Origin of the sequence: Vibrio sp. McD22-P3, from assembly GCF_021568915.1 — a bacterium.
GTDB classification, from domain to species: domain Bacteria; phylum Pseudomonadota; class Gammaproteobacteria; order Enterobacterales; family Vibrionaceae; genus Vibrio; species Vibrio mediterranei.
In genome coordinates this window covers 115,343-173,013 of the sequence record NZ_JAKGTN010000002.1, presented here as the reverse complement: position 1 = coordinate 173,013, position 57,671 = coordinate 115,343, and the positions used below count along the sequence as shown (strand labels likewise).

The following is a 57,671-nucleotide window of genomic DNA, read 5'->3' as shown; positions in this document are numbered from 1 at the left end:
CCTAGAGTGAAAATTCAACTAATGTATTGTTAATACGGTAATTTTAATGTGAAGTCGCATCTTCTAACTTGTCGTCATTATGTCTGGTTCGATATAAATGAGTACCAGCCAACACTATAAGAGCACCAATGACAACAAAAATACTGCCATCACGTAACGAGTCAGTCGTCATTGAAATAAGCACCACCAGCAATCCTAGCACTTGACACATTCTTCCTAGATAAGCGCCTTGACGAAAATCTACAGGTGCCTCTTCTTCTTTACTAATCGGCGTGAGTAAATTCTTTTTCAGCGTATTCAACTCACCTAATCTCGCACCAATCGGCTTTTGATAAAAATAACGTGTCATCATGAAGAACCCGCCGGTAATAAAGAGGTGAGCTAACATGGTCGCTGCGACTTGCAGATCCACTGTTTCACGATGGCTAAAGCTTGCTGTATCGAACAGTGGTAACAACCAATCCACTTGGAATATGAACTGCATAAATGCTGACACACAGAGTCCCACAGCAATAGTCGCCCAGCCAGACCAGTCTGGTGTTTTTAACGTCACAAACGCCAACAGCGATGGAATAGAAAGTGGTGTCTGTAGTAGCGCACCAAATAACATCATGATATCGAAGAAACTGTATTCTTTAATCGACGCAAACATCAAGGCAGCAAGAACGCAAAGCACACCATTCACTAATGTGGCTACTTGCCCCACGCGAAGCTGCTCTACTTCGTTAGCTTGAGGTTTAATAATGGATTGATAGACATTACGCACGAAAATACCTGCATTACGGTTCAATGCTGTTGTCATTGGAGAAATCGTCGCAGCAATCATTGCAGCTAATACCAAACCTAACATCCCAGCAGGTAAGAAGTGGTCAATATAGTAAACATATGCAGCGTTATTGGCACTCGTGCCTAACGTTGGATAATACGCCATCAAGTCAACACCCATTGCTGCTGTTGCCCATGGCGGCACGAACCACATAACAGGTCCAACAATGAAAAGAATACCCGTAACCAGAGCCGCTTTTTTCGCTTCTTTCTCATTGGTTGTCACCAAAAAGCGATAACAGGATAATGCGTTATTGGTGTTCATGGTTTGTTTCATCATCATAACCACGACCCATAGCCAGAAGATCTGCCAATAACTGATGTCATGCCCCATATACGTTTCAGTCGGATATTGATTAATTAGTTCAGATGGACCACCAATTTCAATGAGTGCGTAAACGCCAACCGCCATCGTAATAGCCACCAGCAAAATCAGTTGAATCACATTCGTCGCTGATACCGTCCATGAGCCGCCACTCACCGCAATAAACGTCACCAAGCAACCAACACCAATAATGGTAACCATTAAATCGATATTAAATACCGCAGAAGCAAAGATCCCTAAGCCATTGAGCCATATTGCACCAGATAAAATGGTAAGAGGAAAAGAAATCCAAGTGTAGACCTGCTCTGAGCTACGACCAAAACGAACCTTAATCACTTCCATCGCCGTTTCAACGCGTAGCTTTCGATAGCGTTCGGCAAAATACCAAGCCGCTACAAAGAAACCGAGTGCGTTGCCCCAGAAGATAAATAGTACCGTTAGGCCATCCTCATAAGCTTTTGCCGCAGCACCAGTAAATGTCCACGCAGAGAACTGAGTCATAAAGGCCGTCGCACCAGCCATCCACCACATCATCGCTCCACCACCACGAATGAAGCCAGATGAGTCAGTAGTAAAACGCTTGAAAGCTAACGCAGCGAACAGCACAAAAGCAAAATAGCCAATGACAATCACACCATCAAGAGTGTCCATAGTTCCCCTTTAAAATTGCTAAAATCGTCAACGCAAAAAGCCGGGCAATGCCCGGCTAGAAATAGATATAGAGTTAGAGTTGAGCAAACGAGCCAGTAAAACTCACGCTTTCGTCGCCAATCGTCATTTCATGTAATAACTCTTGTTGCCCCGCTTCGCGGTTACTGATGGCAAATCGATATGCATTACCTGTTGTGGTTGTCACTTCAATGACAGTCGCATCGTCATTATCAGCCAGCGTTGTCACCGCTTCGACAAGACCACGGGCTCCCACTGAAGCCTCAAACTCTTCGTTAAAATAACCATGAGTTTCAAGTACAGAAGCAAATACATGATTCTGACCAGATTGACGCAAGATAAGTGCAGGCTCGCTGCGTAGATTGAAGTCTGGATCGTTAGCACCTAGGCGCGCAAAGTACACTTTTGAATCTGCTACTGCACTTGTTATCAAGCTGTAGTAGCTGTTGCCGTGTAACCAAGATACAAGAGAGCTACCTTCAACGTTACCACTAGCTAAGTTCCATAGATGCTGATAACCAAAGTTTTCACCCATTGGGCGCAATGTAGATTCTGTGCTGTATTCAAAGTCGGTACGAATGATTTGACCAGAAAAGTGAACGGGGAGATCGTAAGAGTGCTCTTTGTCCGCTTTGATACGGTAAACGTCAATAACCAATGGTTTCTCGAATTCTTCTATGTCAGCCAGTAGCACTGAACGCTGCATATCCACGCCTTCATAGTACTCGCTGATTTTACCGCTCATACCTTGCAGTTTTGCATCATCAGCTTTAAAGAACTGCTTCGAGCCAAAACGAGACTCCGCGGTTGCCGTGTCGAAGTTGTTTTGCGTTCTTTGATCAACTGTTACTGTGTTATGCGCGACCGTCTGCTTACAGTACGACTTGTTCTCAGGAATATAGCGACCACCAAACTTAGGCTCTACGTTTACCCAACGACCGAAACCATAATCGTGCAGAACTTCTTGTCCACGATTAAATACGCTTAGATGAAGCCCATCGTAATGACCGTGGTCAAGAGCAGAGTGATACTGGTGATCAGAGCCGTGTTGACCAAACCATAGAAGAGCCATCGTATCATCGTCTTGAGTATCTCGATGACGGAGAATAGTAAGTCCACCTTTCTCACCTTTAGGACCGTCAGTGACAAACAAGCTACCCCAGTTAAACGGCTTAATTTCATCCGCAGCATCAACTGCATCAGACAGAGTTTTACCTGCAGATTGAACCCAGACGTCTTGTTGGTGGTTTGCCATGCTAAGCAGCGTTTCGCTTTGCTCATAGCGGTGGTAGCACACGCTTGTCGCCATAATAACGCCTTCATCATTAATGCTGATGGTTTTCGACGAATCGTTTAGTGCTGGTAGTGTGCCGTCTGGGAAAGCTGTAGAGAATACCGCGTAAGAAGTCGTCTTGATCACTGAGTCGTTAAACTCATAGATACCGATCTCTGGTTGACGACGCTCAATCGCTTCTGCGAACAGATAGATTGGACGCAGCGAGAAGCGGTGGTAGTAAGGACCTTCCATATAGTAGCCGTCTGGCGAGAACAGTTGGTCTAGCTGAGCTAGGAAACCGCCGCTTACTTTGTCAAGCTTCAGACCGTAAAGCGCTTTATCAACAGACTGTTGATCGTTGATCGCATAGCCACAAATACCCACAGCGGCTACTGCCCACAGACCGTGGTTGTGGACGATGTCGAAGTCGTGACCATAAGTCACAACGAAAAGGTCGATCATCTGTTTGAATAGGTCTGTTTCGATGTGTTGCTTTTGCTCATCCGAAAGCGTGTGGTACACGCAGCTGTATGCGCAAGATGCGTAAAGCATCCACATGTTTTCGTTTAGCGTTTGGTGGAAGATTTTACCCGGTGGGTTAGTATCACGGCTAACGTTGCTTTCCAGTGTTGGATAAACATTCGCGTACGCGGTTAGCATCTCTACGATGTAGTCACGGTATTTAGTTTCCTCAGTGATAAGGAACAAACGACCAGCTAAGTCGATATGAATATAGTTTTGCTTATGACGGTTATGCTCGTAACCGCCGCCTTCACCGTGGCCAGGGACTTCAATGCCCACTTCAGCCATGTAGTCATTCACTTGAGCAATATCACGCGCTAGTTTCTTACCTAGCAAGGTTTCCTTACCTAGATCTTTGCGCAGCTCCGCTGCTTCCTCAAAGTTCAATAGTAGTGGTTGATAGCTCATTTATAGTGTCTCCTGCTCAATCGCGAAACAGCCAACCCAAGAGTAGGTTTTGCCTGCGATCTCAGCATTGTTAGTTGTATCTTTAGTAACTTGTGGGTTGTTGCTCACCATTAGCGTAAAGCGAGAGGTTTCCGTCTCAATCTCTACCACTGACGCTTGCGCGTTGTGACCAACAACTTGAATATTTTTAACGCTGCCACGGGCACTGACCGATTGCTCAAACTCTTCGTTGAAGTAACCGTGTGTCTCAATTACCGATGCGAATAGAGTGTCTTCACCCTTAGTGCGAAGAATAAAGCTTTGCTCACTACGTAGGTTAAAGCTTGGGTCATTGGCGCCCGTGCGAGTGAAGATAACCTCGCCATTGTCATTCGAGCTGGTACCTAGCCAAGTATAGTAGCTGTCTTCTTGTAGCCAGCTGACTAGCGCCGTCTCGTTTGCTTCGCCTTGTGCTACATTCCAAAGGTGGCGATAGCCAAGCTCTTCGCTCAATACGTTGAGCTCTTTATGTGCCTGGTATTCAAAGTTGGTGCGGATCACCTGACCATCAAACTGATGCGAATAATCGTACTGGTGCTCACCTTCGCCTGTTAGGCGAAATAGATCGATGAGTAATGGCGCTTCAAGATCGTCATGTTTCAACATGAACACGCTGCGCTGCTGCTGCACACCATCGTAGTGCTCATTAGCAAAAGCGCTCATACCAACGATTTGCTCGTTGTCCGCTGCAAAGAAGTGCGGCAGACCGTGTACGCTGTCAGCTCGTTCTACGTCAAAGTAGTTCTGGCACGTTTCGTCAACCGTCACTGCGTTGTGAGCAATCGTCTGACGAGCATAGGTTTTGTTCTCGTCTAGGTAGCGTCCACCAAACTTAGGTTCAACGTTAACCCAACGGCCAAAGCCGTATTCACGAAGCACTTCTTTACCTCGGTTGAAGTAAGAAATACCCAGCGTATCAAAGTTGCCATGTCCCATGCCGTGCTGACCATAGTTCATCACTAGCTGAAATACGTCTTTGTTCTTGTCTTGGACACGCATAAAGCCTTGCGCACCACGGTCACCATTTGGTCCTTCGTTTAACTCAACGCTTGGCCAGAATGGAAGACCAACATCAGTTGCTTTTTCAAACGCTTGTGATAGCTCTAGACCACAACCGTGAACCCACACAGAGTCTTGGATCTTCGCCATACCGAGTAGGTTATCGTTGATACCATAGTGCTTGGCGTACTGACTTACTGCGACCTGCACACCCGCATCATTGATGCTCATGGTGCGAGATGCATCGTTAAGTGCTGGGAACTGACCATTTGGGTAGGCCGTTGCTAGCATCGCCTCAACCGTGTTACCAATCACACCATCTTTGTAATTGAAGATGTCGAGTTCTGGCATATGACGATGAAGAACCTCAGCAAACACACACAGTGGACGAATCGCATAGCGGTGGTAATAAGGACCTTCAATGTAGTAACCCGACGGAGCAAACAGCTGAGTGATCTGCGCTAGGAAACCACCCGTGCCGTTGTTCTCAAGACCAAATACGGATTTCTCTAGGAACTCACGACGGTTAACCGCTAGGCCACAAATACCAACAGCCGCTACTGCCCAAACACCGTGGTTATGAATACGGTCGAAATCATGGCCGTATTTCACAGTGAACATGTCCAGCATTGGGTTAAACAGACGGTCAACCACGTTTTGGCGCTCTTCTTCACTCATGGTTGCGGCAACACATGAGTATGCAAGGCTAGTAAACATTAGCCATACGTGTTCGTTTAGAATTTGGTGGAACAGACGCCCTGTTGGGTTCGTGTTCTTTTGAACATGAAAATCGAAGGTGAGATATAGGTCTGCGTACATTGCCAGTAAATCACGCGCAAACTTAGCGTAACGATCATCCCCCGTAATGAGGAACATACGACCCGCTAGGTTCATGTAAGTATAATTTTGCTTGTGGCGGTTGTGCTCGTAGCCAGCCGCTTCACCGTGACCTGGTACTTCAAGAGGAAGCTTCATGAATGCTTCAACATCTTTGATGCTTTTTGCAATCCCTTTACCCATTAAGGTATCGCGACCGAGCTCTCTTCGTAATTGCTCTATTTCGTATTCGTTTAACAGTATGGGTTGAACCAATGTGGACATTTTCACCCTCAAAATCTATTGAATCTATAAATTCGACCCATATAAAGTAATACAATATGCATTATTGTCATACAAGAAATCAGACAAAAGTGGACATTAGTCACATTTAACCAAGGATGTGCGATATGAACACTACTATTCATGGGCACAAACTGGTAGATTACACATTATCAAAACGACGTTTTAATAATAAAACAGATCAAGTTCACATAATGGTAAGCTTATTGTATTACAAATATGTGAATCTACTTATTATGACGTCAACGAATTTAAGAGTAGACATTAACTTGGTCTAGGAGGCAGTTAGTGCACCGTTTTTTCTCTGCTGATGAACACCCGTGGGAACAGGTGAGTCAAGGCATCAAACGTAAGATTGTCGGCTTTACCGATGATCTGATGGCGATCCATCTTTGTTACGACAAAGGGGCAAGCGGCACGATACATAGGCATGAAATACACGATCAGATTGTTTATGTCGTCAGTGGCCGTTTTGAAGCTATCGTCGATGGGCAAAAGCGTGAGTTAAAGGCGGGTGATGCATTTATGGTGAAAAAGCTGCTTGACCATGGCGCCACCGCACTAGAACAAGATAGTGTTCTACTCGATATTTTTTCTCCTTCACGTGAAGACTGTTTAAGTTAATCACTCCAAAGTGGGATCGCACACAATGAACCAATATAAAATCGCTATCATCGGCGAATGCATGGTAGAACTACAGCGCAAAGGTGACCTTTTAAAACAAGCCTTTGGCGGTGATACGCTCAATACTGCACTATATCTATCTCGGCTAACTCATGCCCATGACATTAAAGTAAGTTACATTACAGCACTAGGTAACGATCCGTTCTCGGCTGAGATGATGGAGGGCTGGAATCAAGAAGGTATCGATACAAGCTTGATTCTGCGCCTTAATGACAAAATGCCGGGCCTATACCACATTGAAACCGATGAAACTGGTGAGCGTACCTTCTTTTATTGGCGAAATGATGCAGCGGCCAAATTCGTTTTCGACCAACAAGAGTCAGAACAACTCATCGACACCTTGTTAGGTTACGATGCGGTTTACTTAAGTGGTATTACCCTTGCGATCCTGACTGATTCAGGACGCGATAAGTTATTCGGCTTCCTAAAAGCATTTAAAGAGAAAGGCGGGCATGTCTTCTTTGACAACAACTTCCGCCCGAAACTGTGGGCAGATCAGCTCACAGCAATCAATACTTACAAAGCGATGCTTAGCTATACCGATACTGCCTTGTTAACATTTGAAGATGAACAGGCCTTGTTTGGTGACATGTTTGTTGAGCAATGTATTGAACGCACAAGCGAAGCTGGCGTCTCAGAGATTGCCATTAAGCGAGGTGCAAAAGATTGCTTGGTTATTGTGAACGATCAGGCTAATTACGTCGCACCTAAACCAGTTGATAATATTATCGACACCACTGCAGCTGGCGACTCATTTAGCGCAGGTTACCTAGCGAAACGCCTAACTGGCGGCGATGCTCTAAAGTCAGCCGCAATGGGTCACAAAGTCGCAGGTACGGTTATTCAGCATCGCGGTGCCATTATTCCCAAGAACGCAACACCAACTCTTGATTAGTAGGACAAATAAAATGACGACATTAAACGAACAGCTAGCAAGCTTGAAAGTAATTCCAGTAATTGCCATCAACAAAGTTGAAGACGCTATTCCACTAGGTAAAGCGTTAGTTGACAACGGTATGCCATGCGCTGAAATTACGTTCCGCACTGAGTGTGCAGCTGAAGCTATCTCTGTAATGCGTAAAGAGTTCCCTGAAATGCTTATCGGCGCAGGTACTGTGCTGACTAACGCGCAGGTTGACCAAGCAATTGAAGCGGGTGTTGATTTCATCGTAAGTCCTGGCTTTAACCCACGAACAGTCCAATATTGTTTGGATAAAAACGTACCAATTGTACCGGGCGTAAATAACCCAAGCCTTGTTGAGCAAGCAATGGAGATGGGTTTACGTACACTTAAGTTTTTCCCTGCAGAACCTTCAGGTGGCGTAAACATGCTAAAAGCACTTACGGCGGTTTACCCAGTAAAATTCATGCCTACAGGCGGTGTAAGCCTCAAGAACGTCGACGACTATCTGTCTATCAAGTCAGTATTGGCTTGTGGCGGTACATGGATGGTTCCTACCAACCTAATAGACGAAGGTCGCTGGGAAGAACTCGGTCAACTGGTTAAAGATGCAGTTGCACACGTAAACTAATCCGTATTGACCTTGCAGTTTAATTCGGGAATTAGCGAGCCATTGGCTCGCTTTTTTTGTCCCACAATAAGTGCATATCTGCCCACTTTCGCTTGAAGTCTTCACCGTTTGAAAAAGCATAGGCGTAACAACCGCACAATAGGCAAAGCAAATTCAAATATAACTCGTTCATAACTCGTTGATTTGTATTAGAGTTAATTTGTGAGGATTTATGTATCGTTTTCCACACAAAATAAAGATGCGTCTCCCATCACACTTTAAGCTTATTGTAATACAAAACTACAAGACGATTATTTACTATAATCGTCAGTATGAATGATATAAGGCTGAAACATGACTATTGATACTCTTGTAGTACTCGCCTACTTCTTTTTCCTGATCGCTATCGGTTGGATGTTCCGTAAATTCACCACGTCGACCAGTGATTACTTTAGAGGTGGCGGTAAGATGTTATGGTGGATGGTAGGTGCTACCGCTTTCATGACACAGTTTTCAGCATGGACGTTTACAGGTGCCGCAGGACGCGCGTTCAACGACGGTTTCGTTGTTGTAATCCTATTCTTAGCCAATGCATTTGGCTACTTCATGAACTACCTCTACTTCGCACCAAAATTCCGTCAGTTACGAGTAGTAACGGCAATTGAAGCGATTCGTCAACGCTTCGGTAAAACTTCAGAGCAGTTCTTCACTTGGGCTGGTATGCCAGACAGCTTGATCTCAGCCGGTATTTGGTTGAACGGTCTAGCAATCTTCGTGGCAGCTGTATTCAACATCCCGATGGAAGCAACAATCGTTGTTACTGGTCTAGTACTGATGCTAATGGCAGTAACAGGTGGTTCATGGGCGGTCGTAGCATCTGACTTCATGCAGATGTTGGTCATCATGGCTGTGACAATCACCTGTGCAGTTGCAGCGTACTTCCACGGTGGTGGTCTAGGAAATATCGTAGATAATTTCCAAGGCGACTTCATGATGGGTAATAACCTGAACTACGTGAGCATCTTTATCCTTTGGGTAGTGTTCATCTTCGTTAAACAGTTCGGTGTTATGAACAACAGCATCAACGCTTACCGTTACCTATGTGCTAAAGACAGTGAGAACGCGCGTAAAGCGGCTGGTCTAGCCTGTATCCTAATGGTCGTTGGCCCACTAATTTGGTTCCTACCACCATGGTACGTAGCAGCATTTATGCCTGACTTTGCTGAGCAATATGGTTCAGTAGGCGGTGACGCAGCATACCTAGCATTTGTGCAGAATGTAATGCCAGCAGGCATGGTGGGTCTACTTATGTCAGCTATGTTCGCGGCGACTATGTCTTCGATGGACTCTGGTCTAAACCGTAATGCTGGTATCTTTGTGATGAACTTCTACAGCCCTATTGTTCGCCCTCACGCGTCTCAAAAAGAGCTAGTTATAGTAAGTAAACTTACCACTATCATGATGGGCTTTATCATCATCGGTATTGGTTTGTTTATTAACTCGTTGCGTCACCTGAGCCTATTCGACATCGTATTGAACGTTGGAGCGCTTATCGGCTTCCCAATGCTGATACCTGTGCTACTTGGTATGTGGATTCGCAAAACGCCAGATTGGGCTGGTTGGGCAACACTTATCGTCGGTGGTTTCGTTTCTTACATCTTCGGTATCTCACTACAAGCAGAAGACATCGAGCACCTGTTTGGTTTGGAGCAAGCTCTAACAGGTCGTGAGTGGGGAGATCTTAAAGTTGGATTGAGCTTAGCAGCACACGTTGTGTTCACTGGTGGCTTCTTCATCCTAACGACTAAATTCTACCGAGGACTATCGCCCGAGCGTGAGAAAGAAGTAGAACAATTATTTACCAACTGGAATACCCCGATTGTTGCAGAAGGTGAAGAGCAGCAAAATCTAGATACTAAACAGCGTTCAATGCTAGGTAAACTTATCAGTGTGGCTGGTTTCGGTATCCTTGCTATGGCTCTAATTCCAAATGAACCAACAGGACGCCTATTGTTCCTACTATGCGGTTCAATGGTACTGACTGTGGGAATCCTATTGGTTAACGCATCTAAATCTGGTTCAACGAAAAAAGCGCAAATTGCCAGCTAATCATTAAACTCAACAGAAAGCCGCGCAGAGTCTTCTCTGGGCGGCTTTTTTTTGCTAAACGTAAGTGAAACTTAGTCCATCATTTCCTTCATACACATCTCACACAACTTTGGTTTCGGTCTTGTTCGCTGATACTTTAACCAAAACTCAGGTTCGGCTTTGGTGACAAAAATCCCGCCAAGCAAAGGTAAAAGTAGACCCACAGATACTAACGAGATCGAGTTCCCAGCAATCCATGTAGAAATACTCAATGCGATAAGCGGAAAGAACAGAAAACAGATCGAAGCAGTAAACGGCGTAGACACCTGGCCTAATTTGAAATACGCCACAATGCCGCCGACACTGGCAAATACCCCTAGGTACAACACCGCTGTCATCGAGTCCAATGTGAACAGGCTTATGTCTGGTTGCTCAATCACCCAAGAAGTGAACAACAAAAACAATGACGCAAGAAAGCTTGGCACCGCATTATAGGTCAGCACTGGCGTGCCTTTGCAAAACCGTTCCACAAACACATACATAACTGCATGAATCGCTACCGCCCCCCCTAGGGCAGCAAAGCCAACCAAGTAGTTTTTGCCTCCCAATTTCATCTCTGTCGCCAGAATCAGAATGAGACTTAACACCGCGACTAACAGTCCTGCGATTTGAACTTTTCGCAGGCGTAAACCAAGAAACAGGCTCGACATAACCATCACCGCAATTGGCATGTTGGCGAAGATAATCGAAGCCAACCCAGAGGAAATATATTGCTCGCCAAATATCATCAACGTAAACGGAATCGCGAAGTAGAAAATTGCGACCACATACATCCACGCTCGCTTTCCTTTAGGAAAGAATAACGGTTGTTTTAGGTATTTCGCCAGCATCACCAATAGAGGCGCAGCGATGAGAAAACGCATGCCCGTTGCGAAAATTGGTGGAATAGTCTCAACGGCCACTTCCATTGCAAACCACGTCGTTCCCCAAATAAGGCACACTGAGACAAACAGTAAAATAGGTAGCTGTTTATGCGACATCACAACCTCCTAATTTACTACAACGAATGAGATAGCACAGAGGCGTGGCATTGAGCTTGCCACAAGCTTTGGATTTAGTTTTCATTTTTTATTCCCATCACAGGATGTTGCAAATAGCTCTATTTGCACGCACAACAAGTCCGCGTGAGTAATCACGCAATAAAATTGTTAACAGCGAAGCGCTGTAAGACAGGAACTAGGCGATGGGAGGTCGGTAGAGCGAGTGCATATCTGCGCTCGTATAAAGACTAGCCAGTCTTTGTGTGAGTTCATAACGATACGGAGCAAGGCGAGAATCTTGTGGCGTCTCAACTAAAGCAGAGCCTGATGCGTGACCATGGGAACAACACTGCTTTTCGAAGCAGGTTCCTCCAGGCTCACAACAGCCTGATTCCTCAGTTTGCAATGTATCGGAGGTGATACCGCAGAGCTTCACATGCATGACTTGCGCCATGCTCAGTGTTGATTGCGGTGACGAGACATCTGCACGCACAGCACCACTGGATAATACGAGTATTACCAGGATCGCGAGCAAGCTACAGATTGCAGATACGCTTTTAGCGAGCATCACAACGTCTCATTCAAGTAAGTAGAAAAAACACTTAAAAATTCTGAGTCTGAAGATACCTATCCAAGTTGCAACACACAATAGCCTTTGAGACGACTTTACATTTTTTTACGCGAATTTGGTGACCTGTATTAGCGCAACGATACCTTTGTGTGAATAACGCTACTTTGTAGAAATAACGTTAGGTTGAACCATCGCTCTCGTGGACCGTTACTAACAATAATCCAACTTGCGTACCCAATCATCAAAACGTCGTAGCCAATCGTCGGCATCACTTCCTTCTCGGACATAGACGCCAAACCCATGTCCACCTCGCTCAAATAATGTGAGTTCACTAGACACAGATGCTGCTACTAGTGCATTGTGCAGCTTAAGGCTATGTTCGACTACAACAACATCATCGTCTTTAGCGTGCATAATGAGCATCGGGGCAACATCTGGGGAAATACGTTCATCAATAGACAACAAACTTATTTGCTGCTCATCGTTTAAGGCATTAACGACATTCTCATAAGAGCCCAGATGCGTGACACCAGAGGTCATTGACACCACAGGATACATTAAACAAGTGAAGTCTGGTCGGTTAGACCGCGTATCGGTACTTAACCATCCTGCTAAATGACCACCTGCGGAAAAGCCCATGATACCTACCCTTGCCATGGGGACTAGCTGGCGAATCAAAGTCAATGCTGCTCTTGCATCGACGATGGGCGCAAGCTTTTCTATGTCAGAGCCATTGTTTTTTATAGGCAGTCGATAATTTAAACAGAACGCATGATAACCCATTTCGCTAAGGCACTTTGCCACCTCTACGCCTTCATTATCAATCGATACAATTTGATAGCCTCCACCAGGAATAATGAGAATGGCGTGACCGTTGCTTCGCTCCGGATGAAATTCAAGTAGTTCAGGGTGGGATATCTCGGAAATGAGCCGATGAGGATAGCGGAGCGGAGTTTGCGAATCGTTTACTTCCATTGGAGAGCGTTCCGAAAAACCATCACCTTGCTCTAGGGAATGGACTGTGACCGCTGGGAATAACTCCGAAAGGGAATAAATAGATTGCATCAAATTACTCGTTATTGTTCTTTAAGTTAAATACCAAAGTAAAACGCTTCTTACATGTCCACAAGCGTTTATTGTATAAACAATGAGCCGCTTCTCAGTACAAAAAAGCCGACCAAACGTCGGCTTTTAAAACTTCAATGCACAATATATTAGTCGATAAGTGTGCGCACATATTCTGCCAGTTCCGGTTCTTGGCAGTTGGAGAAAAAGCATTCCTGAAACTGAGCACTACCGACCGCCGTTTTCACCAACTCTTGGTCAATTGCCTTCAGTGACTCCACAACATCTTTGCAAACTGCAGCTTTTACTTCTGACAAAATCGCAGCATTTTTTTGTTGAGGTTCGGCACGTTCAATAGGGTAACCTTCGCCGCGATTACCAGTGAAGGCCTTTTCAAAGATATAACGTACATTCAGTTCACCGGCCCAGCCAAAGCCTTTCGCAAACGCCAGTGAAATCGCATTACCGTTGTTAATTTGATTGAAAAGAAATGCATCAGATGGCTCTAGGCAGTAACCACATATCACTCCTGGGTGAAGGTTGCTTGCCATCATCGCGCCCTGGCCTGTGCCACAGCCAGTCACGATGAAGTCTACTGCTTTTGAGTTCAGTAGGATGCTCGCCATAATGCCAAGGTGAATGTAAGTTAAGTGGTGATCGTTTTCATCAGTCATGCCGACATTGAATACATCGTGGCCTAGATTGCCAGCGACAAGGTTTAGCTCAGAAGCAACCATCGCATTTTTTGGTGCTTGGCTGTTTTCCATCATTAGTGCAATTTTCATAGTAGTTCCCCGACGAAAAGGCTCGTCAATAGTTTAATCTTAAACAAAATCTTTGCGCATTGGTGTGAACGTATCGATAAGCGTACCGGCTTCGACACAGACACAACCGTGTTCAATATCTGGCTGCTTATACATGGTGTCACCGGCCTTAACGATGTGCTTTTCATCGCCAATCGTGAACTCAAAAGCGCCAGACAATACGTAAGTAAGCTGCTCATGTGGGTGCGAGTGCATCGCACCAATCGCACCTTTCTCAAAATGGACTTCAACCGACATCATGTTGTCGTTGTGTGCAAGAACCTTACGGCGCACACCGTCACCTAAGTCTTCTAATTGAACATCTTTGTTGAATACGAACATGTGTAAAAACCTATTATGTTTGTGATTCGTTAGATACCAAATCTGTTGATTTGCGTAATCGATAAATGGTGACTAAGTTCGTCACTATCAGCGTTGCTTCCAGTAAGGTGCCCCCAATTGAGCCAACCAAAACATTGTTGATTAACCAACATGTCGCCCCAACCAAAAAGCCAACGCGCATTGCCACACCGCTAAGAACAAACATTGAGAATGTCCCGATCACTGTGCCAATGATGGACCATAACTGCCCGACACCATCAGCAATCCAATAACCAAATCCACCTGCAACAACAATGAAAACGGCTGCTACAAGTTTGGAACGTGTATGTATTGATGCCAAGGTTCTGGCTGCCGATAATCCGGCAGCCACGGCAGAGACGGTTGAACCTAGTAGTAAGTAGTGGAGAAGATGATTGATATTAAAGACGAACATTAAGATTTTGAGCTGCCTGTCACTTTTTTGGTAAAAGGTGGAGATGCCTAAACCAAAACTCAAAAAACCCAATGCTTGTCCGACAGAAAATAGGTCAATCATCCTCTCTTGAGCCTATTAGCGAGACAACCAACCACCATCAACAGCGATAGTGTAGCCATTGATATAGTCAGACGCTTTCGATGCCAAGAATACACATGGGCCGGCTAAGTCTTCCGGCGTGCCCCAACGGTCTGCTGGAATACGCTCTAAAATTTCAGCATTGCGTTTTTCATCAGCGCGAAGCGCTGCTGTGTTGTTCGTCGCCATGTAACCCGGAGCAATCGCATTAACATTAATGCCTTCTTTTGCCCACTCGTTGGCCATCAAACGAGTCACACCCATCACACCACTTTTTGAAGCCGTGTAAGACGGCACTCGAATACCACCTTGGAATGACAGCATGGAAGCCACGTTGATAATTTTGCCGCCTTCACCTTGGGCGATGAACTGCTTAGCCACCGCTTGTGACATAAAGAACACCGACTTGATGTTGATATTCATCACGTCATCCCAATCTTGCTCCGAGAAGTCGATGGCGTCATTGCGACGAATGATGCCGGCATTGTTTACCAATATGTCAATGCGACCTAACTCCGTAACAGCTCGATCAACGATACCTGGAATGTCGTCTAGCTTCATTAAGTTAGCGCGAATATCAATAAACTTACGACCCGTCTCCGCCATCATCGCAATCGTCTCTGACGGTTCAACAATGTTGACACCAACGATGTCACAACCTGCTTTAGCAAGTCCAAGAGCCATTCCTTGACCAAGGCCAGTATCACAACCAGTTACTACTGCTACTTTGCCTTCAAGGCTAAACGAATCAAGAATCATAGTCTGTTCCTTTGTAGTGAATGTGCGGTGAACGATTAAAGGGGGTGTTCACTCTGTTGAAATCTACATTACACAAAAAATGACACACCTGAAAGTTATTTTTGAAATTGCGTTTTATTTTTTTAGTTTCGTTCTCTTGAATGTGATAAATGTCTCACAACTTGGTTTTAAATAAATGAAATGGCTTTTCGAAACTACTGACTCATTCAAACATGTCAGGTATAATCTGCAGCTATTGAAAATGACACAGAGCGTGAAATGGAAAAATCAACTCAACCAGAAGCCGTATCGTCAGTACTAAAAGTATTTAACATTCTCTCAGCGCTGGCTGATCAAAAAGAGATCGGTGTATCAGAGCTCTCTCAACGTTTGATGATGTCAAAAGCGACAACCTATCGCTTTTTGCAAACAATGAAGACACTCGGGTTTGTTGAGCAGGAAGGGGAAGCCGATAAATACGCACTGACACTAAAGTTGTTTGAGCTTGGTTCAAAGGCTCTAGAGCATGTCGACCTTATTGACCTTGCCAACACTGAGATGGCGAAAATCTCTAAGATAATCAATGAGACGGTTCACCTAGGCTCCATTGACGAAGATTCCATCATCTACCTGCACAAAATTGACTCTAGTTACCACCTACGTATGCACTCTCGCATCGGTCGCCGTAATCCGCTTTACAGCACCGCGATTGGCAAAGTACTCATGTCTCATATGGATGAACAGGAAGTGCGAAATCTATTGACTGACGTTGAGTTTAAGAAACACACGCAACATACGCATGAAAACGTCGACCAGCTGCTTGAAGAATTAAATCTTGTTCGTGAGCAACACTTTGGTGAAGACAATGAAGAGCAAGAGCCAGGACTACGCTGTATAGCGGTTCCAGTTTACGACCGATTTGGCGCTCCTATTGCGGCTATCTCAGTTTCATTCCCTACGATTCGATTCGAGGAAAGCCGTAAACAAGAGTATATCGCTCTCCTCCATACAGCAGGACGTAACGTTTCTGAGCATTTGGGCTACCATAAGTACCCTATTTGACATTGATAAAATAAAAAAGCAGCACACGTGCTGCTTTTTTTGCCACCAAATTACTTATTGAAACGCTATTTCATTTAAGGGATTAATATGGGAACCTCAGCTTCAAACAATATTCTTGATTTCTTGATTCATCTCGATCCTTTCGATCTTCTTCCAAAACCCGTCGTTGAGTCACTGGCCAGCGCGGTGACCGTCAAATACCTCGCCAAGGGGGAAACTATTGAATTTCATTCCATGTGCGAGAAGCGTTACCTCTATGTGATTCGAAAAGGTGCAATTGAGCAAAGAACCCAAATCAATAAGCTACGAGCTAGGCTTGGAGAGGAAGATCAATTTGGATTTACTTTCCTAGAGCCGCTTAAAGAAGCTGAAGATGGCTATCGAGCAGAAGCGATTGAAGATTCATTACTTTACCTCATACCGCACGCCAATATCCAAGAAACGTGCGAACAGCATCCCGAGATAAAAGACTACTTTGCGGCTACGGCCAAAACACGTTTACACTCTGCGATACGCTCGATCGTCAACAAAGAAGACAAAAGCCTGTTTTTTCGGAGTGTTGGTGAAGTAGCTAGTGAAAATATCACAGTCTCTGACTATAACGACTCAATTATTGATGTCGCCAAAGCCATGTGTGGCAAACGCCGCAGTTCATGTGCTGTCGTACTAAAAGAACGCGAAATTGTCGGCTTAGTCACGGACCGAGATATGACACAACATGTTGTTGCCCAAGGGGTGGATACCCATCAACCGATACATGAAGTCATGACTCGTAATCCAATCTTGATAAACAGCGAAGATAAAGTAATTCAAGCGATTTCACTTATGCTGCAATACAATATTCGCTGCCTGCCTGTCATTGCCAATCACGAAGTAAAGGGCTTATTGACCACCACTCACTTAGTTCACAACCATCGAACTCAGTCGCTATTTCTGATTGAAAAGATCAAATACGCGAACTCGATAAGTGCCCTTGCGAATCTTCGAGATGAAAAGGAAACCATTTTCCAAGCCTTAGTCGAAAGTGGCGTGAGTGCCGAGATTCATGGCCAGGTCATGTCGATGATCATGGATGCGTTCAATAGGCGAATAATCCAACTAACCGAAGAAGTGCTCGGGCCACCCCCTTGTGACTATGCATGGATGGTTGCGGGATCTCATGCTAGAAACGAAGTGCACATGCTGTCAGATCAAGACAATGCTTTGGTTCTTGCAGAAGATGCAACCGAGAATGACCGATACTACTTCGCCTACTTTGCCATGCGCGTGTGTAACGGACTCGCGGCCGTTGGCTACCCTTTATGCAGCGGTAAATACATGGCTGCTACAGCAAAGTGGAACCAAAATGTAAGTCGCTGGAAAGACTACTACACGAAATGGGTGGCCAGTCCTGAGTACAACAAACTGCTCAGTATCAGTGTCTTCATGGAGATACGCTGTGTCTACGGGAATGCAGAACTTGTCGATACGCTTCAAAACCACCTACACCAAACTATTCATGCAAACCCTCGCTTTATCCCAGCGCTGACACGCGATGCCATCGAAACCTCACCACCACTTGGTATTTTTAACAGCTTGGTTTTAGAGAAGAGTGGCGACAATACCAAATCACTCAACATCAAAAAGTTTGCCCTGAACCTAATTATCGACCTCGCTCGCATATACAGCCTAGCCGCTGGAGGCTCTTTAACAGGAACAGAAGAGCGTTTTCGGTATGCCGTGGAGCAAGGTACATTGTCTCAAGACAGTTGCGACAACATCATTGGTGCTTACCGTTTTCTGATGCAGGTTCGCTTTAGACACCAACTCAACGCCCAAGTGCGTGGCGATACCCCAGATAACAACATCCGCCCTGATGAGTTCAGCAGTTTTGAACGTAAGCACTTGAAAGACGCGTTCAAGATCATTAGTGAACTGCAGGACGTCGCAAAACTCAAATTTGTAAACGGGTTCTGATATGTTGGCCAAAACCTTACAAAAGCTCTTCTCGAAAGGCGATAACATCGAAGCTCTGCACCAATCTATGCAAGCCAAACACTGGCCTTCTCATGCACTTGAGCATTACTTTGCCCACCCTCTCCCCAATGCAGAGCGCCCTGTGTCCGAGCAACAATTTGTTGCCCTCGATTTTGAAACGACGGGGTTAGATCCAGACTCTGATAGGATCCTGTCTATTGGAACGGTGGAGTTAAACTACGAAGAGATTAATTTAACCAGTGTCAGTGAAGTGATTTTGCGACAAGATGTAACTATTCGCCCGGAAAGCGCCGTCGTTCATGAAATTATGCCAACGCAAGTTCGAGAACAAGGCATAGAAGCTGAGCTTGCGCTCGACCGATTGATCGAACATCTTCGTGGTAAAACCATCATTGCCCACAGCGCAGGTATTGAGTATGGCTTTTTGTCGTCATACCTCAAAAGGCGCTACCAGATTGAAAAGCTACCTTGTTACATGATAGACACCTTGTCGCTTGAGAAACGATTTAGCTACTTAGGGAAAAATCGAGGACATTCCAGCTTTCAGCTCGATGACCTGCGGCAACACTATAATTTACCTGATTATTACGCTCACTCAGCGGCCAGTGATGCACTAGGATGTGCCGAGCTATTTTTAGCACAAGTCAAAAGGTTAAAACTCTGTCATCGTCCGTTAAGTGAGGTAATTTATCGGCCTTAAAATGCAACGCAGCTGTATTTTAACGTGCTGCTATACGCTCTTTTTCAAATCCATGACTGTTGGATTGTAGGTTGTCAGATAACCGCTTGAGTTCAATGGAGCTCGATGAAAACTGCTCAATTCTATTTAAGTTTGCTTCTTGAACCTTAAGCAGTTGCTCAATGGATAGGTAAACCTGCTCAGAAATGGCCAACTCATTTTTTGTCGACTGTTTTAAATCAGCGACAATACTCTGAACATCACTCGCTCCTTGCTTAACTTGACTGAAAATCACACCAACCTGTTCAGATTTGGCCTCGCTTTGTGAGATTTTTTCAATTAGCCCTCTCAAGTCATTGGAAACATGTTCAGACTCCGACAAGATATGCTCACTCATTTTAGAGATTTCCACCGTTGCATCAGACGTCCTTGCCGCTAGACTTCGAACCTCATCAGCGACCACAGCAAAGCCTCGCCCTTGATCGCCCGCTCTCGCTGCTTCAATGGCTGCGTTGAGAGCTAACAGGTTCGTCTGTTCAGCGATACCTTGAATCACCTCTACAACCCCTGTTATCTGCTCGTATTTTGCTGCTAAAAGACCAAAGCTGTGCAGTGAACCGTCTAGGCTAACACGAATGTCCTCAACCGAGCCCTCCATGGATTGAATTGCCGCTACTCCCTCCTCAGACAATGATTGCGACTGCAAAATATTCGATTGTGCCTTATCAATACCTATATTGATTTCCTCGATACTGAGTTCAAGAGCGTTCATAGAGTTGAGAGTGTCATCTGAAATCGAACGAATTTTACCTAGACTCTCCGTTGTTGCCGCGACATTACGATCTAAACTATCGGTAGACTGATTGATCATCACCGAAACCGAACTGATTTTATCGACAAACTGCTTCAATGAAGCCTGCATCTGGCGAACCGACTCTAGAATGCTGCCTCGTGGAACTGACTGAGCAACAAATTGAGCTAAGTGCCCATCTGCTATACGCTTCGTCAACGAAACAACGACACTCGGCTCACCGCCTACAGAGCGATAAATGCTGTGCGCAATGAGACCGATTATCAGCAATATCACCACTAAGATACCACCGCTGTAGATCAAAAGACGTGTCACAAGCTGCTGATAACTTTCTTCAACATCGTCCATATAAATCCCAAGACCCATCACCCACTTCAGCTCTGGAATCATCGTAATCGCACTTACCTTGGTCACCTTTTCCGACGAGTTTGGTTTGCTCACCTCGCCGACAACATAGTTGAACTCCTTATCCTTCAGCAGGTTTACATGCCGCGCATAAGAACTTTGGAAGGTCCCCAGTTTTTCGCTACGCACATGCACCCGAGCCATAGCATTGTGGTCATTAGCCCAAATGTAAGCATTACCCAAGCGGTAGGTAGACAGCGCAGCAATAACGCGTTGCTCAGCCTCTTTCGGAGAGCGGCTTTGCAATATCGCATCCGATGCTTGCTTCTTTGCAAACGAGAGTAGCGATGCCACCTCATGCTTTTTGGTTTCGACTAAAGATGTTTTTATTGATTCCAAGCTGACAAACACAATCAACGCGATACCCAACATCGCTGTAATCAGCAGCAAAGCGCCCTTTTTTATCAATGTCATAATCCCTCACTATAAAAAATGGCCACACTAACAATCTAGTGTGGCCATGCGGACAATCAGTTACAGTTAACCTCTAGAAGCTATAAGTGATGCCGATACGGCTTCGTAGTTGACGATCGCTTGAAGAGCTCGATACCGAAACATTGGCGAACTCAACATATGGGCGCCAACTCCAGTCTTCGCCTTTATAGCCAAGTTTGAACAGTGCATCCCAGTTGGTGTCACCGTTGTCGAATAACACTTGATCATCCAAACCTTTCTCATAGTTCGCTTCTAGGCCAAACTGAAAACCGTTGTATTTGTAATCAAGGTTCGCCGTGACTTTGCTCTTCTGTTCAGAAGAACGATCATCAGAGAAATTACGGAACTCGTGGCGATAGCGAAGCTTAGTCACAAACCCTGAATCAAAAGAGTACTGAGCGCGAAGCTGAGGTTTATAGGTCACGTGACCAGGGAAGAACGTAATTGGCATTCCTGGAATAAGCATCCAATTGTCATCAATTTTGTATTTGTAGCCGAAGTCGAATTCGTTGCCCTTCGATTGCCATTCTGAAAATGGTTTCCCCTTCTGCATCGCTTCAACGCCAAAATACATATTCCCAACACCAGCCCCAAGTTTTACACGACTAGCGTATGTTTCACTTTCATGTTTATATTCTTGACGAAAATCGAGAGATGCCGCAGAAATAGAGGCACTAGCAACCAATGCCACAACCGCAGTTGTAGCTATTTTATAGACCTTAGACACAGTTTAATTCCTTTTATTTGAATAGTAGGTTTGCAACTTTTTTGCTATTTACTTTTTCTTTACTCAGCTCAGAAATAGCGTCGGTAAATACCGGATCACCATATGCTTTCTGCGCATAAAGTAAATTCACATAGGCTTTCGAACCATCAAAGCCTTTTAATTCTTTGTATTGCCACTTATCAGGTTGATTAGCATGTTTAGCGATATATTGATAACCTTTTGCTAAAGAGTGCTTATCAACTTCATAATTCCAAACGTCGATGCCAAGCTTGTCTCCGAAGTGACCAAGATGACTGTAGGCTTCTAGGTTGAAGTTTGAATAATGCCAAGGGCGAGTCCGTTCTAGCTCTCCATGCTGACGCCCATTCATATCAAATTGACTGCCGATTCGGCGCATTTGCGTGATTCTCAAGCGCTGCTTTGCAATATCTTCTTGCCCGACAAAAATGGCAAAAGCAGCCACTTGTGCGTCATACCACGTACCATGATTGTTGTGCCAATTATCCTCTTCGAAACCATGATTACTGGTTAGAAGCCATTGGTTAAATTCACTAAACCAAGCAACCATGGCCTGATAGTCTTTCGGATCAAGTTGCTCTTGCAAGATGTTGATACTATCCAGCACTGGGATAAGTAAGCGACTATCAATAATGCCAATACCACGCCCATCAACAATTCCGGGGATTGCTTGAGCATGGTTGAGGTTAGGGTTCATTCGTGTTTTTGGATCAACAAACCATGCGCTAAGCTGAGCTTTCGCTTTGTCTGCATATGCTTGATTATCCGTGAAGTAATAAGCGAGACTCAGGTCTGTCACATCTTTGGCAAAGCGGATAAAACGCTGTTTGTCCGTAGCTGCGCTTTTAGTGGCCATATTATATTCACCATCACGGCGCACATAAGGCAAGCCATCTTCAGTATCTGGGTTCGGCCACCAGTATGGCCCAAAGCTAAAATAATCGTGTTTGTCACCACTGGCTGGTAATAGAGTTTTGTTCGTCACTGGATCTATTTCAGCATTGAGCGCCTTATCTGCTTTTGCAACTAATGTATCTATAGAATCTTGCTTCATTGTTAGATGTTGCTTGTTATATTCAAGCGCTGATGAATCATATGAAATAAAGTCAACATCACCCGCTACCGCCCCCCAAGACAAGGCGATGGAAATAGCAATCATACTTTTACTAACCATCATAAATCTCCTTATTAAAACTGAAATCATGATAATTGAAACATCGGTTTAAAAAGTCGATCACGATCATTTTATTTAGTTAGTCCTATATTAATAATGATAATTGTGATTTCAGTCAAATTTATAAACTCAAAGCCAACTCCAGAAAATTTAAATATGAAAAGGGCTCAAAAAGAGCCCTGTGATTTATATTATTTTAGATAAATAAATTCTAATAAGATCTAATTTTCACGTACTGGCAATTGTTGCTTGAACTAAATTTCACTACCTTGCCAGTGAGAGTGTCACCGCTGACATAGTTTGATGTCACGCTAATTGAACCGCTGCCATCAACACTGGATAACGTCCCCCTAAAATCACAGTGACTATTTGCATCACTATCCCATACTTGTACGGTTTTCCCTGCGAGATCTCTATCAATCGCTAAACAGGCTGCTTGGGATAGATCCAACTCCATTTTCTGCCCCCAACTGTATTGGGTTACGGCATCACATCCTTCGGATACGGGTGGATCAACGGGATCAACAGGCTCTTCTGGCTCAACCCCCTCTGGAGGCCAAGAACCTCCATCAACAGTGACACCAGAGGTTGGTATATGTTGATGTACGCCCTCTGCCAATGTTTGATTCCAAGTCGCTATTGGCTCTCCGTTAATATTGAGATGCTGGTAATTGCTTCCATCCCAATTGAGCGCATACTCTACATCCGGCTCATCAAACAGTCCCCAGCGAGTAATACTGTCACCCGCGCTCTTTGCCTTCTTCAGCGTATTGTTAACTAGAACATTGTTGGGTCCAGTTGGTCCTGACCACTTACTTGCATGGTCGCCCGACCCAACCCAAATGGGTTGCCACGTTGCCCCTGACTCTGGCGCCCCGTTCGACCAACTGCGATGCTCAAACGGTACGGCAATGTTATTAGAGCGAACTAAGTTGTTGCGCTCCCAGCCACCATGGAAGTTCATATCAACATTGAGTGTATTGTTCTCGACGACATTTCCGGTCGCAGACCACTGGAGGGCCAAGTGCCGAATGTTGCGAATATCGTTATTGTGAATCCAGCTGTTGTACAGCTTAGAGCCACGAACATACCCATTGCCACCAGCACCTTTATTCCACGAACCGTCAATCATGTTATTGGAGATAGTTACCGCTTTCGCAAACTCACTAACAATAGGGTGCGAGCCAATCATGTCGATACGGACATTATCAACCCAGCCGTTGTATACCCACTTGAGAATGATGCCGTGAATTGCATCTTGTGCACATACATTCTCATATCGATACAAAACGCCATTGGGGTTACTAGCCGAGAACTGGTTGCGATTGTAACCTTCACAGTGACTACCTTTTGTATCCATGGTCAGGAAGAAGTCTTGCAGGCCAAAGTTTTCCACCGCACTGATTGGCATAACTCGGCTGTTATATCCACTCTCATTGTGTAGCGGGATATCGAACTCTAAAACGCCATCAAGAGTGACTGTATTGTTGCCAGTATTCACCGCCGCCACTTTAAAAATCTGTGTACGCATGTGACCGGTTTTTATATGACTCCCGCTTCTTCTCGATTCTGGTACTTGCCCTTTATCTAAAAATGCTTTGTCACTGGCGGCACCGACATAAATAAGATCTCCTTGGCTAAACTCGCCAGCTTTTCCGGATTCTAAGAAAATAGTGGTATCGCCCATTTTTGCAGGTTGTGCAAACTCAATACTGTGTTTCCAGTGAAAGTTGACGCTCCCTTCGTAAGCAGGTTCTTTAACATGCTTCTCTCGAGTTTCGACACGAAATACGCCAAAACCAGGCCAGTATTTCTTATCAAAGTCAGGCGCATTGCTCGCATCCACCCCATAAGGTGACCAAGACTTGACGATAATTTCAGTCCCTGTGGCAGGATCGCTTCCCGCCCCCTTGATAACCAACCCTGACTTGTCGATATGGATTTCATCACTAAGGTTGATAGTACCCTTTGGCAGTATTATCACCGTATTGTTACTCGTAGAAGCGTTGACCTCATGGTCGATGATGGCTTGTAGCGCAGCAGAATCATCAATGCCATCATCTGCGATGACACCGCGATCAACTGCGTAGATAGTATTTTGAAATGTCGTAGGTAAGACTGCGCCTTGTTTATATCCTGGAGCAGAAAGACCAGAGGCGCTATAGAAGGATAGAGGAATCAGTATGGCAAGTGTGTTCACGTTCATTTTCACGTTTGGATCTCCCTTCCGTGTTTATAGATTTGTTTCTTGATTGGTGGATTTAAAAAGAGGAGCTACTGTGAACTGCGTAGCTCCTCAATGGGGGTATTAAGAGATTAAGTGGCGGTGCTGGCTGTTAGTTTATCTGCTTGCTTTGCACTCTTGAGAAGTAAACTACCTACCGTAACAATAACCGCACCACAGAAGACAAAGGCCATGCGTCCCCAGAATGGGTTCGGGATCAGCACCATCAGAGTCACTAGAACACCGAAGACAAGAATCAGCTTACCTAGCATGTTGCGCTGTTGACGATCGAGCTCATCTTGACCTGCTTCTTCTAATACTGGCGTCGCGACATCATTCCAGAATTCTGTCAGTTCAGCTTCTCGCTCACCAACAGGTTCTTTATAGAATCGAGTTGTTAAACAGAAGAAACCACCCGTGATGAATAGGTGACCCATGATGCCCAGTAGAACCTTAAGGTCTTTCGCTTCACGACCGGTAAATGGCGTATCTAGGTTCAGCCAGTTAGCTACCACATCAGCAGTAATCACAAAGCTAACAAGGTAAGAAACGATAATACCGACAGCCAGTGTTGCCCATGCTGCCCAATCTGGCGTCTTCTTGATGAAGATACCGAAGAACAGCGGTACTAGGATAGGCATCTGCAGCAATGTACTAACGTACATCATGGCATCAAATAGGCTCAATCCACGGAGTGAGTTGATGAACAGTGCGACGAGAATAATCAGACCACCAAAACACATAGTGACGATTTGGCTCACACGCATCAGTTTCTTGTCGTCAGCCTTTTTATCCAGGATTGGCGCATAGAAGTTGCGAACAAAGATACCGGAGTTACGGTTAAGTCCAGAGTCCATTGAAGACATGGTTGCCGCAAATACCGCTGACATAAGCAGACCAACCATACCAACTGGCATTGCCTTCTCAACGAATACTAGGTAAACCGCATCCGCTGCTTTTTTACCTAACTCTGCCGCATGAACAGTGGCTGCATCTGGGTACATCACCGCCGTTACCCAAGGTGGCAAGAACCAAATAGCTGGACCAATCAACATAAGAACAAATGCAAGTAATGCTGCTTTGCGCGCATTAGTCGAATCTTTAGCCGTAAGGAAGCGATAAGAGTCTTGCATGTTGTTGATATTTTGAAGCTGCTTAACAAACATGAAGATGAACCATGCCACGAACAGCAGTGGATAGTTCATGTCTGAGCCCATGATTGAATCCGCCGGGAACTGCTCGATAAGGTTGGTTGGACCACCAATCTTAACTAGGGCTGCAACGGCACATACAACGGTCACCGCCATGATGACCACCATCTGAACAAAGTCAGATGCTACTACGCCCCAGGCCCCACCAATAACGGAGATGAATAGAACAATTAGGCCAGTAACAACAATGGTCGTCTCGATATCTACTTTAAATACTGCACTTACAAACAGTGCTAGACCATTTAACCAAATACCAGTGTAAACAATGCTGGTTGGCATCGTTGCCCATGTAAATACCTGTTCGTTGGTGCCACCAAAACGACGACGAACGCCTTCAATCGGTGTTACAACACGCATTTGGCGGAAACGATATGAGAAGAACAACCAAGAAAGTAGGAAGCCAAATGCGTTGGCCATAAATACGACCATGATAGGGAAGCCATCGGTAAACGCTTTACCTGCAGCTCCAGTAAAGGTCCACGCACTAAACTGGGTCATAAAGGCTGTTGAGCCGACCATCCACCAGAGCATTTTACCGCCGCCTCTAAAGTAGTCACTGGTAGAACTACCCGCGAAGCGTTTAAAGATGACGCCTATCGCTATCATAAAGATAAAGTAAACGCCCACGACGAGCATATCGACATTCATTCTGAACTCCTTTTACACATTATTTTTCTAAGACTAATTTTTAAAACTCCGTTTCATTATTTGGCAAATGCTGTTTTTATAAAGATCATTTCGGTCATTATGTGACCTATGTAACTAATTATGTCTGGAGAGGTAGTTTTGTGTTAACGCGATCAAAAAATGTGCAGAAGGGGTGACAGGTAGTTACTGATACAGTTATAGGTGGGTAAAAATAGTGACCATTAAGACGCTTGTACTCGTTATTGTTAGATACACGTTGCCCCAGAGTCAACGCTATAGAAAGCTTCAAAACCTTGGATAGACACAGTCCCGCAAAGGCTTTCAAACGATACGTATTACAAAGCTACGAATTAATGAGCTTTTACTGTTGAACGCCTCAAGCACACACTGTCACTTCAGCGGCTTATGAAAGGAGAAGGCCCTACGATGAGTAAATTCCAACGGTCAAAACCACCACCCACAAACTAAAAAAATGAAAAACCGTTTCATTCATCACAAAAACGCACAGTTTTTTGGCAATAGCGGCGCACTTAAAGCAATAATGAACCGGTGTTTTAATTTTTGATTTAAGCAATTTCATTTTAGAGGTAAGTGTAATGAATATTGACATTGTTGTTGTCGGTGTCTACTTCGTCTTCATGATCGCTGTAGGTGTCATATTCAAACGTCTAGCGGGTAGCTCGACCAGTGATTACTTTCGCGGGGGCGGCAAAATGCTTTGGTGGATGGTGGGTTCTACAGCCTTCATGACACAGTTCAGTGCTTGGACATTCACAGGGGCAGCAGGTAAAGCCTTTACTGATGGTTTCCCTATCATGGTTATTTTTATGGCCAATGCATTCGGCTTTTTGCTGTCTTGGCTGTTTTTCTCCTACCGTTTCCGTCAAATGCGCGTTGTGACACCAGTAGAAGGGGTTCGTCGCCGCTTTGGTACGACAAACGAGCAGGTATTTACATGGGCAACCATGCCAACCAGCATTGTTTACACGGGTATTTGGCTAAACGGTCTGGCGCTATTTGTAAGTGCCGTATTCAACATTGATATCGAAACGACCATCGTCATTACCGGCCTAATTGTTCTATTTATTTCCGTGATCGGTGGTTCTTGGGGTGTAGTGGCGTCCGACTTTGTGCAAATGGTCGTCATCATGGCGGTAACCGTTGTATGTGCCGTTGCTGCTCTCATCAAGATCGGCGGTCCAAGCAACTTAATCGAGCAGTTCCCAGCAGACTCTGTTATGGGTCCGAACATGAACTACCCGTTACTGTTCGTAGCCTGGTTCATCTTCATGTTTGTTAAGCAGCTTCAAAACATTAACAACATGCAAGACTCATACAGATTCTTGACGGCAAAAGACTCAACCAATGCGCGTAAAGCAGCGCTTCTTGCGTTTGCTCTTATGCTAATTGGTCCTGCTATTTGGTTTATGCCGCCATGGGTAACCGCAGTCCTTTACCCTGATGCAGCACTTGCACACGCTGACGCTCTTGGCGGTAAAGCCGCTGATGCAGTTTATCTCGTATTCGTTGAGCGCGTTATGCCAGTGGGTATGGTTGGCTTACTGATGTCTGCTGTATTTGCCGCAACCATGTCTTCAATGGACTCAGGTTTAAACCGCAACGCCGGGGTATTTGTTCGCAACTTCTACAGCCCTATTATTAATAAGAATGCATCTGAGAAAAAACTGATGCGTGTCAGCCAAGGTGTCACTATGGTGTTTGGCGCGCTGATTATCGCAGTTGCTCTGTTCATCAACTCGCTTCGTGGATTAAGCCTATTTGATGCCATGATGTACGTAAGTACATTGCTACAAATGCCTATCCTAGTTCCGCTGTTCTTTGGCATGTTTATTAAGAAGACGCCAGATTGGGCAGCTTGGGCTACGCTAGCAGTCGGTATGGTGGTCTCTTACATGGTGAGTTTTGTCATCACACCAGATGTCATCGCAAATCTTCTAGGTATCGAGGGCGGCTTCACCAGTCGTGAGGCGTCAGACTTGACGGTAATGAATGGCATCATCGGTCACCTTGTGTTTACCGGCGGTTTCTTCTGCCTAACCACTAAGTTCTACAAGGAGCCACAAGGCGCGCGTAAAACCGAGCTTAACGAGTTTTGGACTGATGTGGCAACACCTGTTATTGAGGAAGAAGGACAAGATGCGGTCGACCGCCAGCAGCGCAGCATGCTTGGTAAGCTAATCTTAATCTTCGGCGTGCTGGTAACAGCTATGATACTGATACCAAATCCATTCTGGGGTCGCATGGCATTCTTGTTCTGTGGCGGCGTGGTACTTACCGTAGGTGCTCTGCTGCTAAAAAGCGCCAAGGAAACCAAAGTACTTAACCTGCAAACTCAGAGTTAACGTAGTGACAAGGGGCTGGCCACCAGCCCCCTATTTTGCGTTTAGCAATCCACTAGTCACCACTACGTTATAAAAAGTATTTCGAGATGAAACCCATGAACCAATACATCCATGACGATTTTCTTTTAACCTCGGATTTGGCTCGCCGCTTGTTCCATGACTATGCCAAAGCAATGCCGATCATTGACTATCACAATCACCTAGATGCGAAACAGATTTGGGAAAACCATCGCGCGAGTAACATCGCCGAATGCTGGCTGCATAGTGATCACTATTTGTGGAGAGCGATGCGCAGCAATGGAATTGAAGAACACTACATAACCGGCAACGCTCCCGACAAAGAAAAGTTTGAAAAATGGTGTCAAACCGCTCCTTATCTACTCGGCAACCCACTCTACCAGTGGTCTCACTTAGAGCTAGAGCGATTCTTCAACTGCTCATTGCTATTAAACCCAGACAATTGTGATGCCATTTGGTCACACTGTGAGGCTGAACTTGAGACTTCTAGACTCACCACTCAGAGTGTATTGAATCAGTGCAATGTCACGACACTTTGCACTACAGACTCACCGCTCTCTGACCTTCGCTATCACAAACTGATTGCAGAGTCCGACTTTGACGTCGAAGTGCTCCCAACATTCAGAGCCGACGATTTATTTGCGTTTGGATCGCCAAGCGCTTTTCGCAATATGATTGATACATTAAGCACAATGACCTCGCTACATATTGTATCCATCAATGACTTCCTCCACGCGATTTCAAAGCGAATCGAAGCATTCCACGAAGTAGGCTGCCGACTATCCGATCTTGGGCTCACTCAGGTGAATTTTGCACCTTGTTCCCATAAAGTTGCTAATCAACTATTTGAGAAACTATTAACCGGACAAGCCCTTAAAGATAGCGAAAGCACACAGCTTAGCTCTTATCTGTTCAACCAATTGGGTCAACACTACCATAGCCGCGGTTGGGCAATGCAACTCCACATTGGTGTACTGGTTAACGTTAACGAACGCAGAAAACAGGAGCTTGGCGGCGGTACTGGATTTAGCGTGATGAATGATCGCCTCATTGCCGAAAATCTTACCCAGCTTCTCAGTCAATTAGATTTAACCAACCAACTACCAAAGACAGTGCTTTACAGCATCAACCCGAACCACAATGCACTACTCAGCTGTATCGCTGGCGCCTTTCAAAACAGTGACTCGGCCGCTGGGAAAATCCAATTTGGTGCAGCATGGTGGTTTAACGACCACAAAGACGGTATGGAAGCACAGCTCACCGCATTAAAAAACTTGGGAGCGCTAGGCCGATTTATAGGTATGTTGACCGACTCTAGAAATGTGTTCTCTATGAGTCGCCATGAGTACTTTCGCCGTGTACTCTGTAATCAGCTGGCCGTTTGGGTTGAAAATGGGGAGCTTCCAAATAACAATGCCCTGCTTAAAGAGACGATCGAAAACATCTGCTATTACAACGCACTGCACTACTTTAACTTTCCTCAATCTACACTCACAGGGAATGCTCAATGATCCAGTTCAGCGAACAACAAATTCAATCCATTAAACAACGCGCTTCTGAGCAAACCATCGCCCAACTCATCGCGGACAATCATGTTGTCCTCAATAGCGATACATTAGTACCACCTGATGGTCGCGCCACCTGGAATCTGTATTACTTTTGTCCAGAGCATGGTGTTCGCCTAACGTGGGATCGTGATAAACCACTTTCACACTGCTGCCCTGTTGATGGTAAAGAATTCACAGGTGAACCATACGACGGCGCATGGTGGCGATGGTTAAACGGGCTGAACGCAAAAGCGTGCTACGATCTTGGGTTGCTTTGGAAATTAACCGGTGAGCAACGTTTCTTTGATAAGGTCAAAGACATCCTGCTTCAATCCGCCAAATACTATCCGGACTACGAAGTTCATGGTGATATCCCCTACAACGGTCCTGGCAAAGCCAATGCACAAACATTATGCGAGGCAAACTGCCACTTAGATCTTGCTCGCGGTTATGACTTCATTCGTGAGCAGTTAACGCTAGAAGAACAGTCTTACATTGAACAACGCCTACTTCGTGAAGGGGCTGAGTTTTTGACGGAGTACAGAACCAACCAGCTGCACAACCATGAAATGAAAATTAACGCCACGATTGGTGTGATTGGATTGATCTTGGAAGAGAGCCGTTACATCGACTTTGCTCTGAATACTGACTATGGTATCCACTATCAGCTTAACCATGGCTGCTCAGAAGAGGGCATGTGGTTTGAAGGCTCGATTCATTATCACTATTACGCCTTACAGGCGCTGTTAAACTTTGAAAAGATCGCCTACTCAACGCCTCATTCAGTAAGCTCCAACCCAAACTTTATTAAGATGCTCAAGTTCCCGCTTAACTTAGTGCTCAATACCGGTGATTTCCCGCGGCTCAATGACTGCATTGCCGGCCAAGAGCGCATCACCCATTCACACCTGTTTGAGTTTGCCTACGCGCAATACCCTTGTGACGAATTTGCGAGTGTTCTTACTAGCATTTATCAAAATATCTCAAGAGATAACATCGATGCGCTACTTTATGGTGTCGATGAACTTCCAAAGGCGGCGCCACTGCAATGTAAGTCTATCCACACTGCTCATGCAGGTGTGACGATTCATTACGACCAAATCAATGAACATGCCATGCTTCTTAAGCACAGTCCTTACGGTGGAGAGCACGATCACTACGATCGACTTGGCCTGATCATTGTGCGCAATGGTAAAGAGATTCTGCCCGATCTCGGCACCACAGGATATGGCGCAGAGCTGCACTACGGCTATTACAAAAATACGGCAACACACAACACCCTCGTTGTGAATCAGCAGAACCAATCGCCAATAGACCCTAGATTGCTTCACTTCTCTGACTCACCTATTTGCAAAGTCATTGATACGCTTGCAGATTGGAACCAGCCACCAGCGGAAGTCGATAGTCATACTATCGAACAATGGGATAGTCAAACATATCAAAATGTGGTGTTCAGACGTATCTTGTTCTGTGTTGGCGAAGCGTATGTAGAAGCCAATCTAGTTGCCAATCCGCATCAGCAACAATTGGATTTGACCTACCACATTCGCGGTGAGCATACCGAAACGGATGGCTTCGAGATCTGCCCTAACCCGTTGTCAGGCGCACTGAACCGAATGACAAATACACGTCAGTTGAGTTCGGTTTCAGTACACTCCCATCGCTATGCCATCGAAGAACAAACGCCATTTAGCCAGAGGATGGTGTTCAGTTCACCGTGTGATGTCTTGATTGGTGAAGCACCAGATAATCCAGCAACATCAAATCTTGCGTACACCTTGATTCGCTCCAATGCGACCACGTTAAACACCTTGGTGCTGCACGACCTGTCACACAATGCCAATCTTCTGCTTGAAGATGTAGCTTGGAGCGATACAGAAATCACATACAGTATCAACCAAAATGGCAACAAAACCACCATCATCTACAACTTGCATTCGCATTCTTTGCGAACTCGCAGTTGGCAGTCTGAAAGCGACAATTTGACGTTCAGCAAGTAATACAAAAACCAGCTCTTTGCGAAGAGCTGGCTTAATCGCACTTCAAACCCGCTAACTATTTGTCACTCATATACAAAATCGCAGCTCTGATCATTAACACTTCTAAGCCGGAGTCATTCATGAAATACCTCCCCCCTAACCAAAGGCAGCACTATAGGCATTACAGCATCCTCATACCGTATTTCACCCAAACACAATGCTCGTTTTGAATGCGTCACTAACCACCTCACGACTCTGGGCTATAACATAGTAGTTGGAGGTTGCTCATACGACCACGGAAAACATGTTCGCGGCTCGACAAATCAAAGAGCCTTACAAAGAGACTCTAAACACGTTTACGCGCTGTACTCGGGATAATCGATATACCCCTTCTCATCACCACCATATAGACTCAGCCTTGCATCGGCATCAAACTCAGCAAGTGGCCAGTTGTTTTTAAAACGCGCCACAAGATCTGGGTTGGTCACATACGGTGTGCCAAACGCCACAAGGTCGGCGTAATTGTTTTCAAGCAGTGCCATGGCACTCTCTTTAGTCAACTTGCCTGCAATCATGACTGGGTTTGGGTAAATGTCACGTACCTCTTTACGGAATAACTCTGGTGCTTCAACATAACGCGAGATGTTTTCAGAGAAATGTACATAAGCAAGATTCATTGGAGCCAGCGCGACAAGTGCCTTTTTCACCACTTCCACAATCTCTGGATCTTCTTCAGCAAAACCTTCCATGACGTGCGGCGAAACACGAACCGCGACTTTGTCACCACCGATTTCATTCACTACCGCTTGCATCACCTCAACAAGAAAACGGATACGGTTTTCTTGAGAGCCACCATATTGGTCAGTACGTTGGTTGCTAGAAAGTCGCATGAACTGGTCTAGCAGGTAGCCGTGCGCCGCATGAATTTCAATGCCATCAAAACCTGCTTCGATAGCGTTTTTCGCGGCTTGCACATAATCAGCAATAGTTTGCTGAATATCTTGCTCAGTCATCGCGCGCGGTTCGCCGGTTTCAATCATACCAAAGCCACCTTCTGGTAGCGGACCAAATACTTGGTCAGCCTCTTTAATGGCCGATGCCGACAAAACCTGCTCACCTGTGATGGATTCATGGCTGCGACGACCCACGTGCCAAAGCTGAATGAATACTTTACTGCCTTGGTCATGAATCGCTTTAGTGACTTTTTTCCAGCCATCGATGTGCGCTTGGGTATAGATACCCGGAGTCAGAGAGTAACCACGACCAATAGCCGAGATGGGCGCACCTTCTGTGATGATAAGACCCGCATTTGCACGCTGTGCATAGTAAGTCGCCATCATGTCATTTGGCACATCGCCTGGCTGAGTGGTGCGAGAACGAGTCATTGGTGCCATCGCAATGCGATTGCTTAGTTCAAGTTTGCCGTAGTTGAAGTGAGAAAAGATCATGTCGTATGCCCTCAATATCGTAATGGGGACATTCTAGCGACGAGTCACCTCTAGATTGAGAGCAATAATCACAAATGGCTTTTGTCAAAAATGCAAAAGCCACGGCGACAAAAAACAAAAAGGGAGATAAGACTACAGCGATAGTCTAGGCTGAATAAATTCAATAAACGCCGTAATGCGGCGCGCTACCGACGACGAACGGTAATAGACGGCGTTGACTTGCTCGCGACCTGTCGTAGTGAGTTTTTCTGACTCTAGAAGTGGTACCAAGAGCCCTTCTTCAATATCTTGTTTGACCATAAAGCCCGACATGCACGCAATCCCATTACCCGCCAGAGTTAACTGGCGCACCGTCTCACCGTTACTCGACACCATACTTGGCCGAATCGTAGGGTTGCCGGGTAGTGGCCATTGGTTGAGTACTTTCGCTCCGACAAAACCAATCAAACTATGAGTGCTTAAGTCAGTAGCTGATTTGGGATAACCACGCCGTGCAAGGTAATCGGGTGACGCGACGAGATACAATAGACTCTTTCCCAACGGCTTGGCATGCAATGTTGAGTCGGTTAATTTACCTATACGAATCGCAACATCAGTGCGCTTCTCAAGTAAATCAACAAAACCCTCGTTGGAGGTCAGCTCAAGCTCAATATCTGGGTACTCTCTATTAAACTCAGCGATAAGTGGCACCAGTTGATGCAGTACAAATGGGCTTGCAGCATCGACTCTCAATCGCCCTTTTGGCAGCTCACCTCTAGCCATAATCTCCTCTTCGGTCTGCTGCAGAACACGCAGCCCTTCACGGACTCCGTCGACAAACTGACGACCTTCGTCGGTGAGCTCAATGCGGCGAGTCGTACGGTTTAAAAGCGTGACACCAAGTTGACTCTCAAGCTTACTAACACTGCGAGACACCTTCGCCACTTGAATGTCGAGCACCTCTGCGGCAGCGGAAAAACCGCCACTATCTACGACAGAGAGTAATATTTCCAGATCATCGGAACGAGTGAGCATATTTATTTCATAAATTGCAAAAGTTATACCTTAGAGTATATCAATTCGGCAATGATCGGCGAGAAAGATCACGAGCTAAAATCAATGCCAGCCCGAGAATTTGCAGAAATACCGCGATGTTTTTGTAGTACACCATGTCTTCTTCGACACTTGCTAACGTTTCGGACAGCCCTAAATTGTCGAGATAAAGCTCATCAATCAAATCACGCTGCGTGTCCTGCGCGCTATTGATGATAGTCATTAATTCAGGGAGGTGTTTACGATGAATAGGAGGAACATGAACTGTGACCCATTGAGATAGCTGCCCTCTCAACATATCTGCTATATCTGTATAGATATCATCGCCATCAAGATGCAGTAGTAGCGCTTCGCGCTTTCGTTCAAGCGTTTCCACTTGGTTCCACGCGAGCTGTATCGAATACAGATTTGTCTCTTTACGCTCTTGAATCAGAGCAATATCGCTCGACATTTTGTCTAGCACTTGGCTTGAAAGCACAATAGCCATTACATTAAGGATAAGACCAATGGAGACCATCATCCAAGCTGGCGGCAGTAATGCTCTTGTCATCTTTATCTCCCTCTGTTTTTATTCAGTGTAGGCAACAATCGTGATTCGTCACACAACAGGTATCGAAACCAACAGGTTATGGGATTTGGCGATACGGTCGAAGATAACTTTACTACTTACAGTATTCGCTGTGATGAATGATTGAAATTGCTAATCACCTTAGATCTTGCTCAAGACTTAGATGAAGAAAACGCTATAGTGGATTCGGTATTTAAAGTCGACAACAACATACTGCAGGCTTTTGAGGGACAACTACTCTCAAACAGCAACTTCAAGATATGAAAAAGAAAATTGCCGAGATTGAGGCTAAGTACTCTACTGGTTTTAGCCTTTTATCACCGGGAAATAGAAAGTAAAATCGCTGCACTACCAAAGCTTATCAAAAGGAAGATACACAAGGTTTGAGACAATAAGACCTGCCATAGCAAAAATAGTGATTTGCATTCCCCTAACTCTACCTTTGAAGCGTTTGTTAAGTATCCCGTAGGCGTGAAGGCAGCGTCCCACAACAAAGCTCACCCCAATAACATGAATCCAAATCGCGGGCGCTCCGTTATACTCCACAAAAGCCATGAGCATTAGAGTAATAGGAATATAGTCGACAGCATTCCCTTGTGCGCTTCTCGCAATTTGCAAGGCTTCCACACCACCATCGGCATAAGTGATCTGATTCGATCTTCGCTGTTTGATTACCTGAAATGACAGCCAGATCATTAAAGAAGCAAGAAGAGAGCCGTACAACGCAGTTATCATCAATAAACCTTATTTTTTATTAAGTTAAGTCTATTGAGTGTAGACAAGAATCTCTGTATCTCCACTGGTAATGCCAACAGCTTTAAATAAGACTCAAAAGATAAAAACGCCGCGAAGCTCAAGAGCAGCGGCGTTAAAGACAGGGGGATTTACTCATTAAAATTGGATGCTTACATCGTTCGCTAGGCCGAAGTCTGTAAATCTAATGGCGCCAATAAAGCATCCGATTCCGCAAGCCATTGCTCGACTATGCGATTAAACGTCTCAGGTTGCTCGGCCATAACCCAATGATGCGTGGACAATCCCACCACTTTATTTCCTTCGATATTCGCCATTTTTCTCTGCCAGGACTTAGAATGAAACATTCCTACTTTCTCTCTCCCGTAGATAAACAAAAATGGCACCTGAATATCCAAAGGAATCGTACCAAGTTCGCGCCTCATAAACGCAGAACTCCAACGCCAATGGTAAGGATAATTCATTCCTGAATGAATCCGTGATGCTTCACCCGGTGCCCCAAATACATGCGCCATTTTACGTGTCATCCAATCTCCAAGCTTTCCTCCCAAGTTCCATGCAAGCATCAACCAAAGTTGATACCCCAGCAGGACAACTTTAGCTTTTGCCGATAATTGCAAATCCTTAGAGCTTGCATCACCAATATCTACGCCAATAATACGTTCGACCTTCTCAGGGTTTCTCATCGCGTACTGATAGCCAAATACGCAGCCCCAGTCATGAAGAAGTAGCGTCACCGGTTTACCTTCGGAGATTCTGTCAATGATGCTGTCGAAGAGCATCAACATAGTATTCAAGTCATAATACTGACGTGGTTGTCTATGCTCATATCCTGGTAGTGAAAATCTCACACAACGGTAGCGCGACTTGAATCGCTCTAATTGGTGATCCCATAAACGATAGGTATCAGGCCAACCATGTATCATTACAATGGTATGCGCTCCCTCACCTTCAATATGAACATCTATACCCTCAATAACTTGTCGTTGTTCCATTTTTACCTCCTGCCCAGCAGATAGGGTCAGTTATTGTTATTTATTGATTTAGCATGCAACAACCTATTGAGATAGCATGGCTTTTTTCAATGATTTATCAGTCGGTTTGTCACCCAACCAGACCGATAATAGTGCGCGGCGAAACGCGTCACCTTCCACTAAAACAAGCATTTCGCCATTTTTGTAGCTATAAATACCTATTTCAGGTGCACTTACTAAGGTGAATTGGTCACCCTCTGATATATCATTTGCAAAGGTCATTTCGACAAACTGATTAATACTGGAATCTATTGGTGTGGTATTCCCATCAGTCGCATTGTTAAAACCTTCATTAAGTGCATCAGCTAACTTTTCCTTGGTGATCATGCTAGAAGTAATATTTAACCGTATTGCTGAAGGTTGATCGCCTCTGATAAGAGAAGCGGCCTCGGTAGAAGGCAAAGAGGTGAAAAGCGATCCAACGTACAAATCCATAAAGAACTTACTGCGTACCCCTGCCCCATTGAGCTGTAGTTCTGTCTGTTGAATCGCCAGAGTGTCTGGTACTTCTACGCCACTAACGATTTTTGCCTCGGCGGTAACAGATACCACAGCAGCAAGTAAGGTTATTAATCTCGGAAATTTCATGGTTGCTCCTTGTGACCCCTAGTCCTAGGGGTCATGTGATGGAATTAAGTCTGCGAAAGTTAAAACGCGTAGTTATACTCCAGCCAGAATTTGTCAGATGAACCACTTTCCGAATAACTATGGAAGTTGAGACGCAAATTTTGGCGATTGGTAATCTGATAACCTAGGGTCAGTTCAATTTGCTGCGGGCTGAGTTCTAAACCACCCTCAGAAACAGGAGCATCCCAGCTCTTACCACCAAACGCATCGGTATAAGTCCATGCACCTAATATCCACCAAGTGTCGTTAAACTTATAGCGCCCATATACTTTGACGGAGTAGATGGTAGAAGCCCAATCAATACCGCTACTGCTCAGGTTATTGGCAGCAACCAATCCCGGGTCATAGCTAGCAAGTTTACTGGTGTTATCTTCCATAATTACTCCTCCAGCCATCAACACTGGCCAGATAAAGGCGTTATCACCAATCGGTAATGTTGCCACCGCACCCGCTTGTACTACTGCTGTTTGACCATAGAATGGGTGATCTTTGACGACCGCATCGACCATATGTCCTAAGCCATTAGTTGTGTTTACCGAACCATAACGAAAACGGTAATTTCGATTAGTCGTTTTGTCGTTCATTTGAGGAACCACCATTCCCCCCATGACCGTTGTACCAGAGAACTTAGGCGCCCCTCCTTCTTGGTCGAATACATCGTTAAACTCTAGAATGAACCCCGACTTACGATCGGCATTCGGGTCAGACAACATGTACATGGCTTTAAGGTTCATTCCTTCGTTGCCATACCCCACGCCGAGTGCGGTATATGCTTCGGTTGGACTCGACATGTCAATTTGCTGTTCACTCTTTTCATCAGCAAGCACAGCACCAGAACAAACAAGAGCGATTGAGGTCATTGGAATTAGGTAAGATTTCATAATTAGGCTCCACTACAATATTTAGTCATATAGTTGATTTATTTAATATTTTTATAGTTAGGAAAGAACTGACGTTATGCGCTGTTCGCGCGTTTTTCTAAAGAACAACCAGGCATAGATACCGTTTGCCACAAAGCTCGCCAATCCCGCGAATAACATGAGCTCATCGTTGCGCGGCAGCACCACCACGTTGCTTTCGTACATAAATGGACAACTGAAGTAATACATAAAGGAACCCGCAAGCGTGAAGGCGCGCGCCTGCAACCAAGTACCTTTCTTGATAAGCAGTGATGGCAAGGTCGCCGCCACCAGAACCATAGCCTGTGCTGTGGCGCTGCCGGGAAAGTTGAGGTAAACAAACACGATGTTCCAGATGTCGTAAGCGATGATCCAAAACGTGGTCATAGCAGGCCACACCATGTCTCTTTGTTTCGATTTGTCAGCGTGGATCTGTGCCCAACCCGCCAGAGTGATGATGGAGAGCAAACCACCAATCGCATTGAGAATGTTGGCCATGTTGCCCATGGTGAAATCTTGCAGCACCGCTTCTGAAATATTCAACGCCAAGAACGCAGCGGCGCCAAAACGTGCCCACTTTTTATCGCCAATAGGGGTAAATCGGATAAGGGTAAACAGCGCGGCGGCACCGACTACCGAGTAAAGCTTGACCCACTTGAACCAGTAGGTAACGCCATAACTACTAAATAGTGGAATTAGTGCAATCGGCAGTACGAACCAAAGTAGGTAGTTCGCCCACTTCACATGACGGCAAAGCTCATTGAGTGCAATCAAGCCAACCAGGACAAACAGCACATGCAGATAAGCACGGGTTTGATACAGTTTATGGAAGTTGCAATGATTGCCATCCTTGGTAAAGCGCATCTGATCGCGATCGGTATACGCAAAAGTAGCGTTATCAAAGTCCGTGATCTCATCACCAGCATTGCTGCGGATCATGACTTGACCCTCTTCAATATGCCAATTATGAACTTCGGTTTTGTTAAAACCACCAGACTGTCTAAGTACTTTGACTTTGCCGTCCGCCAAAAACTCAAGGCGATAAAACAGACTGCCCTCTCCAGGGGCGCCATCAAAAGTCCCTTGCCAAGTTTCGCCAATAAGTTGTTGTTCGTTATAGCCTTGGTCGGCGGCTGCAAGCGGAGACATAAACGCCGCGCACAGTAGTACCAACAACGCCAAAATCTGTGTTGTTAATCTTTTCATACCATCACCTGTGTCAGGTTTTGAAGTGGTGGCCTAATAACGTCGTCATCAACTAGGCCACCGGGGGGAAGCTCTTTAGCTACTTGCCTATAAGCTATGTGCCTCTAAGCAATCTGCTTTTAACTATTTGGCGAGCGCCACTTTGTCGGGAGCTTCGTCGTACTCATTGACGCAGTCCGTTTTCAATGGAGGCTGATTGTCGCCATACGGTGGCTCCTTCTGCTCGCGCTGCTTTTTGAAGTACCAAATGACAAATGGAATGTGCATTGCGAGGTTGATAGCACCCCACCAATAAAGCACGCTTTCGTTACGCCACGCGCTGGAGTCCATGACTGGGGTAAACACATCGTGAATAGCCCGCACGAAGATGTGAAACGCCAGCGTATAAACACGAGCAATGATGTATAGCTCTGGACGTTTTTTGATGACGGGATACAGCTCAGCAGCAATCAAAATACAGAATGAGCTAGCGAAGTAGCCAGTATTCTCACCATACACAAACGCAAGATTCCACGTGGTGTATAGGAAGTTCCAAGCGGCAGTGGAATAGAACAGCAGATCATTTGGCTTATCTTTCGAGATAAGCCAGTATTGTCGCACTCCGTTCTTGTAGCGTGGGAAAGGGATGGTGATGCATAAAATCACGCCACAGATAAAGTTGAAGTAGTTGCCGGTTACCAGATCTTTCAGTGTCGCTTCAGCAATATTGAGAAATAGCACTCCGTACAGTACTTTCAATACCCAGTCACCACGAAAGAAACGTAATATCGCGTTAGGGTTCTCTCGGTAGTACCAAGCGAGCCGAGCAAGGCCGACCACCAAAGCCGTAGGAATAAGCACACTCACTGTTTTTGCCCAGCGGAACCAGCCATCCAACTGTTCAACCCACAATGGCGCGGTAAATAAAGTTGCAATCCAAATAAAGGCGGTTAGCCGGGGTGTCCGGCGCATGCCTTCGATGAGTAGTAGCAAAAAGACTATATACGAAGACATAGATACCACGTAATGCCAGGTTGGTATGTCCATAATACCTCCACGTTATTTTTTATATAAAACCAATATTTAACTAAAAATCCATTACCATTATTCTTATTTATCAATATCTTATAATAGAGCATTTACTCTATGTTTGAGTAATTACTCTAATTTCATTTCATGTTACATGTTGAGATCTTTTTCACGTTTTCAAAAATGGAAGCTAAGGTTGATGGTGATTTTTTAAGCTAATCACACAAACTCTATGAGGTTTATATAAAGCTGTGATCGGATTCACAGAAAGTTCTCAGACGAATGATTGGAGGAGTAAAAAAGTGGCATTGAGCCACCTAAAAATTCTTGGGAATGACTGAAAAGGGACAACTATGTGTTTACACTGAAGTTGCGATAGCAAGGAAAGGAGCAACTTCGAGTTCTAACGTTAAGTTGGAGACTGATATTTGAGTTTCAGCTTAGTGAGTACTACTTTGCCTTTGTCGGTACTATAAGGCCATAGTAAGACGATAAACTTACCAACACCTCGATTAACATCTGCTTTAGTGATCGATTTGCTTACTGAATTTGCCATTAAGTAACTTACCCAAAAGCCACCAACTACACGCATCAATTCAATCAACTCATCAATCTGGCTATCGTCGATAATAATAAACCCATCACGACGTAAATTGAGCACTGACTCACGGGCTCTTGCAACCAAAATATCGTGTGCTTGCAAGTAATCCCTATGCAGAGATTTGTCTCGCATTACTATTTCAGGCATGCTGGCATGAAAGAATCGAAATCGCCAAATGCTACCAAACACTTCTTCACAATATCGCTGTAAGTATACTTCGGCGGGTGTCTCACTCGATACTGGCACAAAGGATTCACGCACATAAGTAATGTATTCACCAAAAATCGATTTGATGATGTCTTCTTTATTGCGAAAGTAGTAGTAGAGATTACCAGGACTCATACCTAAGTGGGCAGCAATATGGTTGGTAGTAATGACGCGCTCGCCTTTTTCATTAAATAGCTTCAAGCTGGCTTGGATAATTTTGTCTCGGGTTTTCATACTCAATTACGAATCGGCCTCGCTCGCGAGGCTTTACTTGCGTTGTACTGGAAAACAAAAGCCCCAACAATTTGCTGGGGCTTTTGTACTCTTAACCTTGATACTTATAGAATACCGTTGAAAGCGGTGGTAAGCGTAACGACAACGATTGTGGTTGTGCTTCACTTTCCATTTGCTCAGTCAATGCAGTTTGCACCGCACCAAACCCACTACCAGCATAGATAGAATCATCGGTATTTAACATCAGCTCATACTTACCTGCTAACGGCACACCTAAGCGGAAAGCTTCATGGGGTACAGGGGTAAAGTTACTGATCACTAACATACGTTCGCCTTCTTCACTGATACGTTCATGAGCGAGAATACTCGCTTCTGCCGCATCTTGAAGACGCCACTCAAAGCCTTTAGGTTCTGAGTCGAGTTCGAACAGTGATTTCTCATTACGATACAGTTTGTTTAAGTCACGCGTTAGCGCTTGCACGCCCTGATGACGGTCAAAATCTAACAAGAACCACTGTAACTGGTCATCGTGGTTCCACTCACCGGTTTGCCCAAACTCAGCTCCCATGAAGTTAAGCTTCTTGCCAGGTTGCGCATACATATAGCCTAAATACGCTCGTAAGTTGGCAGTTTGCTGCCACTCATCACCCGGCATTTTATTGTGAATAGAGTGCTTACCGTATACCACTTCATCGTGTGATAGTGAAAGAACATAGTTCTCACTATGGGCATAAACAAGCGGGAACGTGATGGTATCGTGATGGTATTTGCGGTTAATAGGATCTTCTTGAATATAAGAAAGGCTGTCGTGCATCCACCCCATATTCCATTTAAACCCAAAACCTAAACCACCCATAAAGGTCGGAGCCGATACGCCAGGGAATGCGGTCGATTCTTCAGCAATGGTCATCGCATTCGGGAAGTGCTTGTAGACTTCTTCGTTCATCCACTTAAGGGTTGCGATAGCATCGTAATTTTCGCGACCGCCATCGACGTTTGGAATCCACTGATCGTGACTACGCGAATAGTCTAGATACAACATCGACGCAACGGCATCAACGCGAATACCATCAATATGGAACTGCTCAAACCAATAAAGCGCATTGGACACTAAAAAGCGACGAACATGTTCACGACCTAAATCGTAAATATAAGAATTCCAATCTTGGTGCCAGCCGCGACGCGGATCAGGATCGTGGAATAGAGGCGTACCATCGAAATTCGCCAAACCATGATCATCTGATGGGAAGTGTGCAGGTACCCAATCCAGTACAACACCTAAGCCTGCTTGGTGGCACTGATCTACGAAATACTTAAAGTCATCTGGGGAACCAAAGCGGCTCGTCGGTGCGAACAACCCGACTGGTTGATAGCCCCAAGAACCGTAGAATGGGTGTTCAGACACTGGCATTAACTCAACATGGGTATAACCCATATCGGTCAAATAAGGGATAAGTTCGGTGGCCAATTCACGATAAGTCAGGAAATCACCATTGTCATTGCGCTTCCACGAACCTGCATGCAACTCATAAAACGACAGCGCCTCTTTACGCTTTTCGGTGACAGGTCGAGATTGCCACTTTTCATCTTGCCAATCGTAGCGGTTATGATTGTAAGTCACTGATGAAAAAGAAGGGTATTGCTCGGAGTAGAAGCCCCAAGGATCCGCTTTATGCGGTAAGCCTTCACCATTTGGTCCTTTCAATTCAAATTTGTATTGTGCTCCTTCTGGCAGATTTGGAATAAAAATACCCCAAATTCCATAATCCAATCGCTGCATTGGATTACGACGCCCATCCCAAGCATTGAAGCTACCGACTAAACTAACCGCTGTAGCATGAGGGGCATAAACCAAAAAGCGTGTCCCCTCAATGTTCTCACCGTCTCGCTCAAGCGAGATAAATTGTGAGCCCATATGGTGATACATCTCTTTTGGTGTATGTAACTCATCGTATTCAGCGTACAAAGCGTGATATTGGTATGGGTCATCCAGCATTTGCTCAGTACCATTCCAATCTACCGCTAACTGATAGTGAGTAAATCGCAGGTCCAAATCAGATTTGAGAACAAAACCTGACGCCTCTTCTCTCACCATCGGTAGTCTTTCACCTGATGCTAGTTCAACGGCTACCCCATCGGCACCTAGCATCCATACTCTTAAGGCAATACCTTCTTCCTGTAGATAAGGTCCTAAGAATGAAAATGGATCAGCAAACGATGCACTCGAGAGTCGATCGTACGCCTGTTTTAGTTTTTTAAGCCCTTTATTATTCAACGTTCATCTCCCTCGACCTTAAATAGCCCCATGATTATTTTTTCGAAACCAATAGTTGGTTTCACTGACGTTTGAGGCACTATAAAAAAGCCCGCAAAGCGCGGGCTACCAGCAAGGTTTCATTGTACTTGATTGCACCTATACGGGAAGTGATTTAACCCTAATTTTCGGGTGCAATACGGTATTTTTACGCACTTCTTTACAATATAAATCCCAATAGTGACAAGCTATAAAAAGAAAAGCACGACTCCCAGAGATGACAGAACAAATCTCTGAAGAAGCCGTGCTTGATTAGCGATTTTGAGGCGGATTATTTGCTTGCGTTAGCGCGCACTTCCGTTAGACGTTTCGCGATACGATTAACCCCTTCTTGAGTAAAGATTTCCTCAAGGTTCATCGACAGTTTTCGACGCCAGTTCGGATACTCATTCACCGTTCCAGGAATGTTAACTGGCTTATCCATTTCTAACCAATCTTCAAGCTGGACACTCAGTAGCGTTGATGCGCCCGCGGCAACATGCAGCTGAAGTGCTTCACTTAAATAAGCGTCCATCGGCACTAGGCTAGCATCACGACCAACACCTTCTGGCAGATAACCGTGCCATGCTACGCTATCAAGAATGCCTTGTTTACATTCCAGACGGTCATCAAACAATCCTTCAAGTTGCTCTTTATCGGGGTAAAGACCAATCTCGCTACCCATTTTTAGGTCGTCACAATGCCAGAAGCCACGTAATGTCGGCATGTCGTGCGTACATAGTGCTGACATTGACTGATCGGCGTAGTGCGCTGGTGAGATGAAACCACCATCTTCTGCTGTTTCGAAGAAGAACACCTTGTACGAGTGGACGCCTGCTTCACGAAGGATTTCAACGATTTCATCTGGCACCGTACCCAAGTCTTCACCAATCACACTACATTGATGACGATGTGATTCAAGCGCTAAGATGGCTAGCATGTCTTCCACTGGATAGTAGATATAAGCACCTTTAGTGGCATTTTCACCTTTTGGAATCCACCATAGACGCAACAGGCCTAGTACGTGGTCAATACGCAGTGAACCGCAATGTTTCATATTAGCGCGCAGTAACTTGATGTAGGCATCATAGGACGTCGCTTGCAGTACTTGTGGGTTCAGTGGAGGTAGACCCCAGTTTTGACCTAACGGACCTAGAATATCAGGTGGAGCACCAATGCTTGCATCCATCACAAGGTTGCCATTGTCTGCCCAAGTTTCAGAGCCAGAATCTGCAACGCCAACCGCCAAGTCACGATATAGACCTACAGCCATGCCTTTTTCTTCGGCAAGTGCTTGTGCTTCGTTGATTTGAACATCAGCGATCCACTGTAAGTACATGTAAAGCTGAACTTTATCGCGGTTATCAGCGATAAATTTCTGAGTAGCGCTATTTTCAAAACGGCGATATTTCTCAGGGAAAACAGGCCACCCCCAAACACTTGAATCTTCTGCGTGCAATTCGGCATGAATTGCGTCAAATGCCGCCTGATGCAGAAGGCTTTCGCCACCCTCTTCCACAAAATCTAAGAACAATCTTGCGCGCTCAGACTGCTTATCCAAATGACGAGATTTAAACTCTTCAAAAAGAAGAGGTAACACGCTCATTTTCAGATCCGCGACTTCAGTGTAATTAACCCAGTGGGAATCACGCGCCTTCTGAAGGCGAGCTTGGAAGTCAGAGCTGCCGACCATTTGCTGAGCATCAGCGCTCAAAGCGAATTCAGCGACAGAGCTCACATCGATATAGAGTATGTTCAACCAACGACGAGAAGAAGGACTGTAAGGGCTTGCTCCTTCTGGGTTGGCTGGGAATAGTGAATGAATTGGGTTTAAACCAACAAAGTCACCACCACGCGCAGCAATGTCTGCCACCAACTGTTTTAGATCACCGAAGTCACCAATACCCCAGTTGTGCTGAGTGCGTAGCGTATAAAGCTGGACACTCGGACCCCATAGTTTCTTGCCATGGTCAATGGCACTCTGTTTGAAACAGGCACGTGGCGTACGAATCAGTGTCATTTCATAAGGGGCTTTGCGACGCTTACGCTCTAGGTAAAGCTTATGGTAACCCCATGGTAGGTCGCTAGGTAACGAAAATACTAAAGGGCCACCCTCAGCACGCTCATCACGAACGATTTGAGATTGAAGATAGCCTTCAAGTACTTCTCCCTGCTCGGTCTCTAAACGCCAGCTGAAATCGCTTTCGCGAGCGCTAACACCTAAATGAAGTTCGACTTCAACCGCATCCTCGTCTTTAACAACAAGAACTGGTTCAATCACTTCTTTTTTATGCTTTTTCTCAGCAGATTTAAGCAAAGTTTCATCATTTGTGGTGTCATAGCCTAAAGACGCTAGCAGACGAAGAATTGTTTCGTCTTCTACTTTCGCTGGACTGCCCCACGCACTTACGTAGCTGTCGGCTATTTTTGCCATTTCAGCAACTTGTTTTAATGCTGTTTGTTCTGTCATCGCTCTCTCCGAAGGACTTCTTTAACCTTCAAAACGGTAGGGTTAGTGTAATTTTTGATTCGAGCTTATTATGCCGCTCGACAGTCTATTTACGTCATTCCTGCTCATCGCGCATTTACGCAGGCAGAAATCTACTCAAAGTATTCATTATCGCTGTTAGAAGATCCCTGCCCGCGCAGGGATGACGCTAAAACAGAGATGAAGCAATTAAAGCGACCAAGGCACTCTCTGAGCACCTTGGTCATCGTGATTAACGAGAAACTGCTTCTAGTTTCCAAATGTTATTCACGTAGTCTCTGATGCTTCGGTCAGAGCTGAACTTACCAACTAGAGCAGTGTTCAGAATCGCTTTCTTAGCCCAACCTGCTTGGTCACGGTATTGCGCGTCCATCGCTTCGTGTGCTTCAACATAAGAAGCAAAATCAGCAAGACATAGGTAAGGGTCACCGCCATCTAGTAGGCTATCGTAGGTAGCACGCAGTAGACCTGGTTGACCTGGAGTAAACTCATCACCTAGAAGTAGGTCTAGAGATGCTTTTAGTAGAGGATCCGCGTTGTAGTAGTCGTAAGGGTTATAGCCCGCCGCCTTCACTTCTTTAACACCGTCAACATCTAGGCCGAAGATGTAGATATTTTCGTCGCCTACTTCTTCACGAATCTCAACGTTCGCACCATCCATCGTACCGATAGTTAGAGCACCGTTTAGAGCCATCTTCATGTTACCTGTACCCGATGCCTCTTTGCCTGCCATAGAGATTTGTTGAGACACATCTGCTGCTGGGATGATGATCTCAGCCATGCTTACTCGGTAATCAGGGATGAATACCACTTTCAGCTTACCGCCAATACGTGGGTCATTATTCACTTTCTCAGCAATCTTGTTGATTGCAAAGATGATTTCTTTCGCTAGGTGGTAACCTGGCGCTGCTTTCGCTGCGAAGAACACAACGCGTGGAACCATGTCGAAAGAAGGATCTTTCAGTAGGCGGTGGTAAAGCGCTAGTACGTGTAGAAGGTCAAGGTGCTGACGCTTGTACTCGTGTAAACGTTTAATTTGAACATCAAAGATAGCGTTAGTATCTAGCTCGATACCCATGTTCTCAGAAACCCAATCCGCAAGGCGCTGTTTGTTTTGCTTCTTAACAGCCATATATTCCTTCTGGAATTTAGCGTCATCAGCAAACTTAGCGATGCCTTCAAGCTGTTCCAGTTTCGCAGGCCACTCGTCGCCGATCTTGTCAGTAATCAGAGCAGATAGACCAGGGTTACAGAACTTCAACCAACGACGAGGCGTAATACCATTAGTCACGTTATGCAGACGCGTTGGGTACATTGCATCGAACTCTGGGAATAGGTCTTTCTTAACCAATTGAGAGTGAAGTGCAGCTACACCGTTAACCGCGTATGAACCAATAACACATAGGTTCGCCATACGAACCATACGATGGAAGCCTTCTTGGATGATAGACAGTTTCGCTTGCTTCTCACCATCACCAGGCCACATTGCACGTACCTCTTGCAAGAAGCGGTGGTTGATTTCAAAGATGATTTCCATGTGACGCGGAAGTAGACGCTGGATTAAGGACTCAGGCCATGTCTCTAGAGCTTCTGGAAGTAGTGTGTGGTTTGTGTATGCGAATGTCTTAGAAGAAATCGCCCACGCGTCATCCCAACTCATGCCTTTTTCATCAAGGAGGATGCGCATTAGTTCAGGAATTGCGATCGTTGGGTGCGTATCGTTAAGCTGAATAGTTTCTTGCTTAGGTAGAGACGCTAGCGTGTAACCCGCTGCTTCATGACGACGCAGGATATCGCGCACTGACGCTGCTGAGTGGAAGTACTGCTGCATTAGACGCAGAGTCTTACCTTTTTCATGGTTGTCGTTCGGGTATAGAACCTTAGTGATGTTACCCGCGTCAATTAGCGCGTGCTGTGCTTCGAAGTAATCACCATTGTTGAAGCTTGCCAATGAGAATGGTGCAATGGCTTGGCATTCCCAAAGGCGTAATGGGTACACAGTGTCTGACTCGTAACCTACGATAGGTAGATCCCAAGGCATCGCTTTTACTGTCATGCCAGGAACCCATTTACGAACTTCTTTACCGTTCTCGTTGACAACTTCAACGTGACCGTAAAAGCCAATTTCTTGCGCAAGTTCTGGACGCGCCACTTCCCATGGATAACCTTCTACACCGCGCCATGCGTCTGGTGCTTCTTGTTGACGGCCATCTTTGAATGACTGCTTAAATAGGCCGTATTCATAGTGCAGACCGTAGCCTACCGTTGGGTATTCTTGAGCAGCACATGAATCCATGAAACACGCCGCTAGACGACCAAGACCACCGTTACCAAGTGATGGGTCGCGCTCTTCTTCAAGAAGGTCGGTAAGATTATGACCTAGCTCAGCCATTGCTTCAGTGATTTGCTCATACAAGCCCATGCTGATCAGGTTGTTACCTGTCAAACGACCAATCAAGAACTCAAGAGATAGGTAGTTAACACTTTTTGCTTTTTTGATGCGCTCGTCCGCTTCAGTGGCAAGAAGGTCAAACGTAGTTAATTCCGCTAACGCTCGACCCATTGCTAGATACCATTGGCGCTCAGAAGCAGCCTCGACAGTCGTTGCGTAAGTAGCAGACAGGTGCTTTTTAACACTTTCTTGGAAAGAAGCTTTATCAAATTGTTTTTGCTGAGTAGGTTTCATTAAGAAATCTCACTTTAAGTTTTTATCCATCTGTCCCATATCGTGCATGGTGACGTTTCCATAAACATCCTCCTAGTTCCGACTCCATGGAGGATGAGTGAGGAGGGCGTAGAGGGCGTACTCCCCTCCACTTAGTGATCGATCTCCCATTCCGGTTAACCATTCTGTTTTTTCTGGTGATAACGATCACGCCAAGCTCACATTTCACTCTAAGCGTTAATTAAGAAACATTTGCTATCCCTTATCGGACTAAATACAAATTCTGCTGTTCAGATCACAATTAGCCTCGAAAAAAGCCGCAAATCACAAGGTTTTTTTGTATACATGACAGGCCATTCACACTCCACACCAAGCAGTAAAAGTGACATCAATCACATTTATAAGGCGTAGTAGCTGTGAAAAAAGCTTAAAAATCAAAATATAGCCCTCGATCAATAAATGTAGAGCTCACTCTCTCATACCATCGAACGTGCAATAAAAAGCTTTGGTGACTCGCTCCCTACTCCCCGACGGAGTAGAACATAATAAATTGGTAGGAAATATCTATGTGGATTCCTTCAAAACTAACTCGACCTGGACGCTTACATAACGCGATTGTGCGCCCACGAGTATTGGACCTGCTAGCACAGGCTCCATTTTATAAGCTTGTACTTTTTCGCTCGCCCGCCGGTTACGGCAAAACAACGATGGCAGCTCAATGGCTATCAGATAAACCAAACGTTGGCTGGTACAGCATCGATGAAAGTGACAACGACCCGTTCCGCTTCGTCAACTACCTATTGCAGGCCATCAACAAAGCCACGAATAACACCTGTCCAAATGCACAAACCTTGGCAGAGCGTCGTCAATTCTCTTCACTCCACTCCCTGTTTAGTGAAGTGTTTGCAGAACTGACGAGCTATCATAACGAGTGCTATATCGTCCTTGATGACTACCATTTAATCACTGACGAAGAGATTCACGAAGCGATGCGCTTTTTCCTTAAGCACATGCCAGATAATGTTACTCTCGTGGTTACCAGTCGAGGCAACCCTCCTTTAGGCACAGCAAACCTCCGTGTGCGTGACTTAATGATCGAGATTGGCAACGAGCTACTCGCTTTTGATACCGAAGAGACCACGCGTTTCTTTAGCCAACGACTCGCTAGCGATATCGATAATGAGACCGCCGATTCATTGCGTACTTACGTTGAAGGCTGGCCATCTGCATTGCAGTTATTTGCACTACAAGCACAGCACCAAAAACGTACTCTTGCCCAATCGGTCGAGACTATTTCTCAATTCAACCATGCACACCTTTGGGACTATTTGGTTGAGGAAGTGTTTGACCTGTTAGACAAAGATACCCGCAAGTTCTTGATGCAGTGTTCAGTACTCGATCACTTCAATGACAGTCTGGTTATCGCCCTAACCAAGCGCGACGATGCGCTAAGCATGATTGAATCTCTTAACCGATTTGGCCTATTTATCTATCCGCTTGAGGGAGAAAATAACTGGTTTAGATTCCACAATCTGTTTGCCGAGTTCTTATCCCATGAGCGCAAAGCGCGTATTCCTCAGCAGGAACACGAACTTCATTTGGCAGCAGCCGAAGCTTGGCTAGAGCAAAAAGTGCCGCACCAAGCACTGCGTCATGCTCAACTGGCCAATAACAGTGGGTTGGTTGCAAAAATCTTAAGCGAGTTTGGCTGGAAAATGTTCAACCAAGGTGAGCTTGCGACTCTGGAAGGAGCCATTGCGGTCCTGACCCAAGACCAATTATATAGCCAGCCAAAGCTGTGTATGTTGCAGGCGTGGTTGGCGCAAAGTCAGCACCGCTACAACGATGTTGGCGAGCTGATTGCTAAAGCCGACAAAGAAATGGAAACGCGCAACGTTGAGCGCTCGAAGAAGCAAGAAGGTGAATTCCACGCGCTGCTAGCTCAAGTTGCCATTAACCAAAACTCACCAGAAAAAGCGCTTGAACTTGCCGAGCAAGCATTGAGTGAACTCGACCATTCTGTTTATCGCAGCCGTATCGTGGCAACTTCGGTGGTGGGTGAAGTGAATCACGTCATCGGTCAGCTTAGCCGTGCTTTGTCGATGATGCAGCAGACTGAAAAGCTCGCGCGTCAGTATCATGTCTATCACCAAGCACTTTGGGCCCAGCTTCAGCAGAGTGAAATTCTGATTGCACAAGGCTACGTACAAGCCGCGTTCGAAATTCAGGATAGCGCACTGAAACTCATCGAAGAACAGCAGCTACATCAAGTCCCATTGCATGAGTTCTTGCTGCGTGTTCGTGCGCAAGTATTATGGTGCTGGAACCGATTGGATGAAGCTGAAGAGTGTGCTTATAAAGGACTTGATGTACTTGGCAACCATTCACCGAGCAAGCACCTTCATAGCTACTCGATGATTGCACGCATCGCAATTGGTCGCGGGGAGCTCGATAAAGCCGCTAAGTTCATTGAGCAGATCCAACATCTGATGAAACAGTCAACTTACCATGTTGATTGGACCGCAAACGCCTCATTATCGCTGCTCCTCTACTGGCAAGCACGCGGTGACGTGGACTCCATCGAACAATGGCTAGAAACTGCGATTCGACCAGACAACGCTTGTAACCACTTCGAGCAGCTTCAGTGGCGAAACATCGCTCGTGCCCAAATCAACTTAGGCCAGTTCGAGCATGCTCAGCAAACTCTAAACTATCTAAATGACAAGGCAGAAGCCCACCAGTTAGTGACCGATCGCAACCGCAACCTGATTGTGGAAGCGGTACTCAATGTGCAAAACCAGGATGAAGAGACCGCCAAAGCTCTGCTAAAAGAAGCGTTAGTCTTAACGAACCAAACTGGCATGATTGGTAATTTCTTAGTCGACGGTGCAACCATCGGCCATCTGCTTGAGAAACTGGTCTCTAAGTCTGAATTAGGTGATTTGGAGCGTCATCGCGCACAACTATTGATGAAAGACATTAATACCACGCAGCGTAGCCGTTCCGTCCACTTTAACGAAGAGTTTGTGGAAAAGTTAATCAACCACCCGAATATCCCTGAGTTAGTACGCACTAGCCCTCTAACACAAAGAGAATGGCAGGTTCTTGGTTTGATATATTCCGGGTTCAGTAACGAGCAGATTGCTCAAGAGCTGGACGTCGCAGGTACAACAATTAAAACACATATCCGTAATTTGTATCAGAAGCTCAATATCGCAAATCGTAAGGAAGCAATCAGCACCGCTGAGAATCTCTTGCAGTTGATGGGATATTAGTAAGCCAGCCAACAAACAAAGCCCGAGCGTATAGTTCATACACTCGGGCTTTTTCATGAAGTCCTTACTGATACAGTTTAATCTACACCGTATCAACACACTCAAACTAAGCCAATATTTAATTTAATGGAATATTTTGTTTCATTTTTTTATGATTTAATAGTATGTTAATTGTACAGTTTCTCATGCGAGATCCAATGCTTGTAACGTCAGATCTCACACCCAGAACCACAAACGTAGAGGAGAGCATGTATGGATTTACAATCAAACCATTACCAGCAAGAACATTGCTTAATTAACACTTCTACTTCTGAGGTGATTCGGGGCAGTGTCTTTGAATTAGCACAACAGCTAGGCTGTCGCGTGGAAACCATTCAGGCTTTAGTCCTTAACGCAAAATCGAATAACAAGTATTGGGGACAGAATGGGTTTTCAGGGTACGAGCTGGTAGATATATGATGAATAGTAAAAAGCCAGTGAGAACCACTGGCTTTTGATTGCTCTAGTAAATCATATGGTTAAGAGCTTTCTGACTTCACATAATAGCCCACAGCGACAAGTTTATTGTCGATCACACCGTAGTATGTATGTTTGGTTTCAACTTTGTTCGACTGAGGGTTCAACCATTTATAGGTATAAACGCCGCGTCCATTTTCCTTAGCTAGAGTCAGTAATTCGGTGAGAATAGGTTTGTTATCTGGGCTTAGGATCTCATCATGTGAGCGGCCCACTAATTCAGGAGACGCACCATGAGCAAGAAACTTACCCGAATTCATATCCATCACAAATACGTATAAATCCCCCTCCACGAAACTACCGTCGGTGTCGTTAAACTCATCGATACTTTTCTGCTCAGATTCCACCATGGCTTTCATTGCCCTAGCCAGTAATCGTTTCGCCTCAGCTGCACTGGAACGCTCGGGGTAATAGCCCACAGCAACTATTACATCACCTACACGTTCAAAGAACGTAGTTTTAGGTTCCCCCATACGGTCGGTAGGATTAGCCCAGTTGTACTTCACTTCACCGTAACCATCATGTACCGCTTTCGTGATCATCTCTCGGAAAAACGGCTTACCGTAAACATCTTGAGTATCGAGCACACTGTCACCAACCAACACCATGGACGAACCTCCACTGGCGAGAAATTCGCCATCAATACCTAAGGCAAAGACATAGAGCTCTCCATCAATGTATTCGGGGTCACTCATGAAATCTTTAACACTCTCATCCCCTTCGGTTTGTACATGTATCACCGCTTTCGCCAACAAGGTTTTGGCACGCTTTTCTGCGTCACTGGCGACATGAGGCTCAGTAATATCCAAGACATTGACGGCAGTGCTGCTTTCAGCTCTTACAACAAAACTCGTTAACATGCCGGACAAGGCACAGCCTATCACCATCAGTTTCAATACGTTCATGGATATCTCTCCTAATAGCCGACTAATGACGGAAGCCATAGCGTAATTTGTGGGAAGAAGGCAATAACAAACACGCCAATTACCGAAGCCAGCACAAATGGGTGGATCTTCGCGGTAATCTGTTCCACCGTGGCTCCCCCTATCCCTGAGGCGACAAAAATATTCTCCCCGAGAGGTGGCGTCGCAAACCCTATCGATAACGTACATACCACAACAATACCTACGTGAGTTGGATCAGCGCCAAGCATGTACATAATAGGTAGCAGAACAGGCACGATAATCATGATTGCCGCTAACGTTTCCATAAACATGCCGATAAACAGCAATAAAATGATAGTTAATGCCCAAACGAGATACATATTGTCGGTAAAGCCAAGCAATGACTCGGCGACCACTACTGGAATCTTTTGCTCAATCAGTAAGCGACCAAACACGGTTGCCGCGAATAAGATCAATAGGACGCGCCCAGTAATCCATGTTGTCGTCGACAGGGACTTAAGGATATTTTTGAATGACAGTTCGCGGTGAATAAATAAACCAACAAATAGCGAGTAGAAAATAGCAACCACCGCAGACTCTGTTGGAGTAAACATACCGCTATAGATACCACCGAGAATCAAAAATGGCGCTAATATTGACCAAAGTCCCCGACGCAATGAGTGTCGAATCTCACCAAAAGACCAGTTTTCAGTCAGCCCTTGATAGCCTTGTTTTTTGGCAATCATGTAATTGGTGAACACCAAAGTTGATGCCATGATCAAACCAGGAATAACGCCCGCGACAAACAGTTTAGGAATCGACAGCGAGGCAAACTGGCCGTGCTGAGCAATAGCCTCAGGCGGCGCCATCAAACCCATTGCAGAGATACCGAAGATGACCAACGGAATCGACGGTGGAATAATGATCCCAAGTCCGCCGGAGGCCGCGGTAACCGCGGAAGCATAACTTTTTTCATAATCACGCTTCACCATAGCCGGTACCATTAACATACCTACTGCTGCAGTGGTTGCGGGTCCAGAGCCAGAGATGGCACCAAAGAATAGACACGCCATAACGGTTGCCGCTCCGAGGCCGCCGGTTACAGGCCCCGCTAAGCTTTCGGCAATGTCTACCAAGCGTTTGGAGATACCGGCAGCTTCCATCAAAGCACCAGCCAGTACAAACGATGGCAATGCCATCAACGGGAAGTTACCCACTGAGGTAAACGCAATTTGCACAAGTGCAATCGGGTTTTTATCCAATATCAAATACGCGGCCATGGAGGCACCTGCGAGCGATACGGTAATTGGCGCGCCAAGGATTAACAGCGTTAAAAAGCCACCAAATAAGATTAGAGTTAAATAGGATTCCATAATTACATCTCTCTGTTACGACTATGGCAGTGACTTTTGAGCGGTCATTTTGCGAAGCTCTTTTACTTCGGGGTCTTCATTTTGAGCCCCTTTGAATAAACGCTCATAATTGTTCCAAATGATTCGAACCATCATTAGGGAAAAGGCTATCGGCAAAATCATGTAGAAGTACTTCATTGGAATGCCAGTCGTTTGCGATTTCCAAAATAGATTCATTTTGTTGAAAACAAAGTCGTAACTGAGGTAAACAAAGTAACCGTTGAACAGCAGCCATAAGAAATCTGCGATGGTTTCACTGATGGTCTGAACAATGGGTGGAAAGAACTTGAAGTGGAAACTTACTCGGTTATGAGCGGACATTTTCGCGGCAACCACCGCACCTAAATAAGCGAACCAAACAAACATGTAGGTGGCGACTTCATCACCCCAAGGAATGGAATAGTCAAACAACTGACGAGATAAAATTTGCGTGAACAGCAGTAAGACAAAGCTCGCTAGTAGTAAACAACAGGTGTACTCCTCAATGTTGTTTAGGTGTTTTCTAATTATTTTAGCGACTGACATATAACCTCCAATGTTGATTTTTACATGACAACCAGTCGCTCAATATGTATGAACAGATAAACGAGTAAAGCCATGCAAAAACCCTATCTATCAGGTCACCAATAGATAGGGCGTAACTAATCGTTATTGTCTACCCAGTAGCTCAAGAACGTTGTCTAGCTTCTCTTTACCTCCGATGCTTGAGTAGAATTTTGGCCAAACAGACGTCGTGACTTTCTCGATCCACTCTTTTTCGCCGTTCGCTGGATCGGTAAACACCATGCCTTTGTCTTCAAGGTCTTTACGGATCTTGCTTTCAGTTTGCTCTAGGTAAGCAAAGCTGTGCTCTGTCGCCTCTTGGCCTGCTTCCAGAATGGTTTTTTGCATCTCTGGAGTCTGTTGCTGGAATACAGTTTCACTGACAATCAACGGCTCAAGAGAGAAGATGTAGCGAATATTAGTGACATACTTTTGTACCTCATTAAATTTCATCGCATACACTGTGATGTATGGGTTATCTTGACCATCTACCACGCCCTGTTGCAGACCTGTAAAGGTCTCAGACCACGCCATTGGTGTTGGGTTTACGCCCCATGCTTGATAAGACGCGATCATGATTTCGTTACGAGGAACACGAATAACCAACCCTTTTAAATCTTCCGGTGAAGCCACTGGTTTCTTCGAGTTGGTCAAGACTCTAAAGCCTGAGTACGCCCAACCTACAATGCGAACGCCTGCATCACGAATGGTGTTTTCAACCAGTTCCTGACCAACCTGACCTTGTGTCAATAGCACAGCTTCTTCAGGACTTTGAATTACATATGGCATGGTTAGTAGGCCAACCGTTGGTGAGAAGGGCGTTACGTTGTTTATAGCTAGAACAGAGAAGTCCAATAGACCGATAGCCGCATCATTGACGGTGTCTTGTTCATTACCCAATTGTCCATTTGGGAATAGGTCAATCTTAACTTTGCCATCCGTCTTTTTCTCCATTAGCTCGGAGAACGTAGTAGCTAGTTCCCATTGCGTTCCACCAGCGGCATCGCCAATAGCCATTTTGAAATTTGCAGCCGCAGCCGTATATGAGAACACTGCCGTCGCCGCAATTGTCATGCCCGCAATGATTTTGTTTTTAATAAGTTTCATAGTCTTAACCTTTAAT

Annotated in this window: 44 protein-coding genes; 12 read left to right on the top strand and 32 right to left on the bottom strand. The window is 45.3% G+C overall.

Annotated features, from left to right (window positions below):
* Window positions 1–43: 43 nt before the first annotated feature.
* From L2W36_RS02875 to L2W36_RS02865, 3 genes are all read right to left on the bottom strand, one after another.
* Window positions 44–1,801, bottom strand: a complete 1,758-nt coding sequence (locus L2W36_RS02875) for a sodium:solute symporter family transporter (RefSeq protein WP_006070261.1) — start codon at window positions 1,799–1,801, stop codon at window positions 44–46.
* A 73-nt stretch (window positions 1,802–1,874) separates the two neighbouring features.
* Complete coding sequence (locus L2W36_RS02870; protein ID WP_236109277.1) at window positions 1,875–4,025, bottom strand: heparinase II/III domain-containing protein; 2,151 nt, start codon at window positions 4,023–4,025, stop codon at window positions 1,875–1,877.
* Window positions 4,026–6,164: a heparinase II/III domain-containing protein gene (locus L2W36_RS02865; RefSeq protein WP_236109276.1), complete on the bottom strand. Its 2,139-nt coding sequence runs from the start codon at window positions 6,162–6,164 to the stop codon at window positions 4,026–4,028. It lies immediately after the preceding gene.
* Between the two features lie 306 nt (window positions 6,165–6,470).
* On the opposite strand from L2W36_RS02865, the gene L2W36_RS02860 reads away from it, so the two are divergent.
* From L2W36_RS02860 to L2W36_RS02845, 4 genes are all read left to right on the top strand, one after another.
* Window positions 6,471–6,806 (top strand): cupin domain-containing protein, encoded by a 336-nt coding sequence (locus L2W36_RS02860; RefSeq protein ID WP_124941515.1) that lies wholly within the window; start codon window positions 6,471–6,473, stop codon window positions 6,804–6,806.
* 25 nt (window positions 6,807–6,831) lie between these two features.
* Complete coding sequence (locus tag L2W36_RS02855) at window positions 6,832–7,761, top strand: sugar kinase (protein ID WP_124941516.1); 930 nt, start codon at window positions 6,832–6,834, stop codon at window positions 7,759–7,761.
* A 13-nt stretch (window positions 7,762–7,774) separates the two neighbouring features.
* On the top strand, window positions 7,775–8,398 hold the full coding sequence (locus L2W36_RS02850) for a bifunctional 4-hydroxy-2-oxoglutarate aldolase/2-dehydro-3-deoxy-phosphogluconate aldolase (protein WP_124941517.1): 624 nt from the start codon (window positions 7,775–7,777) through the stop codon (window positions 8,396–8,398).
* Between the two features lie 333 nt (window positions 8,399–8,731).
* Entirely contained in the window at window positions 8,732–10,486 is a 1,755-nt protein-coding gene (locus tag L2W36_RS02845) for a sodium:solute symporter family transporter (protein ID WP_006069860.1), read from the top strand.
* Window positions 10,487–10,557: 71 nt separating this feature from the next.
* Here the strand turns inward: L2W36_RS02845 and L2W36_RS02840 are convergent, their stop codons facing one another.
* From L2W36_RS02840 to kduD, 7 genes are all read right to left on the bottom strand, one after another.
* Window positions 10,558–11,505 (bottom strand): DMT family transporter, encoded by a 948-nt coding sequence (locus tag L2W36_RS02840; RefSeq protein WP_198559246.1) that lies wholly within the window; start codon window positions 11,503–11,505, stop codon window positions 10,558–10,560.
* Between the two features lie 196 nt (window positions 11,506–11,701).
* Window positions 11,702–12,073 (bottom strand): hypothetical protein, encoded by a 372-nt coding sequence (locus L2W36_RS02835; protein WP_236109392.1) that lies wholly within the window; start codon window positions 12,071–12,073, stop codon window positions 11,702–11,704.
* A 213-nt stretch (window positions 12,074–12,286) separates the two neighbouring features.
* Window positions 12,287–13,141, bottom strand: coding sequence for an alpha/beta hydrolase (locus L2W36_RS02830; RefSeq protein ID WP_236109274.1), 855 nt, complete (start codon window positions 13,139–13,141; stop codon window positions 12,287–12,289).
* Between the two features lie 149 nt (window positions 13,142–13,290).
* Entirely contained in the window at window positions 13,291–13,926 is a 636-nt protein-coding gene (locus tag L2W36_RS02825) for an RpiB/LacA/LacB family sugar-phosphate isomerase (protein WP_124941522.1), read from the bottom strand.
* Window positions 13,927–13,965: 39 nt separating this feature from the next.
* On the bottom strand, window positions 13,966–14,286 hold the full coding sequence (locus L2W36_RS02820) for a cupin domain-containing protein (protein ID WP_124941523.1): 321 nt from the start codon (window positions 14,284–14,286) through the stop codon (window positions 13,966–13,968).
* Window positions 14,287–14,299: 13 nt separating this feature from the next.
* Complete coding sequence (locus tag L2W36_RS02815) at window positions 14,300–14,821, bottom strand: YgjV family protein (protein WP_124941524.1); 522 nt, start codon at window positions 14,819–14,821, stop codon at window positions 14,300–14,302.
* Window positions 14,822–14,836: 15 nt separating this feature from the next.
* On the bottom strand, window positions 14,837–15,598 hold the full coding sequence (kduD, locus tag L2W36_RS02810) for a 2-dehydro-3-deoxy-D-gluconate 5-dehydrogenase KduD (RefSeq protein ID WP_112477807.1): 762 nt from the start codon (window positions 15,596–15,598) through the stop codon (window positions 14,837–14,839).
* Between the two features lie 258 nt (window positions 15,599–15,856).
* Between kduD and kdgR the strand changes: the two genes are divergently transcribed.
* From kdgR to L2W36_RS02795, 3 genes are all read left to right on the top strand, one after another.
* On the top strand, window positions 15,857–16,639 hold the full coding sequence (gene kdgR / locus L2W36_RS02805; protein WP_124941525.1) for a DNA-binding transcriptional regulator KdgR: 783 nt from the start codon (window positions 15,857–15,859) through the stop codon (window positions 16,637–16,639).
* An 87-nt stretch (window positions 16,640–16,726) separates the two neighbouring features.
* Window positions 16,727–18,595, top strand: coding sequence for a DUF294 nucleotidyltransferase-like domain-containing protein (locus L2W36_RS02800; RefSeq protein WP_124941526.1), 1,869 nt, complete (start codon window positions 16,727–16,729; stop codon window positions 18,593–18,595).
* Window position 18,596: 1 nt separating this feature from the next.
* Window positions 18,597–19,316: an exonuclease domain-containing protein gene (locus L2W36_RS02795; protein WP_236109272.1), complete on the top strand. Its 720-nt coding sequence runs from the start codon at window positions 18,597–18,599 to the stop codon at window positions 19,314–19,316.
* A gap of 19 nt (window positions 19,317–19,335) precedes the next feature.
* On the opposite strand, the gene L2W36_RS02790 is transcribed toward L2W36_RS02795, so the two are convergent.
* The 5 genes from L2W36_RS02790 to L2W36_RS02770 form a co-directional block, all read right to left on the bottom strand.
* Window positions 19,336–20,925, bottom strand: coding sequence for a methyl-accepting chemotaxis protein (locus L2W36_RS02790; protein WP_236109271.1), 1,590 nt, complete (start codon window positions 20,923–20,925; stop codon window positions 19,336–19,338).
* 73 nt (window positions 20,926–20,998) lie between these two features.
* On the bottom strand, window positions 20,999–21,673 hold the full coding sequence (locus tag L2W36_RS02785) for an oligogalacturonate-specific porin KdgM family protein (RefSeq protein ID WP_124941529.1): 675 nt from the start codon (window positions 21,671–21,673) through the stop codon (window positions 20,999–21,001).
* 13 nt (window positions 21,674–21,686) lie between these two features.
* A complete protein-coding gene (locus tag L2W36_RS02780) occupies window positions 21,687–22,868 on the bottom strand; it encodes an alginate lyase family protein (protein ID WP_206379161.1) in 1,182 nt (393 codons plus the stop codon).
* Between the two features lie 208 nt (window positions 22,869–23,076).
* Complete coding sequence (locus tag L2W36_RS02775) at window positions 23,077–25,071, bottom strand: glycosyl hydrolase family 28-related protein (RefSeq protein ID WP_124942222.1); 1,995 nt, start codon at window positions 25,069–25,071, stop codon at window positions 23,077–23,079.
* Window positions 25,072–25,181: 110 nt separating this feature from the next.
* Window positions 25,182–26,948 carry a sodium:solute symporter family protein gene (locus L2W36_RS02770; protein ID WP_236109270.1) on the bottom strand — a complete coding sequence of 589 codons (1,767 nt, stop codon included), beginning with the start codon at window positions 26,946–26,948 and terminating at the stop codon, window positions 25,182–25,184.
* A 596-nt stretch (window positions 26,949–27,544) separates the two neighbouring features.
* Here L2W36_RS02770 and L2W36_RS02765 point away from each other — a divergent pair.
* From L2W36_RS02765 to L2W36_RS02755, 3 genes are all read left to right on the top strand, one after another.
* Complete coding sequence (locus tag L2W36_RS02765; RefSeq protein WP_124941530.1) at window positions 27,545–29,311, top strand: sodium:solute symporter family protein; 1,767 nt, start codon at window positions 27,545–27,547, stop codon at window positions 29,309–29,311.
* A gap of 95 nt (window positions 29,312–29,406) precedes the next feature.
* A complete protein-coding gene (gene uxaC, locus L2W36_RS02760; RefSeq protein ID WP_236109269.1) occupies window positions 29,407–30,840 on the top strand; it encodes a glucuronate isomerase in 1,434 nt (477 codons plus the stop codon).
* Window positions 30,837–32,876 carry a heparinase II/III domain-containing protein gene (locus tag L2W36_RS02755; RefSeq protein ID WP_124941532.1) on the top strand — a complete coding sequence of 680 codons (2,040 nt, stop codon included), beginning with the start codon at window positions 30,837–30,839 and terminating at the stop codon, window positions 32,874–32,876. Before uxaC ends, L2W36_RS02755 begins: the two co-directional genes overlap by 4 nt.
* A gap of 335 nt (window positions 32,877–33,211) precedes the next feature.
* Here the strand turns inward: L2W36_RS02755 and L2W36_RS02750 are convergent, their stop codons facing one another.
* The 13 genes from L2W36_RS02750 to L2W36_RS02690 all read right to left on the bottom strand — a co-directional run bounded on the left by L2W36_RS02750 (window position 33,212) and on the right by L2W36_RS02690 (window position 49,939).
* Window positions 33,212–34,303, bottom strand: a complete 1,092-nt coding sequence (locus L2W36_RS02750) for an alkene reductase (protein WP_236109268.1) — start codon at window positions 34,301–34,303, stop codon at window positions 33,212–33,214.
* Window positions 34,304–34,435: 132 nt separating this feature from the next.
* The gene (locus L2W36_RS02745; RefSeq protein ID WP_031493939.1) at window positions 34,436–35,317 is read right to left on the bottom strand and encodes a LysR family transcriptional regulator; all 882 of its coding nucleotides are present in this window, start codon (window positions 35,315–35,317) and stop codon (window positions 34,436–34,438) included.
* Window positions 35,318–35,357: 40 nt separating this feature from the next.
* Window positions 35,358–35,885, bottom strand: coding sequence for a DNA mismatch repair protein (locus L2W36_RS02740; protein ID WP_124941534.1), 528 nt, complete (start codon window positions 35,883–35,885; stop codon window positions 35,358–35,360).
* 366 nt (window positions 35,886–36,251) lie between these two features.
* Complete coding sequence (locus tag L2W36_RS02735) at window positions 36,252–36,638, bottom strand: MAPEG family protein (protein WP_236109266.1); 387 nt, start codon at window positions 36,636–36,638, stop codon at window positions 36,252–36,254.
* A gap of 182 nt (window positions 36,639–36,820) precedes the next feature.
* Complete coding sequence (locus L2W36_RS02730) at window positions 36,821–37,651, bottom strand: alpha/beta fold hydrolase (protein ID WP_236109264.1); 831 nt, start codon at window positions 37,649–37,651, stop codon at window positions 36,821–36,823.
* A 63-nt stretch (window positions 37,652–37,714) separates the two neighbouring features.
* The gene (locus tag L2W36_RS02725) at window positions 37,715–38,278 is read right to left on the bottom strand and encodes a chalcone isomerase family protein (RefSeq protein WP_124941535.1); all 564 of its coding nucleotides are present in this window, start codon (window positions 38,276–38,278) and stop codon (window positions 37,715–37,717) included.
* A 59-nt stretch (window positions 38,279–38,337) separates the two neighbouring features.
* Window positions 38,338–39,198, bottom strand: a complete 861-nt coding sequence (locus tag L2W36_RS02720) for a hypothetical protein (RefSeq protein WP_006069842.1) — start codon at window positions 39,196–39,198, stop codon at window positions 38,338–38,340.
* Between the two features lie 57 nt (window positions 39,199–39,255).
* Window positions 39,256–40,422, bottom strand: coding sequence for a DUF5692 family protein (locus L2W36_RS02715; protein ID WP_236109263.1), 1,167 nt, complete (start codon window positions 40,420–40,422; stop codon window positions 39,256–39,258).
* Between the two features lie 123 nt (window positions 40,423–40,545).
* Window positions 40,546–41,448, bottom strand: a complete 903-nt coding sequence (locus tag L2W36_RS02710; RefSeq protein ID WP_006069840.1) for a hypothetical protein — start codon at window positions 41,446–41,448, stop codon at window positions 40,546–40,548.
* A 391-nt stretch (window positions 41,449–41,839) separates the two neighbouring features.
* Window positions 41,840–42,472, bottom strand: coding sequence for a TetR/AcrR family transcriptional regulator (locus L2W36_RS02705; protein ID WP_198559258.1), 633 nt, complete (start codon window positions 42,470–42,472; stop codon window positions 41,840–41,842).
* 91 nt (window positions 42,473–42,563) lie between these two features.
* Window positions 42,564–44,747: a 1,4-alpha-glucan branching protein GlgB gene (gene glgB / locus L2W36_RS02700; protein ID WP_236109262.1), complete on the bottom strand. Its 2,184-nt coding sequence runs from the start codon at window positions 44,745–44,747 to the stop codon at window positions 42,564–42,566.
* Between the two features lie 310 nt (window positions 44,748–45,057).
* Window positions 45,058–47,235, bottom strand: coding sequence for a 4-alpha-glucanotransferase (gene malQ / locus L2W36_RS02695; RefSeq protein WP_006069833.1), 2,178 nt, complete (start codon window positions 47,233–47,235; stop codon window positions 45,058–45,060).
* Between the two features lie 250 nt (window positions 47,236–47,485).
* A complete protein-coding gene (locus L2W36_RS02690; protein WP_006069832.1) occupies window positions 47,486–49,939 on the bottom strand; it encodes a glycogen/starch/alpha-glucan phosphorylase in 2,454 nt (817 codons plus the stop codon).
* Window positions 49,940–50,484: 545 nt separating this feature from the next.
* Here L2W36_RS02690 and malT point away from each other — a divergent pair.
* Both malT and L2W36_RS02680 read left to right on the top strand, forming a co-directional pair.
* Window positions 50,485–53,193 carry an HTH-type transcriptional regulator MalT gene (malT, locus tag L2W36_RS02685; protein WP_236109261.1) on the top strand — a complete coding sequence of 903 codons (2,709 nt, stop codon included), beginning with the start codon at window positions 50,485–50,487 and terminating at the stop codon, window positions 53,191–53,193.
* Between the two features lie 252 nt (window positions 53,194–53,445).
* Window positions 53,446–53,652, top strand: a complete 207-nt coding sequence (locus L2W36_RS02680) for a hypothetical protein (protein WP_006069830.1) — start codon at window positions 53,446–53,448, stop codon at window positions 53,650–53,652.
* Between the two features lie 59 nt (window positions 53,653–53,711).
* On the opposite strand, the gene L2W36_RS02675 is transcribed toward L2W36_RS02680, so the two are convergent.
* From L2W36_RS02675 to L2W36_RS02660, 4 genes are all read right to left on the bottom strand, one after another.
* Complete coding sequence (locus L2W36_RS02675) at window positions 53,712–54,614, bottom strand: cache domain-containing protein (RefSeq protein WP_236109260.1); 903 nt, start codon at window positions 54,612–54,614, stop codon at window positions 53,712–53,714.
* A gap of 11 nt (window positions 54,615–54,625) precedes the next feature.
* Complete coding sequence (locus L2W36_RS02670) at window positions 54,626–55,966, bottom strand: TRAP transporter large permease (protein WP_006069828.1); 1,341 nt, start codon at window positions 55,964–55,966, stop codon at window positions 54,626–54,628.
* A 21-nt stretch (window positions 55,967–55,987) separates the two neighbouring features.
* A complete protein-coding gene (locus tag L2W36_RS02665; RefSeq protein ID WP_006069827.1) occupies window positions 55,988–56,530 on the bottom strand; it encodes a TRAP transporter small permease in 543 nt (180 codons plus the stop codon).
* 123 nt (window positions 56,531–56,653) lie between these two features.
* Window positions 56,654–57,655: a TRAP transporter substrate-binding protein gene (locus L2W36_RS02660; protein WP_006069826.1), complete on the bottom strand. Its 1,002-nt coding sequence runs from the start codon at window positions 57,653–57,655 to the stop codon at window positions 56,654–56,656.
* Window positions 57,656–57,671: the final 16 nt, after the last annotated feature.

What these genes read in the sequence shown, in the direction of transcription:
- L2W36_RS02875 (WP_006070261.1), bottom strand. Translation starts at nt 1,801, where the DNA reads ATGGACACTCTTGATGGTGTGATTGTCATTGGCTATTTTGCTTTTGTG.
- L2W36_RS02855 (WP_124941516.1), top strand. Translation starts at nt 6,832, where the DNA reads ATGAACCAATATAAAATCGCTATCATCGGCGAATGCATGGTAGAACTA.
- L2W36_RS02710 (WP_006069840.1), bottom strand. Translation starts at nt 41,448, where the DNA reads ATGGACATACCAACCTGGCATTACGTGGTATCTATGTCTTCGTATATA.
- L2W36_RS02770 (WP_236109270.1), bottom strand. Translation starts at nt 26,948, where the DNA reads ATGAATGTCGATATGCTCGTCGTGGGCGTTTACTTTATCTTTATGATA.
- L2W36_RS02865 (WP_236109276.1), bottom strand. Translation starts at nt 6,164, where the DNA reads ATGTCCACATTGGTTCAACCCATACTGTTAAACGAATACGAAATAGAG.
- L2W36_RS02670 (WP_006069828.1), bottom strand. Translation starts at nt 55,966, where the DNA reads ATGGAATCCTATTTAACTCTAATCTTATTTGGTGGCTTTTTAACGCTG.
- L2W36_RS02680 (WP_006069830.1), top strand. Translation starts at nt 53,446, where the DNA reads ATGGATTTACAATCAAACCATTACCAGCAAGAACATTGCTTAATTAAC.
- L2W36_RS02765 (WP_124941530.1), top strand. Translation starts at nt 27,545, where the DNA reads ATGAATATTGACATTGTTGTTGTCGGTGTCTACTTCGTCTTCATGATC.
- L2W36_RS02740 (WP_124941534.1), bottom strand. Translation starts at nt 35,885, where the DNA reads ATGACAAGAGCATTACTGCCGCCAGCTTGGATGATGGTCTCCATTGGT.
- L2W36_RS02795 (WP_236109272.1), top strand. Translation starts at nt 18,597, where the DNA reads ATGTTGGCCAAAACCTTACAAAAGCTCTTCTCGAAAGGCGATAACATC.
- L2W36_RS02815 (WP_124941524.1), bottom strand. Translation starts at nt 14,821, where the DNA reads ATGATTGACCTATTTTCTGTCGGACAAGCATTGGGTTTTTTGAGTTTT.
- L2W36_RS02675 (WP_236109260.1), bottom strand. Translation starts at nt 54,614, where the DNA reads ATGAACGTATTGAAACTGATGGTGATAGGCTGTGCCTTGTCCGGCATG.
- L2W36_RS02750 (WP_236109268.1), bottom strand. Translation starts at nt 34,303, where the DNA reads ATGATCTTTTCTCACTTCAACTACGGCAAACTTGAACTAAGCAATCGC.
- L2W36_RS02845 (WP_006069860.1), top strand. Translation starts at nt 8,732, where the DNA reads ATGACTATTGATACTCTTGTAGTACTCGCCTACTTCTTTTTCCTGATC.
- L2W36_RS02800 (WP_124941526.1), top strand. Translation starts at nt 16,727, where the DNA reads ATGGGAACCTCAGCTTCAAACAATATTCTTGATTTCTTGATTCATCTC.
- malT (WP_236109261.1), top strand. Translation starts at nt 50,485, where the DNA reads ATGTGGATTCCTTCAAAACTAACTCGACCTGGACGCTTACATAACGCG.
- L2W36_RS02715 (WP_236109263.1), bottom strand. Translation starts at nt 40,422, where the DNA reads ATGAAAAGATTAACAACACAGATTTTGGCGTTGTTGGTACTACTGTGC.
- L2W36_RS02660 (WP_006069826.1), bottom strand. Translation starts at nt 57,655, where the DNA reads ATGAAACTTATTAAAAACAAAATCATTGCGGGCATGACAATTGCGGCG.
- L2W36_RS02725 (WP_124941535.1), bottom strand. Translation starts at nt 38,278, where the DNA reads ATGAAATTTCCGAGATTAATAACCTTACTTGCTGCTGTGGTATCTGTT.
- kdgR (WP_124941525.1), top strand. Translation starts at nt 15,857, where the DNA reads ATGGAAAAATCAACTCAACCAGAAGCCGTATCGTCAGTACTAAAAGTA.
- L2W36_RS02825 (WP_124941522.1), bottom strand. Translation starts at nt 13,926, where the DNA reads ATGAAAATTGCACTAATGATGGAAAACAGCCAAGCACCAAAAAATGCG.
- L2W36_RS02690 (WP_006069832.1), bottom strand. Translation starts at nt 49,939, where the DNA reads ATGAAACCTACTCAGCAAAAACAATTTGATAAAGCTTCTTTCCAAGAA.
- L2W36_RS02835 (WP_236109392.1), bottom strand. Translation starts at nt 12,073, where the DNA reads ATGCTCGCTAAAAGCGTATCTGCAATCTGTAGCTTGCTCGCGATCCTG.
- L2W36_RS02830 (WP_236109274.1), bottom strand. Translation starts at nt 13,141, where the DNA reads ATGCAATCTATTTATTCCCTTTCGGAGTTATTCCCAGCGGTCACAGTC.
- L2W36_RS02775 (WP_124942222.1), bottom strand. Translation starts at nt 25,071, where the DNA reads ATGAACGTGAACACACTTGCCATACTGATTCCTCTATCCTTCTATAGC.
- L2W36_RS02820 (WP_124941523.1), bottom strand. Translation starts at nt 14,286, where the DNA reads ATGTTCGTATTCAACAAAGATGTTCAATTAGAAGACTTAGGTGACGGT.
- L2W36_RS02705 (WP_198559258.1), bottom strand. Translation starts at nt 42,472, where the DNA reads ATGAAAACCCGAGACAAAATTATCCAAGCCAGCTTGAAGCTATTTAAT.
- L2W36_RS02850 (WP_124941517.1), top strand. Translation starts at nt 7,775, where the DNA reads ATGACGACATTAAACGAACAGCTAGCAAGCTTGAAAGTAATTCCAGTA.
- L2W36_RS02790 (WP_236109271.1), bottom strand. Translation starts at nt 20,925, where the DNA reads ATGACATTGATAAAAAAGGGCGCTTTGCTGCTGATTACAGCGATGTTG.
- malQ (WP_006069833.1), bottom strand. Translation starts at nt 47,235, where the DNA reads ATGACAGAACAAACAGCATTAAAACAAGTTGCTGAAATGGCAAAAATA.
- L2W36_RS02755 (WP_124941532.1), top strand. Translation starts at nt 30,837, where the DNA reads ATGATCCAGTTCAGCGAACAACAAATTCAATCCATTAAACAACGCGCT.
- L2W36_RS02780 (WP_206379161.1), bottom strand. Translation starts at nt 22,868, where the DNA reads ATGATGGTTAGTAAAAGTATGATTGCTATTTCCATCGCCTTGTCTTGG.
- L2W36_RS02745 (WP_031493939.1), bottom strand. Translation starts at nt 35,317, where the DNA reads ATGCTCACTCGTTCCGATGATCTGGAAATATTACTCTCTGTCGTAGAT.
- L2W36_RS02720 (WP_006069842.1), bottom strand. Translation starts at nt 39,198, where the DNA reads ATGAAATCTTACCTAATTCCAATGACCTCAATCGCTCTTGTTTGTTCT.
- kduD (WP_112477807.1), bottom strand. Translation starts at nt 15,598, where the DNA reads ATGATTCTTGATTCGTTTAGCCTTGAAGGCAAAGTAGCAGTAGTAACT.
- L2W36_RS02665 (WP_006069827.1), bottom strand. Translation starts at nt 56,530, where the DNA reads ATGTCAGTCGCTAAAATAATTAGAAAACACCTAAACAACATTGAGGAG.
- uxaC (WP_236109269.1), top strand. Translation starts at nt 29,407, where the DNA reads ATGAACCAATACATCCATGACGATTTTCTTTTAACCTCGGATTTGGCT.
- L2W36_RS02870 (WP_236109277.1), bottom strand. Translation starts at nt 4,025, where the DNA reads ATGAGCTATCAACCACTACTATTGAACTTTGAGGAAGCAGCGGAGCTG.
- L2W36_RS02730 (WP_236109264.1), bottom strand. Translation starts at nt 37,651, where the DNA reads ATGGAACAACGACAAGTTATTGAGGGTATAGATGTTCATATTGAAGGT.
- L2W36_RS02840 (WP_198559246.1), bottom strand. Translation starts at nt 11,505, where the DNA reads ATGTCGCATAAACAGCTACCTATTTTACTGTTTGTCTCAGTGTGCCTT.
- L2W36_RS02735 (WP_236109266.1), bottom strand. Translation starts at nt 36,638, where the DNA reads ATGATAACTGCGTTGTACGGCTCTCTTCTTGCTTCTTTAATGATCTGG.